Source organism: Niallia oryzisoli (assembly GCF_043641075.1).
GTDB classification, from domain to species: domain Bacteria; phylum Bacillota; class Bacilli; order Bacillales; family Cytobacillaceae; genus Bacillus_BD; species Bacillus_BD oryzisoli_A.
Genome location: NZ_JBHZRC010000001.1, coordinates 1,238,554 through 1,296,224 on the forward strand (window position 1 = coordinate 1,238,554; position 57,671 = coordinate 1,296,224).

At 38.1% G+C, this 57,671-nt stretch carries 59 protein-coding genes and 1 other RNA gene (2 of these 60 only partly in view); 5 read left to right on the top strand and 55 right to left on the bottom strand.

Features of this window, described 5'->3' with window-relative positions; genetic code table 11:
* The 10 genes from ACHUFV_RS06285 to ACHUFV_RS06330 all read right to left on the bottom strand — a co-directional run.
* Positions 1-100 carry the 5' portion of a carboxypeptidase M32 gene (locus ACHUFV_RS06285; protein WP_394232736.1) on the bottom strand. The gene continues 1,427 nt to the left of window position 1, outside the view, so 100 of the gene's 1,527 nt are visible here — the first part of the coding sequence; it begins with the start codon at positions 98-100; the stop codon falls past the left edge of the window.
* 112 nt (positions 101-212) lie between these two features.
* Entirely contained in the window at positions 213-2,153 is a 1,941-nt protein-coding gene (locus ACHUFV_RS06290; RefSeq protein WP_394232737.1) for an ATP-dependent DNA helicase, read from the bottom strand.
* A gap of 143 nt (positions 2,154-2,296) precedes the next feature.
* Positions 2,297-2,557, bottom strand: a complete 261-nt coding sequence (locus tag ACHUFV_RS06295; protein ID WP_394232738.1) for a hypothetical protein — start codon at positions 2,555-2,557, stop codon at positions 2,297-2,299.
* A gap of 114 nt (positions 2,558-2,671) precedes the next feature.
* Complete coding sequence (locus tag ACHUFV_RS06300; protein ID WP_394233404.1) at positions 2,672-3,811, bottom strand: THUMP domain-containing class I SAM-dependent RNA methyltransferase; 1,140 nt, start codon at positions 3,809-3,811, stop codon at positions 2,672-2,674.
* Between the two features lie 175 nt (positions 3,812-3,986).
* Positions 3,987-4,374, bottom strand: an RNA gene (gene rnpB / locus ACHUFV_RS06305) — RNase P RNA component class B.
* Positions 4,375-4,435: 61 nt separating this feature from the next.
* The gene (gene gpsB, locus ACHUFV_RS06310; RefSeq protein WP_150440106.1) at positions 4,436-4,735 is read right to left on the bottom strand and encodes a cell division regulator GpsB; all 300 of its coding nucleotides are present in this window, start codon (positions 4,733-4,735) and stop codon (positions 4,436-4,438) included.
* A gap of 328 nt (positions 4,736-5,063) precedes the next feature.
* The gene (locus ACHUFV_RS06315; RefSeq protein ID WP_394232739.1) at positions 5,064-5,630 is read right to left on the bottom strand and encodes an SLOG family protein; all 567 of its coding nucleotides are present in this window, start codon (positions 5,628-5,630) and stop codon (positions 5,064-5,066) included.
* A gap of 95 nt (positions 5,631-5,725) precedes the next feature.
* A complete protein-coding gene (locus ACHUFV_RS06320; RefSeq protein ID WP_394232740.1) occupies positions 5,726-6,037 on the bottom strand; it encodes a CotD family spore coat protein in 312 nt (103 codons plus the stop codon).
* Positions 6,038-6,461: 424 nt separating this feature from the next.
* Positions 6,462-7,709, bottom strand: a complete 1,248-nt coding sequence (locus ACHUFV_RS06325; protein ID WP_394232741.1) for a ribonuclease H-like domain-containing protein — start codon at positions 7,707-7,709, stop codon at positions 6,462-6,464.
* An 11-nt stretch (positions 7,710-7,720) separates the two neighbouring features.
* Positions 7,721-10,000 carry a DEAD/DEAH box helicase gene (locus ACHUFV_RS06330; RefSeq protein WP_394232742.1) on the bottom strand — a complete coding sequence of 760 codons (2,280 nt, stop codon included), beginning with the start codon at positions 9,998-10,000 and terminating at the stop codon, positions 7,721-7,723.
* Between the two features lie 159 nt (positions 10,001-10,159).
* On the opposite strand from ACHUFV_RS06330, the gene ACHUFV_RS06335 reads away from it, so the two are divergent.
* Complete coding sequence (locus ACHUFV_RS06335) at positions 10,160-10,855, top strand: Crp/Fnr family transcriptional regulator (RefSeq protein ID WP_394232743.1); 696 nt, start codon at positions 10,160-10,162, stop codon at positions 10,853-10,855.
* A 49-nt stretch (positions 10,856-10,904) separates the two neighbouring features.
* Here ACHUFV_RS06335 and hcp read toward each other — a convergent pair whose 3' ends face one another.
* Both hcp and ACHUFV_RS06345 read right to left on the bottom strand, forming a co-directional pair.
* The gene (gene hcp / locus ACHUFV_RS06340) at positions 10,905-12,197 is read right to left on the bottom strand and encodes a hydroxylamine reductase (protein ID WP_394232744.1); all 1,293 of its coding nucleotides are present in this window, start codon (positions 12,195-12,197) and stop codon (positions 10,905-10,907) included.
* A gap of 256 nt (positions 12,198-12,453) precedes the next feature.
* The gene (locus ACHUFV_RS06345; protein WP_394232745.1) at positions 12,454-12,954 is read right to left on the bottom strand and encodes a YppG family protein; all 501 of its coding nucleotides are present in this window, start codon (positions 12,952-12,954) and stop codon (positions 12,454-12,456) included.
* A gap of 215 nt (positions 12,955-13,169) precedes the next feature.
* On the opposite strand from ACHUFV_RS06345, the gene ACHUFV_RS06350 reads away from it, so the two are divergent.
* Positions 13,170-13,373 carry a YppF family protein gene (locus tag ACHUFV_RS06350; RefSeq protein WP_394232746.1) on the top strand — a complete coding sequence of 68 codons (204 nt, stop codon included), beginning with the start codon at positions 13,170-13,172 and terminating at the stop codon, positions 13,371-13,373.
* A gap of 198 nt (positions 13,374-13,571) precedes the next feature.
* Here ACHUFV_RS06350 and ACHUFV_RS06355 read toward each other — a convergent pair whose 3' ends face one another.
* A complete protein-coding gene (locus ACHUFV_RS06355; RefSeq protein WP_394232747.1) occupies positions 13,572-13,823 on the bottom strand; it encodes a hypothetical protein in 252 nt (83 codons plus the stop codon).
* Between the two features lie 352 nt (positions 13,824-14,175).
* A complete protein-coding gene (locus tag ACHUFV_RS06360) occupies positions 14,176-15,162 on the bottom strand; it encodes a DUF2515 family protein (RefSeq protein ID WP_394232748.1) in 987 nt (328 codons plus the stop codon).
* Positions 15,163-15,321: 159 nt separating this feature from the next.
* Between ACHUFV_RS06360 and recU the strand changes: the two genes are divergently transcribed.
* A complete protein-coding gene (gene recU / locus ACHUFV_RS06365) occupies positions 15,322-15,933 on the top strand; it encodes a Holliday junction resolvase RecU (protein WP_394232749.1) in 612 nt (203 codons plus the stop codon).
* 52 nt (positions 15,934-15,985) lie between these two features.
* The gene (locus tag ACHUFV_RS06370; protein WP_394232750.1) at positions 15,986-18,634 is read left to right on the top strand and encodes a transglycosylase domain-containing protein; all 2,649 of its coding nucleotides are present in this window, start codon (positions 15,986-15,988) and stop codon (positions 18,632-18,634) included.
* 31 nt (positions 18,635-18,665) lie between these two features.
* On the opposite strand, the gene ACHUFV_RS06375 is transcribed toward ACHUFV_RS06370, so the two are convergent.
* The 16 genes from ACHUFV_RS06375 to ACHUFV_RS06450 form a co-directional block, all read right to left on the bottom strand.
* Positions 18,666-19,184: a YpoC family protein gene (locus tag ACHUFV_RS06375; protein ID WP_394232751.1), complete on the bottom strand. Its 519-nt coding sequence runs from the start codon at positions 19,182-19,184 to the stop codon at positions 18,666-18,668.
* A complete protein-coding gene (nth, locus tag ACHUFV_RS06380; RefSeq protein WP_394232752.1) occupies positions 19,184-19,840 on the bottom strand; it encodes an endonuclease III in 657 nt (218 codons plus the stop codon). Before nth ends, ACHUFV_RS06375 begins: the two co-directional genes overlap by 1 nt.
* A 69-nt stretch (positions 19,841-19,909) precedes the next feature.
* Positions 19,910-20,611, bottom strand: a complete 702-nt coding sequence (locus ACHUFV_RS06385) for a DnaD domain-containing protein (protein WP_394232753.1) — start codon at positions 20,609-20,611, stop codon at positions 19,910-19,912.
* Between the two features lie 149 nt (positions 20,612-20,760).
* Positions 20,761-22,056 carry an asparagine--tRNA ligase gene (gene asnS, locus ACHUFV_RS06390; RefSeq protein ID WP_394232754.1) on the bottom strand — a complete coding sequence of 432 codons (1,296 nt, stop codon included), beginning with the start codon at positions 22,054-22,056 and terminating at the stop codon, positions 20,761-20,763.
* Positions 22,057-22,231: 175 nt separating this feature from the next.
* The gene (locus tag ACHUFV_RS06395) at positions 22,232-23,422 is read right to left on the bottom strand and encodes a pyridoxal phosphate-dependent aminotransferase (protein ID WP_394232755.1); all 1,191 of its coding nucleotides are present in this window, start codon (positions 23,420-23,422) and stop codon (positions 22,232-22,234) included.
* A gap of 59 nt (positions 23,423-23,481) precedes the next feature.
* A complete protein-coding gene (locus ACHUFV_RS06400; protein ID WP_394232756.1) occupies positions 23,482-23,955 on the bottom strand; it encodes a cell wall elongation regulator TseB-like domain-containing protein in 474 nt (157 codons plus the stop codon).
* Between the two features lie 308 nt (positions 23,956-24,263).
* Positions 24,264-27,056 (bottom strand): ATP-dependent DNA helicase DinG, encoded by a 2,793-nt coding sequence (gene dinG / locus ACHUFV_RS06405; protein WP_394232757.1) that lies wholly within the window; start codon positions 27,054-27,056, stop codon positions 24,264-24,266.
* Positions 27,057-27,182: 126 nt separating this feature from the next.
* On the bottom strand, positions 27,183-27,566 hold the full coding sequence (gene panD / locus ACHUFV_RS06410; RefSeq protein ID WP_394232758.1) for an aspartate 1-decarboxylase: 384 nt from the start codon (positions 27,564-27,566) through the stop codon (positions 27,183-27,185).
* Between the two features lie 11 nt (positions 27,567-27,577).
* Positions 27,578-28,426: a pantoate--beta-alanine ligase gene (panC, locus tag ACHUFV_RS06415; protein WP_394232759.1), complete on the bottom strand. Its 849-nt coding sequence runs from the start codon at positions 28,424-28,426 to the stop codon at positions 27,578-27,580.
* On the bottom strand, positions 28,426-29,259 hold the full coding sequence (panB, locus tag ACHUFV_RS06420; protein WP_394232760.1) for a 3-methyl-2-oxobutanoate hydroxymethyltransferase: 834 nt from the start codon (positions 29,257-29,259) through the stop codon (positions 28,426-28,428). The genes panC and panB overlap by 1 nt, the downstream gene beginning before the upstream one ends.
* Positions 29,260-29,533: 274 nt before the next feature.
* On the bottom strand, positions 29,534-30,511 hold the full coding sequence (locus tag ACHUFV_RS06425; RefSeq protein ID WP_394232761.1) for a biotin--[acetyl-CoA-carboxylase] ligase: 978 nt from the start codon (positions 30,509-30,511) through the stop codon (positions 29,534-29,536).
* Entirely contained in the window at positions 30,496-31,692 is a 1,197-nt protein-coding gene (locus ACHUFV_RS06430) for a CCA tRNA nucleotidyltransferase (protein ID WP_394232762.1), read from the bottom strand. The genes ACHUFV_RS06425 and ACHUFV_RS06430 overlap by 16 nt, the downstream gene beginning before the upstream one ends.
* Positions 31,692-32,837 carry an N-acetyl-alpha-D-glucosaminyl L-malate synthase BshA gene (gene bshA / locus ACHUFV_RS06435; protein ID WP_394232763.1) on the bottom strand — a complete coding sequence of 382 codons (1,146 nt, stop codon included), beginning with the start codon at positions 32,835-32,837 and terminating at the stop codon, positions 31,692-31,694. The genes ACHUFV_RS06430 and bshA overlap by 1 nt, the downstream gene beginning before the upstream one ends.
* A gap of 105 nt (positions 32,838-32,942) precedes the next feature.
* Positions 32,943-33,365 carry a methylglyoxal synthase gene (gene mgsA, locus ACHUFV_RS06440; RefSeq protein ID WP_394232764.1) on the bottom strand — a complete coding sequence of 141 codons (423 nt, stop codon included), beginning with the start codon at positions 33,363-33,365 and terminating at the stop codon, positions 32,943-32,945.
* A 16-nt stretch (positions 33,366-33,381) separates the two neighbouring features.
* A complete protein-coding gene (gene dapB / locus ACHUFV_RS06445; protein ID WP_394232765.1) occupies positions 33,382-34,182 on the bottom strand; it encodes a 4-hydroxy-tetrahydrodipicolinate reductase in 801 nt (266 codons plus the stop codon).
* Positions 34,183-34,198: 16 nt separating this feature from the next.
* On the bottom strand, positions 34,199-34,513 hold the full coding sequence (locus tag ACHUFV_RS06450) for a nucleotide pyrophosphohydrolase (RefSeq protein WP_394233407.1): 315 nt from the start codon (positions 34,511-34,513) through the stop codon (positions 34,199-34,201).
* Positions 34,514-34,708: 195 nt separating this feature from the next.
* Between ACHUFV_RS06450 and ACHUFV_RS06455 the strand changes: the two genes are divergently transcribed.
* Complete coding sequence (locus ACHUFV_RS06455) at positions 34,709-35,581, top strand: YitT family protein (protein WP_394232766.1); 873 nt, start codon at positions 34,709-34,711, stop codon at positions 35,579-35,581.
* 62 nt (positions 35,582-35,643) lie between these two features.
* Here the strand turns inward: ACHUFV_RS06455 and ACHUFV_RS06460 are convergent, their stop codons facing one another.
* The 25 genes from ACHUFV_RS06460 to ACHUFV_RS06580 form a co-directional block, all read right to left on the bottom strand.
* Positions 35,644-36,342 (bottom strand): zinc metallopeptidase, encoded by a 699-nt coding sequence (locus ACHUFV_RS06460; protein ID WP_394232767.1) that lies wholly within the window; start codon positions 36,340-36,342, stop codon positions 35,644-35,646.
* A 98-nt stretch (positions 36,343-36,440) separates the two neighbouring features.
* Positions 36,441-37,226: a sporulation protein YpjB gene (gene ypjB, locus ACHUFV_RS06465; protein ID WP_394232768.1), complete on the bottom strand. Its 786-nt coding sequence runs from the start codon at positions 37,224-37,226 to the stop codon at positions 36,441-36,443.
* Positions 37,227-37,288: 62 nt separating this feature from the next.
* On the bottom strand, positions 37,289-37,879 hold the full coding sequence (gene lhaT, locus ACHUFV_RS06470; protein ID WP_394232769.1) for a lipoprotein heptaprenylglyceryl N-acetyltransferase LhaT: 591 nt from the start codon (positions 37,877-37,879) through the stop codon (positions 37,289-37,291).
* Between the two features lie 120 nt (positions 37,880-37,999).
* A complete protein-coding gene (locus tag ACHUFV_RS06475) occupies positions 38,000-38,779 on the bottom strand; it encodes a menaquinol-cytochrome c reductase cytochrome b/c subunit (RefSeq protein ID WP_394232770.1) in 780 nt (259 codons plus the stop codon).
* 45 nt (positions 38,780-38,824) lie between these two features.
* A complete protein-coding gene (gene qcrB, locus ACHUFV_RS06480; RefSeq protein WP_394232771.1) occupies positions 38,825-39,499 on the bottom strand; it encodes a menaquinol-cytochrome c reductase cytochrome b subunit in 675 nt (224 codons plus the stop codon).
* Positions 39,500-39,502: 3 nt separating this feature from the next.
* Positions 39,503-40,009, bottom strand: a complete 507-nt coding sequence (locus ACHUFV_RS06485; RefSeq protein WP_394232772.1) for a ubiquinol-cytochrome c reductase iron-sulfur subunit — start codon at positions 40,007-40,009, stop codon at positions 39,503-39,505.
* 126 nt (positions 40,010-40,135) lie between these two features.
* The gene (locus ACHUFV_RS06490) at positions 40,136-40,600 is read right to left on the bottom strand and encodes a YpiF family protein (RefSeq protein ID WP_394232773.1); all 465 of its coding nucleotides are present in this window, start codon (positions 40,598-40,600) and stop codon (positions 40,136-40,138) included.
* A 144-nt stretch (positions 40,601-40,744) separates the two neighbouring features.
* Positions 40,745-41,287 carry a ReoY family proteolytic degradation factor gene (locus ACHUFV_RS06495; protein WP_394232774.1) on the bottom strand — a complete coding sequence of 181 codons (543 nt, stop codon included), beginning with the start codon at positions 41,285-41,287 and terminating at the stop codon, positions 40,745-40,747.
* A 40-nt stretch (positions 41,288-41,327) separates the two neighbouring features.
* Positions 41,328-42,593: a tetratricopeptide repeat protein gene (locus ACHUFV_RS06500; protein ID WP_394232775.1), complete on the bottom strand. Its 1,266-nt coding sequence runs from the start codon at positions 42,591-42,593 to the stop codon at positions 41,328-41,330.
* A gap of 386 nt (positions 42,594-42,979) precedes the next feature.
* Positions 42,980-44,272, bottom strand: coding sequence for a 3-phosphoshikimate 1-carboxyvinyltransferase (gene aroA, locus ACHUFV_RS06505; RefSeq protein ID WP_394232776.1), 1,293 nt, complete (start codon positions 44,270-44,272; stop codon positions 42,980-42,982).
* 29 nt (positions 44,273-44,301) lie between these two features.
* Positions 44,302-45,408, bottom strand: coding sequence for a prephenate dehydrogenase (locus ACHUFV_RS06510; RefSeq protein WP_394232777.1), 1,107 nt, complete (start codon positions 45,406-45,408; stop codon positions 44,302-44,304).
* A gap of 61 nt (positions 45,409-45,469) precedes the next feature.
* Positions 45,470-46,573, bottom strand: a complete 1,104-nt coding sequence (gene hisC, locus ACHUFV_RS06515; protein ID WP_394232778.1) for a histidinol-phosphate transaminase — start codon at positions 46,571-46,573, stop codon at positions 45,470-45,472.
* A 27-nt stretch (positions 46,574-46,600) separates the two neighbouring features.
* Positions 46,601-46,972, bottom strand: coding sequence for a chorismate mutase (aroH, locus tag ACHUFV_RS06520; protein ID WP_394232779.1), 372 nt, complete (start codon positions 46,970-46,972; stop codon positions 46,601-46,603).
* Positions 46,973-46,989: 17 nt separating this feature from the next.
* The gene (gene aroB, locus ACHUFV_RS06525) at positions 46,990-48,060 is read right to left on the bottom strand and encodes a 3-dehydroquinate synthase (protein ID WP_394232780.1); all 1,071 of its coding nucleotides are present in this window, start codon (positions 48,058-48,060) and stop codon (positions 46,990-46,992) included.
* A complete protein-coding gene (gene aroC, locus ACHUFV_RS06530; protein ID WP_394232781.1) occupies positions 48,060-49,229 on the bottom strand; it encodes a chorismate synthase in 1,170 nt (389 codons plus the stop codon). The genes aroB and aroC overlap by 1 nt, the downstream gene beginning before the upstream one ends.
* Before the next feature lie 149 nt (positions 49,230-49,378).
* Positions 49,379-50,155, bottom strand: coding sequence for a CheR family methyltransferase (locus ACHUFV_RS06535; protein ID WP_394232782.1), 777 nt, complete (start codon positions 50,153-50,155; stop codon positions 49,379-49,381).
* Positions 50,156-50,317: 162 nt separating this feature from the next.
* Positions 50,318-50,764 (bottom strand): nucleoside-diphosphate kinase, encoded by a 447-nt coding sequence (gene ndk / locus ACHUFV_RS06540; protein WP_394232783.1) that lies wholly within the window; start codon positions 50,762-50,764, stop codon positions 50,318-50,320.
* A 108-nt stretch (positions 50,765-50,872) separates the two neighbouring features.
* Complete coding sequence (gene hepT / locus ACHUFV_RS06545) at positions 50,873-51,835, bottom strand: heptaprenyl diphosphate synthase component II (protein WP_394232784.1); 963 nt, start codon at positions 51,833-51,835, stop codon at positions 50,873-50,875.
* A 118-nt stretch (positions 51,836-51,953) separates the two neighbouring features.
* Complete coding sequence (locus tag ACHUFV_RS06550; RefSeq protein ID WP_394232785.1) at positions 51,954-52,658, bottom strand: demethylmenaquinone methyltransferase; 705 nt, start codon at positions 52,656-52,658, stop codon at positions 51,954-51,956.
* A 1-nt stretch (position 52,659) separates the two neighbouring features.
* Positions 52,660-53,469, bottom strand: coding sequence for a heptaprenyl diphosphate synthase component 1 (locus ACHUFV_RS06555; RefSeq protein WP_394232786.1), 810 nt, complete (start codon positions 53,467-53,469; stop codon positions 52,660-52,662).
* A 191-nt stretch (positions 53,470-53,660) separates the two neighbouring features.
* Entirely contained in the window at positions 53,661-53,912 is a 252-nt protein-coding gene (gene mtrB, locus ACHUFV_RS06560; RefSeq protein WP_394233409.1) for a trp RNA-binding attenuation protein MtrB, read from the bottom strand.
* 88 nt (positions 53,913-54,000) lie between these two features.
* A complete protein-coding gene (gene folE / locus ACHUFV_RS06565; RefSeq protein ID WP_394232787.1) occupies positions 54,001-54,567 on the bottom strand; it encodes a GTP cyclohydrolase I FolE in 567 nt (188 codons plus the stop codon).
* A 278-nt stretch (positions 54,568-54,845) separates the two neighbouring features.
* On the bottom strand, positions 54,846-55,118 hold the full coding sequence (locus ACHUFV_RS06570) for an HU family DNA-binding protein (protein ID WP_071395596.1): 273 nt from the start codon (positions 55,116-55,118) through the stop codon (positions 54,846-54,848).
* 424 nt (positions 55,119-55,542) lie between these two features.
* Complete coding sequence (gene spoIVA, locus ACHUFV_RS06575) at positions 55,543-57,021, bottom strand: stage IV sporulation protein A (protein ID WP_394232788.1); 1,479 nt, start codon at positions 57,019-57,021, stop codon at positions 55,543-55,545.
* A 316-nt stretch (positions 57,022-57,337) separates the two neighbouring features.
* Positions 57,338-57,671: the 3' end of a hypothetical protein gene (locus ACHUFV_RS06580; protein WP_394232789.1), read on the bottom strand. The gene runs 383 nt beyond the window's last position; 334 of the gene's 717 nt are visible here — the last part of the coding sequence; its start codon lies off the right edge, out of view; the stop codon is at positions 57,338-57,340.

Genomic DNA, 57,671 nt, shown 5'->3' on the forward strand with positions numbered 1-57,671 from the left:
GTAAATCCCAATAAATTAAACCAAGAGCTTCATTATAAGCACTGATTTTTTTTACATATTCGGTGAACTCCTTTTCTACCTGTATGAACGATTGATCCATAGGTTACCCTCCCTTATTAATCCACAACACTTTATTTTATTCTGATTACTTGTCAGTTAACCATATAGAAGAAAAAAAGACAACAGGTAAGCCTGTTGTCAAAAGTAACTGATTAACTATTCAATTCTCCACGTTTCGTTGATACTTTCGTTGGTAAAACCGAAAGCACAGCTTCAAGCACATGTCTATCCTCATCTTTGTTAATTAAAATATGAACGGTCCCTTTGTCTTCATGCGTCCGTATCAAACGACCAATTCCTTGACGTAAACGAAGCAGCATATAAGGTAAATCCACTTCAGAAAACGGATCCGTAACCGCATTTCGTTTTGCAGTGAACACCGGGTCATTTGGAGGAAACGGTAAAGAAAAGATAATTACATTTTCTAGAGATTGTCCTGGAATATCAAGTCCTTCCCAAAGATGGAGCGTGCAAAGTACGGACTCTTCTTCGTTTTGAAATTGTGAAACGAGTGTGCTAATTTCAGCATCTCCCTCAAAATAAATCGGAAAGGATTGTTCTTTTCCTTGACAGTACTTTTTAAATGAAGATAATTCAGATTGTGTCGAGAATAAAATTAGCGCTCGTCCATTCGTTTGCACTATTTGTTCAAACGTATAGGCACATCTTGACAGATCATCTGCAAATGCCGGCATTTCGATAATCATATTTTCTTCATAATCAAATGGTGAAGCAACCTTGCAGGAAAAATAATGTTCAATTCCTAATGAATGCGCAATATAATCAAATGAATTATTTTCAGAAAGAGTAGCTGAAGAAAAGATAAATGGTTTCTTGATAGAGAATACTTCTTCTTTCATGATTTCCTGTACAAGCCGCGGCATAATGACTAAGGTTCTTTCCCCGTCGTTATCCTCCAGCCAGGTAATGCCATTCATCTCTTTTAAAAATAAGGATAATGAATAGGAAATTTGTTCAAGGTATTCCTCAACAATCTTTAATTCATAATCGTTTATCGTATACATTTCACTTTCTAGAACAAGCTCCTCCTCAAGAGTGTTTATAAGTGAATGCAATTGTTTACCGTTTGCTCTAACAGAGGCATTTTTTTCAATTGTAAGCTTATCAGAACCTTCATTCACGTATGCAGACTGTTTCAGCTCATAGAAGAATTGCTCATTTTGGACAAGCAGGTCTTCGATTGTATATAGTGTGTTTTCCCTTACATCATTTGCCATCAGCTTCGTTAACAGTGTTTCAAGAACCCGCTCACTAAACCTGTACGTTAAAGCCTTTTGGCTGGCAAACTCCAATAGATGTCCTTCATCAAAAACAACACAAGAATACTCAGGCAAGAGCGGTAATTGTCCTTCACGTTTCCGCGATTCCTTTGTCCAAACATGTTCCATATAAAAATCATGCGAGCAAATAATTAAATCCTTCGAGTGCCGATACCAATCGCGATGCAGTGTTTGCCCGCAGCGATGCCTGTTATCACAAGTAAAGCAGTCCTCAAGTGAATCCCAGCCGATTCTAGACCATTGTTCATCTGTTAATTCCGGATAATCTTTTCGATCACCATATTTCTCAAATGACTGCATTGATTGACTGCCATGAATAAAGTCAGGAAGCCTGTCATGAATCGTAAGAAATGCTTCATCATCACTGCCTGTGATCAGTTTATCTAGTTTATTCAAGCAAAGGTATTGATCTCTTGATTTGGCTAGTCTAACGTCTATATGTAAAGATAATGCTTTTTCAAGTTTAGCAATATCTCCCTCTTTTTTTACAAGCTGCTCAATTAATGTTTCATCAGCACATGCAATAATAGCAGGCTGGTTTGTATACCTTGCATAGCAGATAGCATATAAAAGATACACAATCGTTTTCCCTGTTCCAACTCCCGCTTCAGCAAACATGACACTTTTTTCTTTAAAAGCCTTTTCCAATTGAAATGCCATATAAATTTGTTCATCTCTTAATTCAAAACCAGCTTCCGGTAGATTGTCATAAAACACATCCCCAATCCATTCGCCTAATTTTTCAAAAAAAGATTCAGTTTTTGATAGTTCAAAAGGTATCCGATTCTGCATAATTATTCCTCCATATCTAAAAGCGAATGCTCCCTAACGAAAAGCGAAAGCGTCTTTCGCTGAAAGACGCTTTTACACAACTGTCTTATTATAACAAACCATTACTATGAAATACATGTTTTTTCTAAAAGGGCAGTCAGCAATTACTTTTTATCACTTAGCTTATCATACCCATTACCATTGCGAAGATTTTTACTTCCACTATATAGACCTGAAGCTGACAATCCTACCATAAGACCAACAATGATGCCTTCTTTTAATGTATCCAAGTAGAAGATACCGAAAAACAAGCCTATTGCTAGTGCTACCAATGGTGCAAATCGTACCGGAAGACCAGCTCTTTTTACAATTTCAACCATTCCAATGATTAGTGGGATAACAACTAAATTTAAAAATTCATACATATGATTCCCCCCATTCTAGCTTTTCTAGTAATACTCATAGTACATATTACTCAGATTGGACAAGAATGGAACGGCATCTCTACTATCATTTTTTCTATTATTTTGTAACCAGCTTTACTTTTCGCGTGGCGGTCTTTTACCCCAGTATTGATAATAATCTGTCCGAATAAAACCATTAAAAAGCTTTCGTTTTTTCGTTGCTTTTTTTCCATAAAAGGTTTCAAATTCCTCTTCAGAAGTCAGCATATAGATGGACCAAGTATCTAGATTACTGAAGGCCTGTCCCATTTCACGATACATTTTTTGAACCGCTGCTTTTTCCCCTAAACGCTCACCATAAGGTGGATTTCCTACCAATACACCATAATCTTTTTGAGCCGTAAAATCCTGGACTCGCATTTGTTTAAACGTAATAATATCTCCAAGACCTGACTCAAACGCATTTTCCTTAGCTATTGTGACGAGTCTGTGATCAATATCTGAACCAGTAATATCTAACGGCTGATCATATTTTGCAAGGTCCTCTACCTCTATCCGCGCGTCATCCCAGACCTTTTGGTCAATCCAGCTCCAGCCTTCAGAAACAAATTCACGATTAAAACCTGGAGCAATATTTTGCCCTATTAATGCCGCTTCAATTGGAATTGTGCCAGAACCACAGAATGGATCCACAAACGGACGGTCAGGGGTCCAATTTGTCAAGAGCACTAAAGCCGCAGCCAATGTTTCCTTTAATGGCGCTTCCCCTTGACCTACACGATAGCCTCTTTTATGAAGCCCGCTTCCGCTTGTATCAATTGTTAATAAGGCCATATCCTTATGTAGCGCAACTTCAATTTTGAACAGCGGACCATTTTCTTCAAACCAGCCGTTTTTTTTATAATGATGCTTCATACGTTCTACAATTGCTTTTTTAACAATTGCCTGGCAATCGGAAACACTAAAAAGCTTTGATTTAACCGATTTCCCTGAAACAGGGAATTCAGCATTTTCCGGCAGGAATTTCTCCCATGGCAGTGCCTTCGTTTTTTCAAATAATTCATCAAAACTGGTTGCCTTAAATTCCCCGACCTTTAGCTTTACTCTGTCTGCCGTACGTAACCATAGATTGCTTTTCGCGATTGCTCTTTCATCACCATTAAACGTAATCCGGCTGTTTTCCACTTGACAGTCATATCCTAACTCCCGAACTTCCTTTGCGACAATCGCTTCAAGGCCCATCGCAGAAGTCGCTATCAATTCATAATTCGCCATTTTTTCACCCTTATCATTCCTATTATGATATCTAACTCTATATGTATCCATGTTTGTCCCTTTGTCCAGTGTAACCCAAAACGACATTCAAAAAACGAGCCTGACCAACATCTATTAAAAGAAAAGCTCTCCTTCTCGGGAGAGCTGTTAAATCCTTTATCAGACATTAATAACGTTCTGTAAGCCATGTTTTGTTCCTTTGTACTGCAAGCGACCCAAAGTCTTGTACTCAGGCGGTAACCATCTATCTACAGATAAAGCATCATCTGTCCTTCTCTTCGTTCATTTCCTTCGAGAAGGTGCCCCTACCATAATTTGGGTTTCTCACTCGCGGGGTTTACCTCGTTCCACCCTTTTCATTTCTGAAAAGGCTACGTCACTGTGGCACTTTCAAGGTATTCATACCATATCTTATTAGACTTAGGTATTTTCCCTGCCGTCAACCGGAATACCGGCTGCCCTGGCTTATGGTTTCGCCAGGCACGAACACTACAGACATCTCAGTCTGTGCGAGCATGGACTTTCCTCTGCATGATTGACTCATACAGCGATTACCCGAACGCTATTAATGATCACAAAGATCATTATAATAAAACTTCATGTTAATAACAATAGTAATAATAGTTATTCGTACAATTTACTTCCAAAAACATGCTTTTCCAGATTGGATAATCGTTTCAAAATATCAAAATTAGTTGTGCCGGCAGTTTGCGTAGTCGGACGTTTAGCAGCGTCTTCCACTTGTTTGCGCAACCGCATATTTTCCTGCTGCAATTCTTCAATCTCCTGATGAAAGGTTTCGTAATCCTTAATAATGAGATCAAGAAATTTATCTACGTCCTCAGGCTTATATCCTCTCATCGCTGTTTTAAATTCTTTCTCCAAAATATCTTTCGCCGTCAATTTCACTTTATCAGCAAGCATCATTTTCACCTCAACCATTGCCCATGTAATCTATATTTTTTCAAAAATATGCGTATTTGTCAATTTTTCTTTACTAATATCATTGTTAACTATGATTGTTAACTTCCGTTCAAGAAACTTCGCGCACCTTAGGGCGACCGCCGAGCCTCCTCGTCACTGCGTGTCTGCGGGGTCTCGACTGTCTCGCTTCTCCCGCAGGACATTGAATTACTTCCTTGAATTCGCCCACGCACGAGAAAATTCGATAGAATTTTCGAGGAGTCTTCGTGCCTTCCACTACAATCAACAAGCTAGCATAAAAACAACAATAATTCATTAACACAGTATATTAATTTAAACCATCATTATTCCATTGTTCTTCTTCTGCAAGCAATTGTAGATCATAGAATTGTATGGTTTGGATCTCATATTTATGCTTTTCCTGATAGCTCTTTGCAGTATCATAAATAAATTTGGGGCTGCCCTCTTTTTCCGGGTCATAGAACAGCAGCAGTGAATCACTTTTTTCAATATGAAATTGATTTTTCATACGGAATTGCCATGGCTTTTCATATGGCCGATGAGAAACAGCATCGACAAAATCAGCTTCCATTAAAATAGATTCATACCATTCTTTATTGGCCTCACTCCAGGATGTCTCTTGCTCTAGAAAAGGTGTAATCACAGCAAGCTTTAAATCGGGATACTCAGTTTCCCGCAGCTCATACACCACTTCAGCTGCCCATAGCTCTGTCCCGAGCTGGCCAGAAATTAATACCCATTCGAGCCCATCCTCAAGCATTCCCTTCAAAGCATTTTGAATAGCCTTTTTTATGTACGGAACGGCTGGATGATTATTTTTGAAAATTCCTAGTTCAAAGGGTTTATAACCTGAAACTGTTACAACTTTAACCATTTTCTCACCACCGATTCCGTTAGTCTAATTCCTATAATTCAATATCAGCAGGACATAAAGAAAAACAAGGGCTTAATAGGCCCTTGTTTGGATGACTATCTAAAAAAACCAGGTCCAGGTCTAGGTCCAAACCCCGGAGGACGAACACCAGGATATCCCATTGGTCCAAAGCCTGGTGTTGGTGCAGGCGGAGGACCTGGTACTGGACCGATGTCAGTTTTTGTCACCTCATTCACAAAAGATTGAGTATGAGGAAAATGATGTTGATACTGATAGTTTGTGTGGTTAACATTCGTTGTATGTGAAGGATGAACAACTGGAACGATGATATTTTCACTACTATGATTTACACAGCATTTTGTCGGACAAACAATTGCCGGTAAAACTCTTGTTGGTCTACAATACATTATATTTTCTCCTTTCATCATAGTTTAACTTACATTAATAACCTATGATAAACGGAGGATTCTTGTACTAATGAATATACCTAAATTTGTCTACCTTGCATTCACTTATGCCGGGTTCCAATTATTCGCATTTTAAAATAGTGCATAAAAATTATCTTTAAAGCTTGTAAAAATAATGGCAGTTAAACCAATTACAACAAAAAAGAGATACAAAATAGCTTTATACATTGTTTCCCGCCTCACTCATTTATATCTTAATCAAATTCGCCCACCGAATTTGCGTCCGAAGGCTAAACTTCATTCAGCCTGAATGAAGTTAAATCCAACAATTTATTATTTTACTCTCTAGCGGGAAGACAAACAACTGTTAATTAGCCTATAAAGCAGCAAATTAATGATAATGACATTATTTTGTCACAATTAATCATATATTCCTTTGTTTCCTCTTCAGTCTGTTGAATCTTTTCAATAATTCATCATGCAACCGTTCATTTTCTCTACTATGAATGTCAAGTGCTCTTTCTGTATAAAAAATAGCTTTTTCGAATGATTTGCAGTGATGCTCAAAGAGTTTTGCCAACTCAATACAAGCATCTATTTGGATAAGCAGGTCACCCTTACTAACAACCTCTTCCCATAGTGTGGCTGCAGCCTTCCAATTCCGTTTCTTTTTCAATTGAAAAGCTAAGGCATGCTTTGCCTTTACTGCTTCTGCATCATTTCCTTCTGATAGCTTAGAAAAGACTATTTCTGCAGCTTCTGTTTCGCCGAGATATGAATACCAGCGGCCCACTTCAAACGTTTCCTTCCCTGTCTGCGTTTGATCAATACCTAAAAGCTGGAAGGTAAGATGCGTATATAGTGAAATTAACGATAAAATATCCTTTTCATTATGCTGAAGAATACCAATCATGCCCTCTGGGTGCTTCCGCTCGACAAAATCAAAATAGATCATCGGTGCTAAAAAACCAGGTATGTCATCCTTTCTTTCAAATGCTAATATTTCTTTTTCTACAGTCGAAAGCTTAACACTTTCCAAGCGATGTTTCCAGATTCTTCTTGCCGCATGATATAGATCAAAATGACCAAAAGGCGGGAGCTTTGGAACATGCTCCCTTATCAGCGTGTGTCTAGTTTTAACCTGCGGCCAATCAAAGGCCTTGCCATTATAGGTAACCATCTTCGCATAATCAATATTTTCTAAAAAGCTCATATATAATGGCACTTCCGAACCTGGCTGTGGCAGAATGTGTTGTTTCAACACGATTTCCTTCCCATTAAAGCTCGCATACCCAAGCAGGAAAATAGTATTACCCGTTCCCCCACCGAGTCCTGTTGTTTCAGTATCGAAGAAAAATAATTCATCAGGCTGATGGCCTTTCGCAGACAGCGGATGCTTCAGGCTGCTATTGTTCCATGCATCTATTGCGAGCAAATAGTCAGCAAAACGGTACTTTCCGTGCAGTGTCTCAAGCGGAAATGTTACTTCCCTAATTAAACAGTAATCCTTATCTGTATAATATGGTGACACACCGTTCTCTTTCCAAATATTTAGGAACGGTATATCACCCCTTTCAACAACAGATCGTGATGGTTGGGGTTCTGGTGCCAATTTATCTGATTCGGTTTTCAAGTGTGGTTTTAAGCGATTTAATTTATTTTTAATAGACATGATTCATTCACCTAGGAAAGAGTTGAATTTTGAAATAAAGCTAGCAGCTTTATTGTATCATGTTTGGCCGATTCCGTTTGTGCATCCATTCCAATGCACGACGGGCAGCCTTGGTCACAAGGACAGCTATTGACCATTTTTTTTGCTTCAAATAAAATCGTTTCGATTCCTTGATAGATTTTATCACTTAATCCAATTCCTCCGGGATACCGGTCATAGAAAAAAATCGTAGGCTTCTCATTATGAGCAGCTTTAACCTGTGGTACAACGTGAATATCCTGGGAATCACACATAACAAACAGCGGCGCAATATGTTTTAGTGAATGGGCCATACCAATTAATCCTTGATCAAGTCTTTCCTCACTAAGACCGCTCATTTCTTTATTTAAGGAAATCCATGCCGAACTCGTATGCAGCTCCTCCTCTGGGAGGGAAATTGGCCCAGAACCGATATTTTCATGTGTCTCAAATTTAATTTTTTTAAAAATGGTCGCCATCGCCAAAACACTCACATCGCCATATCCGATTTCCAGCTGTTCGTTCTTTCGCTGTTTATCAACCTCAAGTACCTTTAGCTCAACAGCTAAATTTGCATCTGTATAGTAATCAACTGCCACTTCGCGGACAAATGCCTTTTTTTCCTCCCAATCAAGTATTTCAACTTGGTATTGAACACCTTGATGCAGGTATATCGCTTCTTCATGCAGAAGAGTCATTGCTGAAAAACGGTCCATTTCACCAATCACCCTCGCATTGGCACTTTCAGAGATATCAATAATTACAACATTCTCTTGTGAAGCAGAGCGCAGTGAAATATTATGGGCTGGGAAGGAATCATTCATCCAATACCATTTATCACCATTTTTATATAAAACTCGTTCCTCGCTTAAATATTCAAGTATCTCACTTGTTTGAAAGCTGCCAAAGTCCTCCCCTTCTTTAAACGGTAGTTCATATGCAGCACATTTCATGTGATCAATTACTATAATCAAGTTATCCGGATTAATCCTGGCACTTTCCGGACTACGGTTAAAGAAATATTCTGGATGTCCAATGATATACTGATCAAGCGGACTTGAACTGGCTACCATTATAACAAGCGATTCTCCGTGCCGTCTCCCTGCTCTTCCAGCCTGCTGCCAAGCACTTGCGATAGTCCCCGGATAGCCTGTCATAATACAGACCTGCAGCTGGCCGATATCTACTCCGAGCTCTAAAGCATTTGTACTCACAACACCATATATATCTCCTGAACGCAAACCATTTTCAATTTCACGCCGTTCCGTCGGCAAATAGCCACCCCGGTAGCCTCTTATCGCTTTTGGTCCCAGCTGATACTTAACGAGCTCTTTTAAGTAGGTCAGTAGAATTTCGACTCTGACTCTGCTACGGGCAAAAACAATCGTTTGAATTTTATTTTTCAACAATTCAGCTGCTAATTTGCGTACCTCTAGTGTGGCGCTTCTACGTATATTGAGCGGTTTATTGACAAGTGGCGGGTTATAAAATAGAAAATGCTTAACCCCGCTAGGTGCCCCATTGTTATCAATAAGGACCATTTGTTTTTCTGTTAAGGTTTCGGCAAGCTCAAGCGGGTTGGCGATTGTGGCAGAAGTACAAATGAAAGTCGGATTACTTCCGTAATACTGGCAAATTCTTCTTAAGCGTCTTATCACATTGGCTACATGGCTCCCAAATACACCCCTATATATATGGAGCTCATCAATAATGACATATTGTAAATTCTCAAAGAGTGAGACCCATTTCGTATGATGAGGCAAAATAGCAGAATGAAGCATATCAGGATTCGTGATCACTATATGTCCTGCCTTCCTTACCTTTTGCCGGATGTTTGCTGGAGTATCACCATCATACGTATAACTATTAATCGAGAGTCCTGCTTCCTGAATTAATTCATTCATTTCACTTTTTTGGTCCTGGGCAAGTGCTTTGGTAGGAAACATATATAATGCCCTTGCATTCGGGTTACGGATAATCGTTTCAAGAACGGGAAGGTTATAGCATAATGTCTTCCCTGAAGCTGTTGGTGTTACTGCTACAATACTTTTGTTTCCCATTACTGATTCATACGCTTCTCTTTGATGAGTGTATAATGTATGAATGCCCCGGCCCTGTAACGCAGCTTTAAGTGAAGGATGGATCGAAGCAGGAAAGTCAACTGTCTTTGCTTCTTTTGCCTCAATGGTCTGCCAATGAACAATATTTTCTTTATATTCATCCGTTAGTTTCAGTTGATTCATTATTTCTTGCAAGCTTTTTCGAAGATTCATTCATTCTCACCTCATAACCCTATTTTATCGAATGAACGTTCGCAATAAAAGAGCTATGATGCATATTATTTATTTTTTCAATCTTAATCATGATTATAAGACGTTTTGTTATCAATTTTTTGTTACAATGGTACTAAGAAATGTGACCGAGGTGTTAGCATGAACAAAGAGCAAATCGAAAATGTTTTATCTGAGTTTTCCCTGTTCCGCGAACTAGACAAACAAGAGATTGATAAAATAGTCGAAATTTCAATTTCAAGAGAGTGGAATAAAGGAAGTCATGTATTTTTACAGGATGAACCTCTTGAAAATGTTTATTTTATATATGAAGGCAAAATTAAAATATATAAAACGGATATTAACGGGAAGGAACAAATTGTTTCGATATTAAAAAAGGGGGAAATGTTTCCCCATGTCGGATTCTTCCGTAAAGGAGGCTATCCTGCATTTTCTGAGGTCCTAGAAAATGCCATACTGGTAGTTGTTCCGATTATCCAATTTGAGCGGGTATTAATTGATAATCCAGAGCTAAGTATCAAGGTTTTTAAGGTATTAGGTGAAAAAATTGTTGATTTACAGGAACGTTTAGAATCACAAATCCTAAATAATACGTACCAGCAAATTATTAAACTTTTGATAAGGCTTGGAAAAGAACATGGACAAAAACTAGAGGACGGTAGAATACTTCTTAAAGGTGAATTTACAAATCGCGATTTGGCTAATATGATTGGAACAACACGGGAAACTGTGAGCCGTACACTAACAAAGCTTAAAAAGGAAAACTTAATTGAAACCGATATAGATAATGATTTATTATTTGATCCAGATATACTAGCTGAGGAATTATTTTCTTGAATAAAATAGTAAGAAAGAAGAGAGCCAATAGACTCTCTTCTTTCTTATATTAATTTAATTGCAGCATTTCTTTCATGTCTTCTTCAGCAGTTCCGATTAGCTTCAAATTAAACGTCTCTTGTAATACATTCATAACACCCTCAGAAATAAATTCAGGTGGTTTTGGTCCAATTCGAATGTCCTGAATTCCAAGGCTGAATAAACCTAGTAAAATAGCAACCGCCTTTTGTTCAAACCAAGATAGAACAATACTAACAGGTAATTCATTGATCTCACACTCGAATGCATCTGCAAGTGCTTTAGCAATTTTGATCGTCGAACCTGAGTTATTACATTGACCTAAATCAATATAACGAGGAATGTCTGTTCCAGGGACCGTGCCATAATCAACATCATTAAAACGGAACTTTCCGCATGAGGTTGTTAAGATTACTGTTTCTGGAGGGAGTGATGTAGCTAATTCACGATAGTATTCCCCGCCTTTTCCAGGAGCATCACAGCCTGCAATGACGAAGAAACGCTTGATTTTGCCTTCCTTAACAGCAGCAATTACCTCTGGTGCTAATCCAAGAACGGTTTCATGATGGAAGCCGGTAAGTAATGTTTCATCTGAATCTATATTTGCTTCTGGAAGCTCTAAAGCACGGTTAATCAATGGACTGAAATCATCATTCACAATCTTCTGGACATTTTCAAGACCAGCCACTTCATAAGAGAACATACGGTCAGCGTAAGTTCCTTTAATCGGCATAACACAGTTTGTCGTTGCCAAAATAGCTCCTGGGAACTTTTCAAATAATCGACGCTGGTCATACCAAGCTTTCCCAATATTTCCTTTCAAATGTGAATATTTCTTCAGTTGCGGATAGCCATGAGCAGGAAGCATTTCGGAATGAGTATAAATATTAATTCCTTTTCCTTCTGTTTGCTTTAACAATTGCTCAAGTGCAAATAAATTATGTCCTGTCACAACAATACTTTTTCCTTCAATCTTGTTTTGGGAAACACGTACAGGTTCGGGTACTCCAAGTAGCTTTGTATGTGCTTCATCAAGTACTTCCATGATACGGACAGCAGATTTGCCGACCTTCATGGCCATCTCAATATGCTCTTGAACATTAAAGTTTGAATTTGTCAATGTCATATACAACGCTTCGTGAGTGGTTGCATCAACAAATGGATCTGTATAGCCTAATTGATTAGCATGTGTCCGATAAGCAGCAATTCCTTTTAAACCGAAAATAATGGTATCCTGCAAGCTGGCAATGGTTTCATCTTTTCCACAAACACCGATTACTTTACATCCCCCTGTAGGTGTTTGCTCACATTGGTAACAAAACATTTTACAAATCCCCTCTCTCACTATCATTCTTTTACAGTTTACTTTCCAGATATTCACACGTACGTGATTTACATCACACCTTAATCGATTGTCATAAATTATTCACTATTAACCCCGTATTTTTTGAATAATTTGTGACAAGTTGTGATTAAAATCCTATCCCCCAAAAAATCACACCGATAACGCTGGTCTATGAACGTGACTTGAACAACAAAAAAACGGTCTTAGATAGACCGCTTTCCACCACTAGTATAAATTAGACTTTAAACATACCGCCGAAGCCCTTTACAACTGACGAAACCTGACTGACGGCATTTATCATCTGCCCGGCAGTGTCCACCATTTTATTAATATCTAATGATCCATCCTGTGATTTAAACGAATTTAATACTGATTTCATACCTGATGGTGGTTTAGCAAGAAAGGAGCCCTTTGGGTATGGATTCATATAAGAGTAACCGTTCGGCTGTACCTGCTGCTGCATTTGACCATAAGTTTCTTGTTTTCCTTGCAGCGGGTTATGGAAAACATTTTGTGAAAAAGAAGAATGGGACGGTACTTGTTGATGATATCCAGCAGCCCCTTGGGCAGGTGGATAAAAATATTGACTTCCTTGAATCGTATAGGGATTCATATATGGAAAATCAATTGCAGGCTGATTCCCATTCATTCCCTGTATGATTGGGTACGGGTGTTGCCTCATTGGCGTAGATTGATAGCCAACGTAATGACCTTGTCTTAACCTCGGACCATACATGGGCATTATCCCTCCTTAAGACTAGTATTATACATTAAATATATGATATGGATGCCCAGATGGTGACAGTGTCAAAATTGTTGTTTTTTTGGGATCGGAGGTTTCAAATCGTGTCTACTGGTGGGGGTTTCTGTCGGAAGTCTAAATATTTTAAAAATATTAGACTATTCCCAATTCATGATAAAATGTAATAAAAGGTAAAGGAGGAGTAAATTATGACTATTCACGAACTTAAATTGAAGTTTCTTCAAATTCGTGATTACTTAACTGATGATGTCAATGAGTTATTGGACTTTACAAAGAAAGAGTATATACAAAATAAAATTTCGATTATTGAGTACCGAAATCTTGTTCGTGAATTAGAAAAATTAGGAGCCAAATTTCCTGATATATTCATCGATAAATCTCTTTTTCATTAAAACCTCAAAAACATAAATAACCCTTCAATCATACAACTCATAGAATCAGCATGACAAACGTTCCTTTAATTGATCCTAACAACGTCTTGGACGGATGAATATAGTAAAAAAGGAAGTTCCCTTCATGCGGATACTTCCTTTTTTTCGGTTTCTATCCATAAATTCCACCATTCTTTTGCTTTCATTCCTTATCTATACTTAATAACTAAGCGTTAATCGTAATGATGTTTTTTTAAGCTGATCTTTACGTTCTATTGTGGAGGACATACTCATTTCAAGGGATTCCAACTGTTTGTCACAAGTATCAAATCGCGCTTCCTGTTTTCTTTGCCATTCATACTGTTGTTGTGACATATTGGTCTTTATTGAAATCTCCAATTGTTCCAGTTGATTATTAATATTCTCAAACATGTCAATTAGTTCTTCTCTTCCAATAACAGTTGTTTTCATTATACTTCTGCCTCCCTTTGAACTTTAGTAATAATAGTAATTCTCCCTATCTTCTTCTCTTCCTTCCTACCTGACAAAACTAGTTATCATTCGGCAAAGGTAGAAGAATTTTTCCTTTATTAACTCTCCTTCGACAAATCAAGAAGCATGAATCCATTCTCAATGTACAAACTAGTAGTGGAGGTGTTGACAATGGGGCAAAAGGAAAAACAAAATAAAGTCCAACCTAAAAAACTTAATGAAACAAAACCAGGCTATGGCGACAAAAAGCTTGAAGGTCCTGATCGTCCTTCAACATAAGTAAGCACTATTAAAGTAAAAAGCAAGGAGTACTCCTTGCTTTTTTCCGTACTTATTCCATTACATGTTTTACTATTGCAAGCCTTTGAATCTGCCTTTGCTTTTGGAAAAACCATTCATTTAATAAAATAGGGTGACGGTGTATCGGTTGATCATACCATGATTTTCTTATTTTCTTTCCGGATGACCAGTCTTCGTACTCCCACAGCTGATGCGCCTCGGGTTCAATAATAGGGAATACCGTACGTAAAAAAGGAGTATCTCTTTTTTTTTGCTTCATAAAATAACACTCATAATCATATCTTGAGCCTGTATGAATAGTTTTAGAAGCAAACTGATAAAAAGAAGGAAAAAGTTGTTCATTAAACAGAATTGAGGCAATTCGTTTACCAAGATCAATCCTTTTATGGACATTCTTAAATCCATTGACGCTTGCCCCATATACATTTCCTGAACAGGTTGGCAGCAGGATTGAACTAAAATGAAGAAAATCCTGGAAAAAATAAATAAATGTTCGAAATACATTTTTTTGAAAATACGGATGACAAATAACCGGCTTATGAATGACATGCTGTTCATTAACAATGAGAGAAATAAGTAATCGCTTATGATTTCGATGGTTCCAGAAATAATTCCATTCCCTTTCCATAAATGCAGAAACATGAAAGTACTTTAATAAATGAAACATTGCCTTTTTACCTTTCGTCGAATAATGATATAGCAATAGCTGTGGAAAGGCATCTTGGAAAATCAGCCAATTCGCTATTTCATATGTGTAGAAAAGCTTATCCCTTACTCCTTTCTCTAAAAGCAGAGGAAACCAGAGCCCCTCGAGATCACACATATTCCATCCGGCATTGCGCGAGACCATAGAAGCTAGAAAGGCCCAATGAATTTCCTGATGCTGCCTATAATAACGAAAATAAGCATCCGTCCGGGATATGTTATCAAGATTATAGATCTTTGTTTCATTTCTAATCGTTTGTATCAGTATTCGCTCATTTGCTGTTAATGTTTGTGGTGCTGGAATTAGTCTCATTCTCCTATTCACAACCTCATATTTCTGATAATAAACAGCTGTAATCTAAGGCTTCATCGCAATTAGTTGTACTAGTATCGTTTGTTAAATGATTCTTTTTATTCAACATGAACGGGCAGATATTTGTTATTATTAGTAATAGCATGTGAGGTGAATAGAATGACTTTCCATTATCCAAATGGTAAGCGATATGTAGCTGCTGCATCTGAAACAGCTGGCCGAAATTCTACGGACAAAAAATGGTCCTACGGAAAAAGGGGAATGACATTAGAGGAGGACATAAATGAAACAAATCAATATTATTTAGATCGGGGGCTTGCTGTCATTCATAAAAAGCCTACACCCGTTCAGATTGTGGATGTGAACTATCCAAAAAGAAGTGCCGCAGTTATAAAAGAGGCATATTTTAAACAGGCATCAACAACTGACTACAATGGCATATATAAAGGAAGATACATTGATTTCGAAGCAAAGGAAACAAAGCTTGAAACCTCTTTCCCGCTTAAAAACTTTCATGAACATCAGATTGTACATATGAAACAAGTATTAGCACACGGAGCGATTTGCTTTGTCTTACTCCGTTTTTCATTGACAGACGAAGTTTATTATCTAAAGGCAGAGCATCTCCTGTTTTTTTGGCAGAGGATGTTGGATGGAGGAAGAAAATCGATTACAAAAACAGAAATAGAAGACCTCGGGTCCTTGATTCCCCTTGGTTTTCAGCCGAGAATTGATTATATTAAAATCATCAATAATTTATACAAATTTTAAATAAGAATGAATCGTATTCACGTTGGTTTTATTAGAAAGGAAGGAATGAGTTATGACTGAAAAATATCAATCGAGGGAGGAGCGTCGAAAACAGCAGGATGCTGCCAAAAGCAAGCAAAAAGGAAAGAAAAAGTCTAAGGGCTCATTAGTTAAACGGGTTTTTCTTATATTAGCAGCCCTCGGTATTATTGGAATAATTGGCGGGGCAGCTACGTTTGCTTTCATGGTAAAAGACGCACCAAAGCTTGATACAAATACATTAAAAGCGGCAATACCTTCGGAAATTTACGATACAGATGGAAAATTAGTCACCGAAATTGGGACACAGAGACTTGAGTATGTTGAGTATGAGGATATTCCTGAACTTGTCAGAGATGCCGTGATCGCTACAGAAGACTCACGTTTTTTCAAACATCACGGGGTCGATCCAATTCGTTTAGGGGCAGCCGTCATTGCTAACTTTACACAAGGCTTTGGAGCTGAGGGTGCAAGTACCATCACTCAACAGGTAGTAAAGAACTACTTTTTAACAGCTGACAAAACGATATCCCGTAAAGCACAGGAAGCATGGTTATCCATTCAGCTAGAACGAAAGTATACAAAAGAGGAAATTTTCGAGTTATACGTTAATAAAGTGTTTATGTCGGAAAGAACGACTGGAATTGGGACTGCCTCACAGGTCTATTTTGGAAAGGATTTAAGTGAATTAACCCTTCCGGAGGCAGCATTGATTGCAGGAATGCCGCAAAGCCCTAATAATTATAACCCATTTGACCATCCGGATAGAGCAGAAAAACGTAGAAATGTTGTGCTTTCTTTAATGAACCAGCATGGTTATATTTCTGAAAGTGAAATGAAGGAGGCACAGGCTGCTTCTGTCACTGATTCACTTGTCAAAGAAGAGGAACGTACGCAACAAGGCGATATTCCTTATGATTCCTTTATTGGTCAGGTAATAAAAGAAATCGAGGACAAATATCCTGAATTGAATGTATACACAGATGGTTTAAAGGTTTATTCAACACTTGATACAAAGGCACAGGACTATGTCGATCAAATTATGTATGAAAACGAAATTGTACCATTCCCTGATGATAAATTTCAGGCTGGCATCACCCTATTAGATACGAAAACTGGCGAGATACGAGCACTTGGAGGCAATCGAAATAAGGATATTGATTTCGGCTTAAATTATGCAACCTCTGTTCCACGACAACCAGGTTCAACGATTAAACCGGTACTTGATTATGCTCCAGCTATTGAATATTTAAAATGGGGAACGTATGAAACCATTGTTGACGAACCCTATAAATATTCTACCGGTCAAACGATTAATAACTGGGATCATAAGAATTTAGGTCCGTTATCCATGCGGGAAGCACTCGCCCGATCAAGAAATGTTCCAGCCCTAAAGGCCTTACAGGAGGTTGGTTTAGAGCGGGCACATGAATTTGCAAATGAACTTGGTCTAAATCTAGAGGAAATGGTTGAATCAAATGCAATTGGCGGTCTTAAAAATGGTGTTACTTCCCTGCAAATGGCCGGAGCCTATAGTGCATTTGGGAATAACGGCTATTATACTGAGCCGCATTCCGTAAAGGAAATTGAATTCCGCGACGGTACGAAAATTAATATGGCACCAAAAACAGAAGTCGCAATGAGCGATTATACTGCTTTTATGATAAGTGATATGTTGAAAAGCGTCCTAACGGCATCTTATGGTACAGGTCAGCGGGCAAATGTACCGGGACTTCCTGTAGCCGGAAAGACAGGAACCACTAACTACTCAAATGATGAAATGAAAAAATTTGGTATCACATCAAATGGCGCTGTACCTGATGCATGGTTTGTCGGATATTCAACCAATTATACAGCGGCCATCTGGACTGGCTATGAAGAACGAAAAAATGCCATACTTCCAGGAAAAGATCAACAAATTGCAATGAGAATTTTCAGTAACTTAATGGAATATGTCTCAGAAGGCAAAAAAACAGCTGATTTTACGGTTCCAAAGACAGTTACAAAAGTAAGAGTGGAAAAAGGTTCAAGACCAGCAAAGCTTGCCAGTGACTATACGCCTGACAGTCAAGTGATTTATGAATATGCTGTTAAAGGAAATGCACCGAGTGCAGTGTCAACTAAATATAAAAAACTAGCAGGTCCTTCTGGTGTCTCCGCCGTTTATGAAGAACAAACCAATGAAATTGTCTTGTCATGGTCAGGCGGTGAAGATGCTACTCAATATAAGGTTTCTGTATCGCTTAATGGCGGTGCTGAACAAGCATTGAGTACTACATCCGAAACTGGGCTACGAATGTCTAATCCAGAGCCCGGTGGTACCTATACATTCAAGGTCATTGCTGTGAGAGATGACCAGCAAAGTAACCCTGCTACAACAAGCGTGACTATCCCTGGTACGGACCAGCAGAATCAAGAAGATTTGGAAGACGATAACGAAAACAATAATGGTACAAACCCTGGAAACACTAATGGAAATTCAGAAAATAATAATGGAAATGAGAACGGCAATAATGGGAATGGGAATGCAAATGGAAACAATGGGAATAACGGGAATGGGAACAATCAAACCAATCCAGGTCAAACCCCTCCATCCCCTGATGATGCTGCTGAGGATGTTGACGTCCCGATTGACAATCAGCAGCCTGGAACCCAAAGCAATAGCCCGGCACCAGTCCAATAAGTAATCAATATAGAAAAAGCGTCTAAAGCTGTTAGTCAGCTTTTAGACGCTTTTTTTGATTCATGATTATCTGCTGTTTTACAAATATTTTTTCCATTTCCACAATTAGCTCTGTTAATTGAATATATGAATGGTACTTATTTGGATAGGATAGGATAAAATCAAGTCTTTCTTCCCAATTCACCGGTTTATTTTCAAGAACTACCTCTTTGTTGATTTTCCATAAAACTGGTGAACCATTACACCAATAGAGGAGCTCAAGAAACAGTCCTATCCCCTTTTTCATCGGCTCTACCGTACCTGCTTGATCCCGGATAGAAAACGTTTCATGTAAATCAGCTTTAATGATTTCCCATTGCTTAAGCACTTCTAGTACCGTGCTAGCGGACATTTGCCATGGTTTCAGCATATCACATCCTTGGATGTATGCTGCATCATATAACAACGGGAAATGTGCTTGAAATTCATGATCCTGTATTTCCTGCAAGCTGTTATTTATTTGGATTGAGAACCTGGACCATTCAACAGGAAAGGAAAGCAGCTGCCCCATTAGGAAACCTCCTTTCCCTTCATGCGTTTCTTCCCTTCACGGCATAATTCCAATAAAGGACATGATGGACATTGAGGATTTTGTGCTTTGCAGTGATATCTCCCAAAGAAAATCATTCGGTGATGCGTAACGGACCATTCTTCCTGCGGAACCTTTTTCATTAATGTTTTTTCTACTTCCAGTACGGAATCTTTATAACGGCAAAAGCCTAGCCTTTTACTGACTCGTTCAACATGTGTATCAACCGCAATCGCAGGGATATCAAATGCAACTGATACCACGACATTCGCTGTTTTTCTGCCTACACCAGGTAAATTGATTAGTTCATCACGATTTCTCGGCACCTCTCCATGATAATGGTCAAGTAACATCCTACAAAGCTTTTGAATATTTTTCGCTTTATTCCTGTATAAACCAATAGAACGAATATCCTGCTCCAGCTCCTCAAGGGGAACATTTATGTAGTCCTCAGGAGTTTTATACTTCTCAAACAGCCCTTTTGTTACTTTATTAACCAATACATCCGTACACTGAGCTGACAGAGCAACGGCAATGACTAGCTCAAATGGATTGGCATGATTCAATTCACAATGTGCGTCGGGAAACATTTCCCCCATCTTATCTAAACAAAACCTAATTTGACTCTTATTTAACATTTTTTCAACCTATTAGACCTTTCACTTAATTAATAGTAATAGGAAATCCCCAAGTATGCCGATAAAGAATTAGTTTTCAAGCCAGTTATAGAATGGGAGTGAACCAGTATTTTTTGCAGGTTCTTTTGGTTTATTTTTCTGCTGATGCTGCCTAAATTTTTGGCCATAGCTTTTAGCCTGCTCAATTGTTTTAATTCCATTTTTCTTCCATTCGAAAAGTATACGATCAATATAACGAAAATTTAATTTACCTGAAATGACTGCCTCCCTAAGCGCAGATTTAATGATAACTGCATCATGATGGTCATCATCAAGCCACATAGCAAGTGTCTCACATTCGAACGGTGACAAGGGTCTACCGAATTCCTGTTCAAAACTAGTATATAAATCTGTTTCCTCTTGTTGAGTCGCATGAACCTCTTCTCGTTTTTGCTGTAGTAAAAAGTAATCGATACATTTTTCCCAAAGCGGCTCAATCGAATACTTTTCATAACGAATTCCATCACTTGTAAATCCATCATTTATTTCAATAAATCCCTTTTGAATTAACTTTCGTAATAGTTCCGAGCATTCGGAAACGGAAATTGTCATAGTGGAAGAGAGCTCAGCAGGAGTAGGGAATTCATTTCCTTTTTCAATAAAAGAGATCATTTGCAGTAGAAGCACAAGCTCGTGCTCATTTAATTTCATTTCTTTATATTGTGTTAACAGGACGGTCGGAATCGTAATCTGGCCTTCCTTAAGCCAATTTAATAAATCAATTTTACTCATGTAATGAACACCTCCTTATTAGTATATCATGAAGTATTTACGTAAGTAAGGTGAATGACAGGGAGCTTTACCAAATTAAGAGAGACCTGCCTAAATGAAAAAATCCGCACTATTTCGTTGCGGATTTTTCCGTTTAACATAGCTATATTTTATGGGTAAAGACGGTTTAATAGACGAGGGAATGGAATTGTTTCACGGACGTGTTCAACACCACTTATCCATGCAACTGTTCTTTCCAGACCAAGTCCAAAGCCCGAATGTGGGACAGATCCATATTGACGAAGCTCTAAATACCATTTATAAGCATCTAAATTTAATTGATGCTCCTCCAATCGTTTTTTCAGCAATTCTGCATCATGAACACGCTGAGAACCGCCAATAATTTCCCCATAACCTTCCGGGGCAATCAAGTCGGCACACAGTACGACCTCTTCTCTATTTGCATCAGGCTGCATATAGAATGGTTTTAATGATGTTGGATAATGTGTGATAAAGACCGGCTTCTCATAGCTTTCTGCAATGGCCGTTTCATGCGGAGCACCAAAATCATCCCCCCACACAATATCATTAAACCCTTTTTCATGTAACAGCGTAAGTGCATCATCATAGGTGATTCGAGGAAATGGCGCAGTTATTTTCTCTAGCTTACTTACATCCCGGCCAAGTGTTGTTAATTCAAGGTGGCAATTTTTCAATACCGACTGAACAATATAGGAGACATAGTCTTCCTGTACCTTTAGATTGTCATCGAATTCGCAAAAGGCCATTTCAGGCTCAATCATCCAAAACTCAATTAAATGGCGGCGTGTTTTTGATTTTTCAGCTCTAAAGGTTGGGCCAAATGAAAATACTTTACCTAATGCCATTGCCGCTGCTTCCATGTACAATTGTCCGCTTTGTGATAAATAAGCATCTTCATCAAAGTATTTTGTTGCAAACAATTCTGTTGTACCTTCCGGTGCACTTCCCGTTAAGATGGGAGGATCAACCTTCACAAAACCATTGTTATTGAAAAATTCATAGGTGGCACGGATAATCTCGTTACGAATTTTCATTACAGCATGCTGCCGTTTGGAACGGAGCCATAAATGGCGGTGATCCATTAAAAACTCTGTTCCATGCTCCTTTGGCGTGATTGGATAATCAACGGAATGATGAATTACTTCAATTCCATTAACATGCAGTTCATATCCAAACGGGGAACGTTCATCCTTTTGTACAACACCAGTTACATATAATGAGGACTCTTGTGTAATGGATTTGGCTGTTTGGAAAACCTCTTCAGGTACCTCTGCCTTTGTAATGACACCTTGGATAAAGCCTGTTCCATCACGCAGCTGTAAAAAGGCTATCTTTCCACTTGAGCGTTTGTTTGCTACCCAAACACCTATCGTTACTTCCTGATCAACATATTTATCAACTTCAGCGATTGTTGTTTTAATCACGTTACATGTTCCCTCCAGAAACTATAAAAATCAACTATGTATCGTATTTAATTATACCTTTCCCCTCAATGACAAGCAAATCGGTGCATAAAGTGTAAAATAAGCGGATTTAAACAAAAAAAGGCGAAAAACTCAAGGTTTTATCGCCTTTTTTATCTTCTAGATAAACGGTTGCTTATTTTGAATTCTTTTCGACAAATTCCTTGATACGAGCAACTGCTTGCTCTAATACTTCAAGTGATGTTGCATAGGATAAGCGGATATTTTCTGGAGCTCCAAAACCAGAGCCTGGAATTACCGCAACCTTTGCGTCATTAAGCAATGCAGTTGATAATTCATCAACACTACTATAGCCTGTAAGTTCAGCAGCCTTTTGTGCATTAGGGAAAAGATAAAAAGCACCCTGTGGTTTAATACAAGTAATCCCAGGAATTTGTACTAATTGATCATAAATGATATTTAAACGCTCTTCAAACGCTTTACGCATCATTTCAACATCATCCTGTGATCCGCTATAGGCCGCAATGGCACCATATTGAGCTGTTGTTGTCGGATTTGATGTACTATGACTCGCAAGGTTTGTCATTGCTTTAATAATTACTTTATTTCCTGCAGCGTAACCAATTCTCCAGCCGGTCATAGAATGAGATTTGGAAACCCCGTTGATGATGATTGTTTGTTCTTTTAATTCAGGTGAAATTTGTGCTATTGAGATATGTTCATTTCCGCCATAAATTAGTTTTTCATAAATTTCGTCAGAAACAATCAGCACATTTTTAGCTAAACAAAGTTCACCGAGTGCTGATAGCTCTTCTTTTGTATAAATCATACCTGTTGGGTTGCTTGGCGAGTTGATAATTACAGCTTTCGTTCTATCCGTAATTACTTCAGCAAGCTGCTCAGGGGTTATTTTAAATTGATTGCTTTCATATCCCTCCACATATACAGGTACACCACCAGCCAGCTTTACTTGCTCTGGGTAGCTGACCCAATATGGAGTTGGGATAATGACCTCATCACCGTCATCCAGAAGAACTTGGAATAACGTATAAAGTGCATGTTTAGCACCACTAGCCACCATTATTTCTGTTACATCATAATCTATACCTTGGTCTCTCTTGAACTTCTTTGCAATTTCTTCTTTTAAAGCAGGCAATCCAGCAGACGGAGTATATTTTGTGTGACCCTCATTCATTGATCTTACAGCTGCATCAATAATATGCTGAGGAGTATTAAAATCAGGTTCACCGGCACCAAGACCTATGACATCATGACCTGCTGCTTTTAGTTCTTTTGCTTTAGCCGTAATCGCTAATGTAGTTGATGGAGTTAATGATTTTACTCTTCCAGCCAGTTTCGCTTCCATTTGTTTCCTTCTCCTTCTATCATGAATATATGTGATCTGCTATGGTAACAGATTTTCCCTTAGAAATTTTCAATTTTCTTCAGCCATTCCCCTGTTTCAAAAACGATGGAATGATAATTCAACAGGTTTTCTTTTGTACGAGAATGGATTTCCCAGAGCGGAATACCATTTTCCATGCCTAACTTAACAGAGATAATTTCAGGGGAATTCATTTCAGCTAGGACCTTTTTTATTGCCTGATCACGGGAAAGTCCATCAGATGATTTTTTAACGATGATCTTCCCTTTCTTTTCTGGTATCCAGGCAATTAGTTTTGTCCCTTTATTATTTTCTCCCTGTACAACATAATAGGTTTCTTCTCCATTATATAAGCTAAATTCAGTAACTTCTGCTATATCTGTAGCTTCTATTGCTTTATGCACAGCTGCTTCCTCTGCCTGTTTAACAGGTTTAACAGCAGATAAATAAATTGCAGCAGCCGTTATGATTACTGCTATGAATAAAATACTTAAAATGACCAACCACTTTTTCATGTTATCACTCTTTATCTAACGAAAGTGCACTGAAAAATTCAGGCGCATTCCTTTCTTTTTATGTACGAAAGATGTAACGACAGCCTTAGATTGAAATATCTCCTCACTCTCGACAAAATTTACTACTTATATCGTCACTTTATGAAGGTTAAAATAACGAAACAGGATAGCCTTATGAATTATTATAACAGCTTACATGTAAATTAGTTCAATTTTTAATTAAATTTATTCTAGTTCAAACCGTCCTTTTAGGCTGCTTAACAGCAGCCCTTTTTTATGGAATGACTTTATCAATCAGACTGTTGATGTTACAGCCATTTATGAATGAAATGAACCGTATCATCGATGTTCATTTTCTTTGCTTTTACCTCTGGTAATGAATCAAGAAAAACCTTTCCATACTGTGTTGACACAATCCGACGATCAAACAAAATCATGATGCCTTTGTCATTTTTTGTTCTTATGAGCCGACCAAAGCCTTGCTTAAACCGCAGCACAGCTTCCGGCAAGGAATAATCATAAAACGGATTCCCTCCATTTTTTTTGACATTGTCACATTTAGCCTCTGCCAATGGTTCATCTGGCGGAGAGAAAGGCAATCTGACCATAATGAGACATGAAAGATCCTCACCTGGAATATCTATTCCTTCCCAAAAACTGCTTGTTCCAAGTAGAATCGCTTTGTCAAAACGTTGAAAATTTTTCACAAGCCTTGTTCTGCTGCCACCAGTAATTCCTTGTGCTAGTATGGAATATTCCTGCAAAAAACCACTTTCCTTTATTAGCTCATATGTTTTGCGGAGCATATCATATGAGGTAAATAAAATCAGCAAGCGTCCATTTGTTGCTTCTGCAATCGAAATAATATGGGCCGATATCGCAGAAACATACTCCTGTATTGGAACAGTATTTACCTCCGGCAGGTCGTTCGAAATGATAAGCTGTACCTGCTTCCCATAATCAAAGGGTGAGGGAATCTGCTCATAATGACAGGGCTCAGTATGTAAGCCAAGAGCATGTGCTGTATAGTTGAATGAACCCTTTACGGATAACGTGGCTGAGGTTATAATCACACTCTTTTTTGCTTGAAATAAATTTTCTCTAAGCTGCCTTGAAACAGAAACAGGCTGCGAATACAGGGTGGTTCTGTTTTGCCAGGAACGAGTATCGACATCAATCCAAGAAACATCTTCAGATGTATTTTGATGGATGATTTTCCTTAAACACTGCCTTAGTTTTTCACTATCCTCCAGCCATGATGCTGTTTCATGCATAATTGATTTTTGCAGCAAGTCCTTGTCATTCCCTCTTTTCAACACTTCAAAACGAGCTGTTATCTCCTTCGCAAAATCCGTTAACAGAAATAAAAAATGCTCTGCCTTTGCTTGAAAGGCCTTTGCTTCCTTCGTCATATCAAAATGGAATGGACAATTGACTTTACCTTGGAGCCTATTTTTTACACTATTTTTTGCTATCATGGCAAGAATGGAAAACATTTCATCCATAGCAAATAATAATTCTGACATGATTTCATTCAGTTTCTGTGTATGAAGCAAGCCAACGTAGCTTCCATCATTTGTTTGCAATATTTTTTCTATTTTATGGGCCAGCATTTTCTGCTCAGATAAGCCCATTTGCTGAAGAAAAAATCGAGTAGAGGCATAATCCAATTTGCTGCCAAAATATTTCCCTGAAACCTTTTCAAAATGATGTCCTTCATCAATAATAATATAATCTGACTGTGGAAGCAGCGGTTTATCTGCTGCAAGACTAGATAGCAGCATGCTGTGATTGGTAATAATGATGTCAGCTTTTTGCGCTTTTTCACGCATATTCAAGTAAAAGTCTCTAGTTTCCATCGATTTATTTCGATTAAAGACACTTTCATCCTGTTTGATTCTATGCCAGAATAACCTTCCACCGCTTGATAGATTTAGCTCATCACGATCACCCGTTACGGTTTCCGTCAGCCAAACCAGAATTTGCATTTTCGTTAACGTAGTATCGTAATTATCTTCGTCTTCCAACATGAGTTTTGCAAACTTCTCAATGCTAATATAATGACTTTTCCCCTTCATTAATACAGTTTGAAAAGAAAAATCGACAGCCTTTGCTAATAGCGGTATATCCTTTTGCAGCAGCTGCTCCTGAAGCTGAGTCGTATACGTACTAATAATGACTGGCTCACGGCTTTCTACGGCAGTGAAAAGTGCAGGTAATAAATAGGCAAATGACTTGCCCACACCAGTACCAGCTTCAACCATTGCATGCCGTTCATGCTGAAAAGAATGATAGACAATATCCATCATTTGATACTGTCCCTGTCTTGACTCGAAGGCTGGAAAAGCTTTTTTCAATAGGGCTTCTTTATCATAATCATGTAAGGGATACGTAACTGAATCTCTTTCCTGGACAACTCTTTCATGAGGGGATTTTTTAATACAAATGCCACGATACTCTTCAAGGTTGTTCGGAACGTTTTCAATCAGTTTTTCCCTATCCATTATTATTTCTTCCAATATATCAATTAAATCACTTTTTAAACCACCTGATAGATGATGAAGCTGCTTAATCGTTTGTAGCGGAAGATCTCGCAGGCGATCAAATAAGATAAGTAAAAGTTCACTCGTTACATATGCGTCACTATCGGCTTGATGTGGTCTATCGTGATGTAGACCTTCTTGTAATGCAAGGTCCGATAATTTATAGCTGTCACTTGATGGAAGGATAATTCTTGCCATTTCAACCGTATCAAGAACAGGACCATAAAATCCTTCATAGCCAGCCATAATTAATTCTTCCTGTAAAAAGGATAAATCAAAAAGCACATTGTGAGCGACAAAAAATGCATCATTCAGCATTTCGATTACTTTTGGGGCAATCTCAGCAAATTCAGGTGCATCCTTTACCATCTCATCTGATAGTCCAGTTAATTCTTCAATAAATATAGGTATAGGGTGTCCAGGATTAAGCAATGATGAAAACTGCTCTACTATTGTATTGTTTTCAATCACAACTGCTGCAAACTGAATAATTCTATCTCCTTTTTTTACTGAATTCCCCGTTGTTTCCAGATCAATCACTACATATTTATTACTCATTTAATTACACCTCAAACATTCCGTTTCCAGATCAAACTAGAATGTGGTCTACACTTTTTATATTGTTAAACCGTATCATATTTTATCAAATATGAAAAGCTGACTCATTAGAGTCAGCTCACAAAATTACATAATAGTCATTTCCGGTTCAGCATGGATTAGTTCTTTAATCCGATTACCCTCACCCATGATAGCCACTTTTGGAGTATGTGCAGCTACCTTGTCCTCATGTACTAGGGCATAAGAAATTATGATTACGGTATCTCCAGGCTGTACTAGACGCGCTGCAGCACCATTTAAGCAAATTGTTCCCGTACCTCTTTGACCTGGAATAATGTATGTTTCAAAGCGTGCACCGTTATTGTTATTAACAATCTGCACCTTTTCATTTCCAACCATTCCAACCGCATCGATAATATCTGAATCGATTGTGATACTTCCAACGTAATTTAAATTTGCTTCTGTAACCGTTGCACGATGGATTTTACCATTCATCATGGTGCGAAACATACGGCTTCCTCCTATTCTTCTACTAAAATAACATTATCTATTAAACGTGCTTTTGTAAATTTAACGGCCAAAGCAATGATATACCTGCCCTTAATTATTTCCATATTTTCTAGACCCGGATAGGTTAAAATACTAATATAATCAATTTCCCCGGACGTTTCCGTTTTGATTCTGTCTGTAATTGCATTGACTATACTTTCCGGATTATCTTCACCGGCTTTAATTAGGTCAACAGCCATTAATAGACTGCTATATAGTGCAGGTGCTTCTGCACGTTCTTTTTCCGTTAAATAAACATTCCGTGAGCTTTTCGCCAGGCCATCATGTTCCCTGACCGTATCCACTGGAACAATTTGCAATGGAAAATTATAATCATTCACAAGCCCGTCAATAATAGCTAGCTGCTGTGCATCCTTTTTTCCAAAATAGGCCTTATCAGGCTGTACAAGATGAAACAGCTTTGTCACGACAGCTACAACCCCATCGAAATGTCCTGGACGAGATTCACCGCATAAGACATCCGTCCTTTTATTGACTGTCATTGTAACGGAAAGTTCATTTGGGTACATTTCAGTTACAGAAGGATAAAAAATAATATCTACGCCTTCTTCGCCTGCTACCTTTTGATCCTGTTCAAAATCTCTTGGGTATGTCTCTAGGTCTTCATTTGGTCCAAATTGTAATGGATTCACAAAAATACTTAGGACAACGATTTGATTCTCCTGCCGTGCTTTCTTTAATAGGGCACGGTGTCCTTCGTGGAGATAGCCCATTGTTGGTACAAAACCAATTGTATTTTGCTGAGATTTTTCAGCCTGTATGGCTTCCTTTAGTTCAGAAATGGTTGTAATAACTCTCATTATTTACCACCATAAAGAGTTTGCAACTCTTCCTCAGCCATTGTGTAGCTATGCTTCTCACTAGGAAATTCCCTTGATTTTACTTCTTTGACATACTGTTTAAGCCCTTCTATAGCTACACCGTCTATAGAGCAATACTGTTTCACAAATTTTGCCACACGTTCAACACCATAGCCAGCCACATCATGATAAACAAGAACTTGTCCATCGGTTCCGTCTCCTGCACCGATTCCAATTGTCGGAATGGAAAGCAGACTGCTTATTTTCGTTGCTAATTGTTTTGGCACACATTCCAATACAATCATAAAGGCGCCAGCTTCTTCACATTTCTTAGCGTCCTCTATCAGTTTTCTTGCTGCTTCTGCATCTTTCCCCTGTACTTTATAACCGCCTAAAACGCCAACAGATTGCGGAGTTAAACCAAGATGAGAGCATACTGGAATACCAGCTTGTGTCAAGGCTTTAATATGTTCAAGCACACCATCAGCGCCTTCAAGCTTTACTGCATTTGCGCATGCTTCCTGCATCATTCTTGTGCTTGTCAATAGGGTGTCTCTCGTTGATAAATGATAGCTTGCAAATGGTAGATCAACGATTGTGAATGTATTCTTCGCACCTCTTTTTACTGCCTTCGTATGGTGGATCATATCCTCTACAGTAACAGGTATTGTTGAATCATATCCCAGTACAACCATTCCCAGAGAATCACCAACAAGAATGACATCCGCCTCTGCTTGCTCTGCATGCTTTGCTGATGGAAAATCATAAGCAGTAATCATTGCAATAGCTTCACCGTTTTTCTTCATTTTCAAAAAGTCAGTTGTTTGCTTCATTCCATTTCCTCCTGTTAGGAAGAGGCATAACACGTTTGCAGATATATAAAAAATCCTTCTACGCAAGCAGAAGGATTTTAAATGTAAATTACGTGTTTTATCCCTCTGTCCTGGTCCATTTTTTCGGATCTAGGCAGATATTATTATTGATTCATTTTTCTTGCATTGGTGCAGTTCACAACAATGATACCGCCCATAAGAAATTATAACAGATGTAATTTATTTTTGACTATAACAATATACAATTTTCGCAATAATTTGTCTATCTTTGTCACTACATCTCTATATCAGCAGAATATACCAAATGGACTTTACCCGTCTCATCCTCCATCATCAAAGCGCCGTCATCTGTTATTCCTAGCGCTTTACCGTATAAGTCACCTTGCAGCATCCTGGCCGTAATCATCTTCCCAATACTGACTGCATAGCTTTCCCATAATTGTTTTATAGGATAGAAGCCTTCTGTTAAATAAAGATCATAAAGATATTCAAGCTTGGCTAATACCAATTTGATTAATTCAGCCCGGTTTATAACTTTACCTGTTTCAATTCTTAATGAGGTCGCAATCGTGCGGAGTTCTTCAGGATATCCCTCTAACTCCTGATTGACGTTCATTCCAATTCCAATAATTACGGAATTAATTCGATCACTTTCTGCCTGCAGCTCTGTTAAGATTCCAGTAATCTTTTTGCCATTGATGAGAATATCATTTGGCCATTTTATTTGCGGCTTTAAAGAAGCTATTTCCTCAATCGCCTGTACAACTGCCACAGCCGTTACCAAGGTTAATTGCGGCGCCTTTTGCGGTAAAAGGTTAGGACGGAGGATGACACTCATCCATACACCTGTGTATTTTGGAGAGAACCAGGTACGGGCCATTCTGCCCCGCCCACTAGTTTGTTCTTCTGCGATGACAACCGTGCCTTCAGGAACACCGTCAAGACTTAGCTGCAGGGCAATTTTCTGCGTGGAATCTACGCTTTCCTCATAGTGTATATTTTGGCCGAGCCTTTTTGTCATCAGGCCAAGCCGAACCTCATTAGCTGTTATTTTTTCCGGCACCTTCACAATTCGGTATCCTTTACGTCTAACTGCTTCGAGCTCAAAGCCTTCCTTGCGGAGTTCTTCAATATGCTTCCAGACTGCCGTTCTGGAACAGCCGATTAACTCAGCTAAATACTGACCGGACAAAAAATCCTCGTTGCTGTTGGTAAAAGCATCAAGCAGTCGTTTTCTTAACTCTGATTCCACTTAAACAGCCACTCCCTTATTGATTCTCTTCTATTATCAACTTCACCAGTTAAAACAGCTTTCTCTACTTTTTCTAGTGTTTCTTTGACCCATGGTCCGCCTTTTTGACCGTTCCACTCAATTAAGTCATACCCGCTCACATCTAGTTCTTGACGATCCTTAATGACAAGATTTTCATGTCGCTCTCTAACATTATGTAAAGATTGTATTAATGGCTGATGGTTAAAAATATTAAAAAGCCTTTCAGCAGGCAAAGCATACTGGAGGCCAGCCATATATAAGCTTTCCGTATTCCACTGTGATTGCAGCCTGTACTGTAACCAGCTTGTTATTGATTTAACCTGCTTTATTTTTTTTACCGGCAGCTTCCATTGCCTTAAAAACCTATCAGCAGCATCGACTTGAATTTCCATTAAACATAACAGAAAAGACCACATTTCACTTAATGATAATTCCTCAATATCATACTGAAGCATTTGGACCAAGGCCTTTTCTTGATTTCTCATGCCTGGCAAAAATTGAAACAACCCGGAATCAAGTAAAAGCTGAAAAGCAGCCTTACGATTTTCACCTTGAAGTAATTTCTCAAACTCTACGGTTTTTCGTTCTATTGCAATATTTTCTAACAGATTGGCATTTTCCTTTAATGCAAAAAAGGTTTTCTGTTCAATTGAAAAGGATAATTGGCTTACAAAACGGACAGCTCTCATCATCCTTAAGGCATCTTCATGAAAACGCTCTGCTGCTGAACCGACCGTTTCAATGATCCTATCTTTAATCGCTGCCTGACCACAAAATGGATCAATGATTTGACCTTCCTTGTTCATGGCGATGCTATTCATCGTAAAATCCCGGCGCTTTAAATCCTCTTCCAGGCTACGAATAAAGGTTACATCACTAGGTCTGCGAAAATCATTGTATTCTCCATCTGTACGAAAAGTTGTAAGCTCATACGATTCCTTTTCCCATAATACAACAACCGTTCCATGTTCAATACCGACGTCGATTGTCTTTTGAAAAATCCGCTTCACCTCTTGTGGTGTAGCTGAGGTTGCTATATCGACATCAGCAATTTCTTTACCCAGAATGTAATCACGAACACACCCGCCTACAAAATAGGCTTCAAAACCGGCTTCTTCAATTCTCTCAAAAAGAGGGATGGCTCTTTTAAAAATCGGCATCATCCCACTTCACCACTTTTCAATAATTGATAATAAATTTGTTCATATTGTTCAACAATCGTTTCAGCTCGAAAATGTTCATTTACAATACGAATGGAATTCTGCGAAAACTGTCTATGCATTTCTTCGTTTTTTAGGAGTTGAACAGCCTTCTCAGCTACATGTTCGATATTACCTAACTCACATAAAAAACCATTTACCCCGTCTTGAATCACTTCGGGAATGCCGCCAATATTTGTCCCAATACAAGGCACCCCGCAGGCCATTGCTTCAAGAGCAACCAGCCCAAAGCTTTCTTTTTCTGATAGCAAAAGCATAAGATCACTAATGGAATAAAGTTCCTCGAGATTGTCCTGCTTTCCAAGAAATAAAACATGCTCCTGTATCTGTAATTTCTCGACAAGCTGGCTGACAATTGAAAATTCCGGCCCGTCTCCAACAAGTAACAGCTTGGCAGGTATCCGAGCAACTATTTTAGCAAAGGCCCTTACTACATCTGGAACTCGCTTGACGTTTCGAAAGTTTGAGACATGAATAACAACCTTCTCATGAACATTTATTTCATATTCTTCCTTTAAATGACATGTCGGGATCTTATGATATACCCTTTCATCGATAAAATTATAGACTGGCTGGATTGCATTTTTGGGCTTTACAAGATCATAGGTTTCTGAAATTAAAGAGTGAGACACGGCTGTTACCGCATCAGACTCTTCAATCCCAAATCGTATGGCATCTGTTAAAGATGCATCATAACCAAGTACAGTAATATCTGTCCCATGTAAAGTTGTCACAATTTTTATGTCTCTCCCTGACATTTGTTTCGCTAAAATCGCACATACAGCATGAGGAATAGCATAATGGACATGAAGTAAATCTAGTTTTTCTCGTTTAATCACTTCTGCCATTTTACTTGCAAGTGCAATATCATAGGGCGGGTATTGGAAAACAGAATATTGATTTACCTCTACTTGATGATAATAAATATTATGATACATCTTCTTCAGTCTAAAAGGCAGGCTGGATGAAATAAAATGAATACTATGACCCTTTTCTGCCAGCATTTTACCCAGTTCTGTTGCTATAACACCTGAACCACCAACAGTTGGGTAACAGGTAATGCCAATTTTTAATTTCGTTTTCATATACCTTTTCTCCTCATAAATCCTTCATACACTGTGCTTTTTGTAAAGCTACAATACATTATGTAAAACAATAAAAATAATAAATAAATTTTCCCTTTAAAGCAATCATTCTGATTCGGTGATTGGTGCCTGACCTCTGACAATATTGCGCCAAGATAGATCATTTCTCTCCAAACCTCTGACTAATACCTCTCCTGTACCCATATTTGTTGCAAGCGGTACAGCATACACATCGCACAGCCGAATTAATGCCGTTACGTCCGGCTCATGAGGCTGCGCTGTTAACGGGTCACGAAAGAAAAAGACCATATCCATTTTGTTGTTTGCAATCATAGCGCCAATTTCCTGGTCTCCGCCAAATGGTCCAGACTGAAAGCGATGGACTGAAAGTCCAGTTGCATCCATTATTTTTTGGCCCGTTGTACCGGTTGCAAATAATGTGTGCTCTTGTAAAATATATTGATAGGCTGTTGTAAAACGAATCATATCATCCTTTTTCTTATCATGGGCGATTAATGCGATATTCATTATGTTTTTCCTCGCTTTACTCAATAATATTTTCTAATCCATACACAAGTGTAGAAAGATTCATTACCGTATCAACTGCTAACTTCACTCCTGACATAAACGAAACCCTGTCATAGGAATCATGCCGGATTGTCAAGGTTTGTCCATCTGCTCCAAACATCACCTGTTGATGCGCGATTAAACCAGGTAAACGGACAGAGTGAATATGCATACCTGAAAAATCAGCCCCTCTTGCACCTTGTAGTGTTTCTTTTTCATCAGGATGCCCTTGTGATTTTTCCTCTCTAACCTGAGCAATCATCTCAGCTGTTTTAACTGCTGTTCCTGAAGGTGCGTCCAGCTTCTTATCATGATGTAATTCGATAATCTCCACATCCTGAAAGTATCTCCCTGCAAGCTGTGAGAATTTCATCATTAACACAGCACCTAATGCAAAGTTTGGTGCAATAATACAGCCTGTTTCTTTATCTCTGCAAAGCTCCTCTAGTTCTGCTAGATTTTCTTTTGTAAAACCGGTTGTACCAACTACTGGACGAACACCAAACTCCAATGCAGTCTTCGTATGATGCATACCTATTTCTGGCGTAGTTAAATCAATGAGAACATCTGCCTTAACTTCAGATAAACATTCGGTTATGTCTGCAAATACCGGCACCGGCAATGCAGAAACACCTTCTACCTCATTTAAAAGCTTGCCCCCGTGCTTATGATCAACGGCTGCGATTAATTCAAAATGCTCTGTTCTTTCAACAAGTTTAACTGCTTCAGATCCCATTCTGCCACGCGGTCCTGCAATGATAATTTTTATTTTTTCCATTCCATTCTCCTCTTTCTTATTTATCGATTTTTGTCCAGCGATCTTTGTCCCGAGTATTAAATTTATTCATCACCCGATTATGAGCTTCTTCAAGATCTATATGTAAGGAATTTGCAAAACAAATCAGGACAAATAACAAATCACCAAGTTCTTCTTCAACTGTATTTTCTTTTTCAGAAACTTTTTTCGGTTTTTCACCATAATAATGATTAATCTCTCTTGCTAATTCGCCTAACTCCTCTGTCATCCTAGCTGTCATGGCCAACGGACTGAAATAGCCTTCTTTAAATTGACTAATATAGACATCTACTTCCTTTTGAAGGTCTTTCATGGTTTTATGATTAGACAAAAATATCACCTCTGTACTGGTTGGGTTACATTTCACTCTTCTTTCATGTTAGCTAAACTGAGTCATTTTGACAAATGTTTTTCTTTTTTTCAAAACTTTCATGTATTTGTTCCCTTATTACTTTTCCTATATAATTATAATCGCTTTGAGGTCTAATTTGGAAGCGGAGGAAAAAATATGGCTTTTAGCATAAAATTAAAAAGTATTCTCTTTATTCTCTTAGGGGCTTGTATATATTCTTTTGGCATTGTTCATTTCAATATGCAAAACAATTTAGCAGAAGGCGGTTTTACCGGTATAACACTTCTTCTCTATTTTCTATTTAAATGGGATCCTTCCTATGTGAATTTACTATTAAATATCCCTTTATTTTTTGTCGGCTGGAAAATTCTCGGCCGAAATTCTTTATTCTATACCATTATTGGAACAGTAGCCGTTTCTGTATTTCTCTGGATTTTTCAAAGATATCAGATTAATATGCCGCTGAAGGATGATATGACCTTAGCTGCCTTGTTCGCAGGGGTTTCGATTGGTGTAGGTCTAGGGATTATCTTTCGTTTTGGCGGCACTACAGGCGGTGTTGATATTATTGCACGTCTCGTACATAAATATATCGGCTGGAGCATGGGCAAAACAATGTTTATCTTTGATGCTGTTGTCATCACCTTATCCTTACTCTTTTATTTAGATTATCACGAAGCAATGTATACCCTTGTATTAGTCTTTATCTCCGCAAGAGTGATTGATTTTATGCAAGAGGGAGCTTACTCAGCAAGAGGAGCTATGATTATCTCTGAGCATAATGATGCCATAGCAGATAAAATTCTACAGGAAATGGGCAGAGGGGTTACGGTTTTAAAGGGATATGGTTCCTATACAAAACAGGATCGGGAAGTATTATACTGTGTTGTTGCGAAAAATGAAATCGTCCGCTTAAAAAGTGTCATTATGGAGGTTGACCCACATGCATTCGTTTCTGTAAGCATTGTTCACGATGTAATCGGGGAAGGCTTCACATTAGATGAAAATAAAAAGCCCATCATGCACTAAAAAATATAAGAGGCAGCTTGTCCAGACAAAAAAAGGATTTAGACCGAAGTCTAAATCCTTTTTTAATCGTCATTTTGCATACCCGTATAAATTAGTATTAAACGAACTAATTCCAACACGGCAATTGCTGCGGCAGCTACGTATGTCAGTGCAGCTGCACTTAATACTTTTCTTGTTTCTCGTTCTTCGTCATTGCGGATAACACCGAGAGCGACACATTGATCCATTGCACGGCTCGAAGCATTAAATTCAACCGGAAGAGTGACAAGCTGGAATAAAACTGCAGCAGCCATGAAAACAATACCAAGTAAAACAAAGTTACTCATGCCAAGCAGCATCCCGATAATAATTAATATCCAAGAAAAATTAGAACCAATGTTGGCAACTGGTACTAAACTATGTCGTAAGCGTAAAAAACTATATGCTTCCTTATCCTGAATCGCATGGCCGACTTCGTGCGCCGCGACTGCAGCAGCAGCTATCGAATGTCCATGAAAGTTTTCTGATGACAGTCGAACCGTCTTTGATCTAGGATCATAGTGATCTGATAGAGTGCCTCGGACCTCTTCAATATTTACATTGTAAAGTCCATTTTCATCGAGAATTCTCCTTGCTACTTCAGCACCTCTCATATGGGAGGACGAAGCTACATTTGAGTATTTGGAATACGTTTTTTTCACTCGAAACTGCGCCCAGATTGGAATGATAATAATGATCGCAAAATAGATTAAAAACAATTTTTGATTTCCTCCATTCAACATGATACCTGTTATCTATTATTGTAAGAGTTCTTATGATTCCATGTCAAACAATTAGCTGTTACAAAAAAAGAATGGGGTGTTTCCTTGCCAAACTTTACTTATCTGGAGCGATTTTTTCTTCTTTCTTTTTCCCCTATATATTTTCTCCATCCAACGTAGGATAATGTAACGATTATGATACTCCCCGTTGAAATGATTACCCACCACAACGATGGATCTGTCTCGTCCGCAGCCCAATCATCAAAAATACTTTGTAGGTCTGTCTCAAGTATGAGCAGTTCCTTCATCGAATTCTGCTGCGAAAAGACATCCTGTCTATAATGATCAATAAATTTGATTCTTGTATCAAGCTTTTGAAACCTCTCTGATGATATGTCTAGCTTCATACTTGGATTAATAATTTCATATAATGATAAAAAGGAATTGAGACTTTTGTTGAAAGCTTCTTGATCACCATTAAAAGCAGCTTCCTTTACATCATCAAAAACTGCTAACATCGGATCTTCCATTTTCGTCCAAAGAGGGTGCTTCGTCGAGGAAATGGCATCAATTACCAAACGGAATTTGGTTACTCGATTAATTCTTTCATCTGGATTCATCGAAACATTTGTTGTCGCTTCAATCGCCTCATTATGAGCAATGGTGACAATTCGCAATTCATCCATTGTAAAGGTGTTTTCCTTTACTGTTACAGATGAAAATTTATCAGAAAAAGCTTCTAATATCTTTTTAGCATCCTCATATCTTTGAGATTTTGTTAATTGAAGTGCCTCATTCGATAAAGCATTAAGCTGATCGATTGGCGCCGTATCGTCATTAGCTGAAACATTTGTAGATAATAAAAGAAAACATAATAAAATTATAATCCATAGCTTGGATCCCATGCGTGTCCCCCCTCATTACTAACAATGTATGAGAAATGGGACAAGGTTAGACCTATCTCAATTTAGATCTTTAATTCATAACGACTTTTTCTCACTCCTGTCAGATATGCAGCAAACAGAGAAAAGATACTTAGCCAAAAAGTAAAATATCCTATTTCGGGTATGTATTGATCAAGCAAACTATAACGAGGAAGCATAAAGAAGACATAATCGATAACATCATTATGCAAAGTCCAAATTCCGGTTACAACTAAATGCCAAATTTTTATGCGATAAAAAGGTGCATATAAAAGTCCTTGAATGGCCATACCAGCATGTGAAAGGATAAGCATCCAAGCCGTAATAGAAAGCTCTCCCCCAACAAAAAAAACAAGAAAATTCATTACAACAGCCCAAACACCATACTTTAACAGGGTGACAACAGCCAGCGCTTCAAATAATGGCCAGTTTGTCTTCATTAGGAAGGCAATAAGTACAAAAACAAAAAATAGACTAGCTGTTGGACTGTCTGGAACAAATATCAGAAATTTGGCTGGTGTATCTGCTAATTGCCATCCATACCAAATATATCCGTACACTGTCCCAAGAATATTAATCACCAGTAAAATCCATAAAAACTGACGACTCCCTAAGATTGGATACATCCATTTCATAATCTTTCCCTCTCTTTCCAAACATTTCACCTCTCTATCTTAACATAGGCAATTGGGGTTCAATAATAATTAAAATAATGAAAAAGCCGACGAATATTTCGCCGGCTTTTTCATTATTTATTATTTACTTTTCACACTTGAAATAAACTCTGCTAACTTTGTTAATTCTTCATCAGTACCCTTGAACATACCTGGAGGCATTTTTCCACTTGGAGAACCGTTCTTAGCAATATCTGCAACTTCATCAGGAGATAAGCCTGTATCAATTAAAGCAGGAGCCGCTGCCCCACCTTCAAGTTGATTTCCGTGACAGCTTACACAACCATTTGCTTCAAAGATTTGATAGCCTTCAGATGAAGTATCAATATCAGCCTCAGCAACAATTTTTCCTTGCTCTGCTGCTGCCTCCCAGTCATGAGTAGCAACAGATTCCCAAGTTAAATACGTTATACCTGCAAGAGCTAATAGCATAAAGCCCGTTGCTAACGGACGTTTTGCTGGACGTCTTTCAGGGCCGCGGTCAATAAACGGCGCTAATAGTAAGGCACCAAATGCTAAGCCTGGTATTACAAGTGCACCGATTAAGTTATAAGGACCAGATGCATAGCTGTATTTTAATAATTGATATAAGAATAAGAAGTACCAGTCTGGCATAGGTATATAACCAGTATCACTAGGATCTGCAATCTTTTCTAATGGAGACGGATGCGCAACTGTTAAACATAAGAAGCCAATAAGAAAAACCGCACCTACCATCCATTCTTTTAATAAAAAGTTTGGCCAGAAAGCTTCTGTTTTACCAGGATATTCCGAATAATCTTTTGGAATATTCGGTTTTCTGTGTTCCTTCGCAGGCACACGCGAATCGCCTACGAACTTCATTCCTTTTCCACGATGCATGAATAGTCTCCCTCCTTTTAAGTAATAATAAAAACAAAATTATAATTACAATGGACCTGAAATACCTTGTTTACGAATCATCATAAAGTGAGCTGCCATTAAGGCGAACAACGCTGCAGGCAGGAAGAATACGTGAATCGCAAAGAAACGGGAAATCGTTTGTGCACCAACAATATCAGAACTTCCTGCTAATAAAATCTTCAGATATTCCCCTATAAATGGTACTGATTCAACGATTTGAATGGTAACCTTTGTCGCAAATAGCGCTTTCATATCCCAAGGCAGTAAATATCCAGTAAGACCAAGACCAAGCATAACAAAGAAAATTAACACACCAACAATCCAGTTTAATTCACGAGGCTTTTTGTATGCACCTTGGAAGAAAACACGCAACGTATGTAAAAACATCATGACAATAACTAAGCTTGCTCCCCAGTGATGCATTCCTCTGACAATTTGTCCAAAAGCAACTTCATTTTGTAAGTAATAAACAGATTCCCATGCGTTTTTAATATCTGGAACATAATACATGGTTAAAAACATACCAGATAAAATTTGAATGACAGTAATAAAAAATGTTAATCCCCCAAAACAATAGACAAATGCCGAGAAATGATGTGCCGGGTTTACGTGCTCCGGAACTTCATGGTCAGCAATATCCCGCCACAAAGGCGTAATGTCTAAACGTTCATCTACCCAATCATAAATTTTGTTTAACACTGATTACGCCCCCTTTCGCGGTTCAGCTTTACCTAAATACAGGAAGCCGTCTTTTTCTTTAAGTGGAAAGACATCCAATGGTGCAGTTGGCGGTGTACCTGGAACGTTTGTACCATCTTTCGTATATCGCCCACCATGGCAAGGACAATAAAACTGATCCGGATTAGCCTTGTCCGTATTCCAGTCAACCGTACAGCCTAAATGTTTACATACTGGAGAAAGGGCAATAATCTCGCCTTTATCGTCTTTATAAATCCATGCTGAATTTGTTACCTCTGACTCATACCAAGCATCCTTCTGCGTGAAAGAGAAGTCAACCCGTGTAGGAACATTAGTAATCTCACTAACCTTCTGTGGCGTTGCAATAAAATCACTTGTACCTGTATGCTTTAATACAGGATCAACAGCAAAACGGACCATTGGCATTAGCATTCCTGCAGCCATGAATCCACCCACACCTGTTAATGTATAATTTAGGAATTGACGTCTAGACACATGATTTTTGCTCATATTTCTCCCCCCCCTTTAAAACAATTTTAAATTAACACAATTTTCATACTAGGACATACCAATAATATATCAATATTTCAGTAAGGTCAATATAATCAGAAAATATAAAATTGATTTTTATCACTATTATTCTTGTTTTTCCCATTTTTGTACAAATAATGTAATGAGCTGTTGCAGTTGGTCTTTCAAAATAGTATTGCGGTATTGCTGGTCCATTTGCCCGAGCGGAATCGTTGGCAGCCAAATCAGAGAGCCGGTCATTTTTGCTTCCTCAAGCTTCCAATCACTATCAGAGGTTAAATAGACAATATGTTTAAAGCCCTTATCCAAAAATTCCTTTTCCCATTTTAAAAGGTCTGTTAGTACCTCTTCTTTGTTAATTGATTTTAAATAGTTAAATCCTGGAAGCATAATTAATCTTCCACGAAACTGCCTTTCTAACTGAATTGACAGCAGATTGATAAACTCTGTCATCTCAGCCGTTTTCTTAATTCGTTCATCAAGTGCAATTGGAAATAATGGTAACACGATTGTATCTACATACTCCTTTGCCTTCAAATACATATCAATATCTTCGCTTGTCCATTTCATCTTTCCCACTCCATTTCTTCCCATTTCCTTTTATTCTAACATGTTGAAAATAAAAGTCTAGAAGACCACCAGGTCAACCAATTTTATGCTTGATAATATTTTTGGACAAAAATAAAAGACCTGTTTGATACAGGTCTTGGATTGCTATGCATTAAATTTTTTTAACTGTTCAGTTAACTGCTTAAAAGCAGCTTCATCATTATTATCTAAAGCCTCATCAATCTGTTGGAATAGCTTTTCTTTCTGAAATCTTCTAATACTAGAGGTAAGAAAGTCTTCTGCCATCGACCGTTCTTTTTCACTTAGTTGCAGATTCTTCGGCATATAGGGATTTTCTTCAAGGACAGCTGCAAATTGCGGAGCCTGAAAGGAAGCGTGAAAATTGAGTTGAATAAAAATATCTTCCTCTCGATTTAAACGTATGTCATGAAATGATTTTTCCGCATCTGTTGTCATTACATTTTCCTTATAGAAACGAAATGGGACATCATCTACACAATGAGTTGACATGACAATTCCCCGCGGGCAAAATTGAGCTTGTTCAACGAAGTGTACCTTTTCCATGAGCTGGTCATGACTCATTAAATAGTTCAGGATCCAGACACATTCACGTCTCTTTAATTGATAATGATTGAGAAACCAACGAATAAATTCCTTTTTCTCATTGACAGATACAGGGGCGTTCATGTGTGATTCCCTCCTCTGCTTTCAGCAAATTTTATTCTAATTATCCAACGTCATCTGTTAGTCTTTGCAATACATCTTGATATTCTTCATTGCTTGGATCAATACTCACTAACTTATTAAAAATTTCGACAGCCCGCTCTCTTTTTCCTTCTTCAATTAGAAAATATCCATAATCCACTAAGAAGTCTTGTGTGTCTTTATAAAAATTATATGCGTTTTCATAGCAGTTTAATGCCTGTGAATAATTTTCCAGGTTTTGATGGGCTACAGCAGCATCCCAAAAGAATTTTGTCTCTACTTCATCTCCCTCTTCCATTATACGAACGATTTCAAGTACATCCTCCCAACGTTCTTGATGTAGTAAAAGTTTATTTAATGTTAAGGCCGCTTCAGTCAACTCTGGATCAAGTGCCAGTGCGTCTCTGAACATTTTTTCAGCTTCTTCCTCTTTTCCTGTCTTTAATGCCAATTTGCCGGCATAAAAATATAAATCCTTATTAAACTCATCAAATTGAATTCCTTCTTTTAATATTTGATAGCCTTTTTCCGAATCCTCTTCTCTTTCATAAGCTCGGGCTAAATTAATATAGAGAGAATAATATTCAGGGTCAAGTTCTTTTAACTCAAGAAATTTTTCTATCGCTTTGCCGTTAAAACCTGCTTGTAAGGCTGTAAACCCATAGTTGAAGAGTGTATTAATCTCTAATTTATTATCTAAAGCTTTTTCATAATAGGGAAGTGCGTCCTCGAATGCCCCTCCAGCACTAATTGCGTCAGCCATTCGTTGGTTAACATCTACACCGCCTATTTCTGTCTTTGTTTTTAGGACGCGTTCATAACAATTTATCGCCTGGACAAATTTACCTTCCTCTGCATATAGCTCTCCAAGAGCAAAATCAATAATAACTTCATCTGGCAGCAGTTTCTTCGCTTTAAGCAGCTTTTGCTCACTAACCTCATAAAGACCTTGCATTTGATATAGGTCGGCCAATAACACTAGCGATTCTGGGTAACTAGAATCAAGCTCATTTATTTTCTCCAGCTCTAGAATCGCTTCTTCTTCCTTTCCAAGTTCGATTAGTGTTTCTGCCAGTAACACAAGAATCTCACCTTCTTCTGGATAGATTTCAAGCAGACGGCAGAATAAACTTTTTGCTTCTTCAAGAAACCCGTATTGAAAAAGTTCTTCACCTAAGAGAAATCTCTCTTCGTTTGTTCCAGCTTGTAATATTTTTTTATAGCCTCTTAAAGCTTCTTCATGATAACCATTCTCTAATTGTGTAATGATTTTATTTACTGATTCCATAATTTAGACCCTTTCCAATAAAAAGCGTTACGATCGCTTGATTGTAAAATACTATTATGTTTTCATTAATGTTTAAATTTTGTATTATTCTCTGTTTACATTGTCTCATAAACGAAAGAGTTAATACACATTTTCAAGTGTGGCTTTATTGATGATATCCTATTTTGTTTAATAATAAGGCTTGTCCGGGTAAGTTGTCCATTTTTTAACATCCTTACATTTCTAATTATATACGCCATATGCTCACCTCTATAACTGTCATAAGTCAAAATATGAGGCTGATCAAGGAAATATTCATAAAAAACAAACGCATGATGAAAAAGTTTCTAATTACTATAGAAACAAAAATAAAAAACTGCAGGATCTGCAGTTTTTTATACTTTCATTTACATTAATTTTTCTAAATCAGCAAAAAATTGCGGGTACGAAACAGAGATAGCTTCTTTGTGTTCTAAGCTTACTTCTTCTTTACAAATTAACGCAGCTACTGCTAACATCATGCCGATGCGATGATCCCCATGGCTTGATACAACGCCGCCTGTAAACTTATCCTTATCATCTCCATGAATAACCATTCCGTCATCGGTTGCTGTGATGGATGCACCCAGCTTCGACAGTTCATTTACTACTGTATCAATCCGATTTGTTTCTTTCACTTTTAATTCATGAGCATCACGTATAATGGTCTCGCCTTCTGCTTGTGTTGCAAGTAATGCAATAATTGGAAGCTCATCAATCAAACGTGGAATCAATTCTCCACCGATTGTCGTTCCTTTTAGATGAGAGGTCTTTATTGTAATATCCCCTATTGGCTCAAACTGCTCTTCAGCTGTCTCCTCAATTGTAATATCTGCGCCCATTGCCTTCATTACATCAATGATCCCCGTTCTCGTTGGGTTTAATCCGACATTCTTTAACGTAATACAGCTGTTAGGGACAATCGCACCAGCTACAAGAAAAAAGGCTGCCGAGGAAATATCTCCAGGAACTTGTATTTCCGTTCCTTTTAATGGTTGTCCGCCTCGAACCGATACAGACAAACCTTTTTCATCCACTGTACCGCCAAACTGTCTTATCATTCGTTCAGTATGGTCTCTTGATTTTTCAGGTTCAACAACGGTTGTTATACCCTCTGCCTGAAGACCGGCAAGTAAAATAGATGACTTAACTTGCGCACTGGCTACGGGTGCATGATATTCAATACCTGAAATTCCGCCCCCACGAATAGATAATGGCGTATACTCGCCATGTTGTCTTCCATCTATTTTTGCCCCCATTTGACCGAGAGGCTTTGTCACTCTTGTCATCGGTCTTTTGCCGATTGATTCATCACCAATCAATGTGGCATGAAAATTGCGCCCGGCTAAAATCCCCATCATAAGTCTGATCGTTGTGCCAGAATTGCCAACATTTAACACCTCACTAGGCTCCTTTAGCCCAGCCCAGCCTTTACCATGGATAACCATTTGATCATTTTTTTCTTCAATTTCTACTCCAAGTTGCCTGAAGCATGAAACTGTACTTAAACAATCTTCACCCATTAAAAAACCTGTAACAGTTGTCACACCTTCTGCCACAGCACCAAACATAACGGAACGATGGGAAATAGATTTATCACCGGGAACAATAATGTCCCCCTGTAATGAAGTAATATTTGTTTGTAATGTATGTTTACCCATCTTTTCCCCCTCTTTGTCTCAATCAATATTTAAGGACCTATTGAAGTTTCAAAGCTTGTATAATGCTCAATACATGCCTTCGCTCGAAGACGATCCTGCTCTGTTTGAAAGCTTATGACAAGAACTCCAATAATGTCTTCCCGAGTTTCTCTAATTTGAATATTCGTAATACTGATTTCTTCTTTAGCCAGGTAGCCGGTAATTTCCGATACAACCCCCGGATAATCTGGCACATCCACGAATAAATCATAAAAAGCAGGGATTGCCCCCATTTGTTTTTGAGGCAATTCATCTCTGAATTTCTTAGCCTTTTCAAAATATTGGAAGATTTTTTCGCCATCCTGCTCTTCAAGCATCGCGGCAACCTCTTTCATTTCCTGCTGCCAATCTGACAGCAGCTGAAGCAAAATCTCTTTATTATGGAGGAGAATATCTCTCCACATTGTCGGACTGCTAGAAGCAATCCTTGTGATATCGCGAAAGCCTCCCGCCGCCAATCTAGTCACCAAATTTTGGTCGTGACTTGTCTTTTCAGCCTGATGGACTAATGAAGCTGCAATAATATGCGGGAAATGACTAATAACACCTGTTAAATAATCATGTTCCTCCGGCGATGTCACAATAAATTTTGCTTTCGTTCCTTTCAGCCAATCTTTCAACAGATTGACCTTTTCCTCTGCAATATGTTTCTCAGGGGTTAAGAGATAAAAAGCATTTTCAAACAGCAGCCCTCTAGCAGCGGATACACCACTTTTATGGGATCCAGCCATTGGGTGGCCTCCGATAAAGGTAATACCTTTTTCAGTTAATTTTTCAGCACGCTTAACAATCTCAGCTTTTGTACTTCCTGCATCACTGACAAGTACCGTTTCCTTCAACGGCATGTCTGCAAGAAGATCCAAAATTCTCTCAGTCACTTGTACAGGTGTCGTTATTAAAATTAAATCAGCATCCTTTGCCCCTTCTTCAATGCTGTCTGCGATACAGTCGACAACACCCAGCATTTTTGCCAATTTCCCCTGTTCTTCATTGATGTCAAATCCTGTAAGATAACAGTCATGATGCTGCCCCTTGATACACAATGCGAGAGAACCGCCAATAAGGCCCAAGCCAATCACAAATACACGGCCTTTCAAATCGGATCATCCCCTTATCTATCGCATTGTTTATTTATCTATTTGACCGATTATATTCAGATTAATTCGTTTTAACACGAACCTCTTGTAAATATTGCTTCATAGCCTCAATCACACCGTTGTTCTCTTCTTCAGATCCTACCGTTACTCTAACAGATGTAGCATATCCTAATGCATTACCGGAACGGACGATATAGCCCTTCTCAAGCAAGTATTGGAATACTTCATCCCCGTTCGTACCAAAATCAATTAATATGAAGTTAGCCTGTGATGGAAAATATTGCAGCTTATGCTCTTCGCAGAATAGCTCAAACTGTGCCATTCCTTCGCGGTTTTTTCGTCTGCAATCATTAACATAATCCTGGTCTGAAAGCGCCGCTACTGCAGCAATTTGACCTAATGTATTAACATTGAAAGGCTCTCTCGCTGGTTCTAAAACACGAATGATATCTTGATGTGCTACGCCATATCCGACACGTAAACTAGCAATACCATATATTTTAGAAAATGTTCTTAATACGATTAAATTATTGTATTCCTTCACAAATTCTACTGCATTATAAAAATCATCTGCTACAACATAATCATGGTATGCATCATCAATGACAACCAACGTTTCTTTAGGTAACTTGTCAAGGAATGATGTGATTTTTTCTTTTGAAATATGAACACCAGTCGGATTGTTCGGACTGCATACCCAAACTACAGCCGTGTTATCATCAATGGCCTGCAGCATGGCATCAAGATCATGTTCACCGTCTATTAACGGAATTTCCCTAATTTCTGCTCCATCTATGATGGCATTGTGCTTATATTGTGAAAAGGATGGGCTTGCCATAACCGTATTTTTACCTGGAGTCAGAAAAGCACGAGATACAATTTGAATTAAATTATCTGCACCATTTCCGAAAATGAGCTGCTCTTCGTCTACTTTCAAAAACTCAGCTACTGCAGTACGTAAGTTCGTTGCATACCCATCAGGATAAATCGCAAACGATGAAAGAGCTGTTTGTAAAGCAGCAACAACTTTTTCAGAGGTCCCGAATGGATTCTCATTTGATGCCAGTTTCACAACCTTTTCAAGACCATACTCTTTTTTGACTGATTCAATGGGTCTGCCTGGTTTGTAAGGAGCTAATGATAACAACTGTTCTTTCCATTTCATAACAATATACACCTCGTTCAAAGATTATTACTTATTATTATTGGCTAAATCTGGTCTTAAAACGACCGCATTTTCTAAATAGATATGGTTAATTTCCTGCTGACTTTTGACCGTATTTACATGTATCATAACACGGATACATTTCTCTAAAGCATTCGATACTGTGATCTCCTTCATGCACATAACCGGTACATAGCTCCATCCATCTAATGAACGTAGCACTTTAGCAGGAAATGCTTCTGTAATATCATCTGTAACAGAGATAAATACAGATGCAACATCCTCGGGCGCAATCTCATTTTCAACAATCATACTATGTAGTAAACGATCTGTTGCCTGCATAATTTCTTTTTCCGTATTTACTTGGACTGTAATTGCGCCTCTTACACCGCGGATCACTGATTCTCCCCCTTGGATTAAAAATGATTCAATTCAAAAAGTATTTCATTTTCTGATAATTCATAAATGGCAGGTGAACCTATATCATTCAGCAGCACCATTCTAATTTGTTGTCCTACTGATTTCTTATCGCCCTTCATCCGTTCAATTAATCTCTCATATGATAAACCTTCAGGTACATTTGTTTGATATCCAAGCTTTTGTACCCATTCATATAAGCTGTTTATGTCGAATTCAAGACCCGCATATTTTTTACTTAACTGGAGTGCAAACAGCATTCCAATTAGTACGCCTTCACCATGAGTCATTTTTCCATAACCCATTTCAGCTTCAATTGCATGACCAAGCGTATGGCCAAAATTCAAATAGGCGCGTACCCCGGTCTCCTTTTCATCCTCTGCTACAATTGCACTTTTTATCTCAATGCCCCTAGCTAAAAAACGGACCATTTTATCCTCACTAATGTCTTCTAACGAGGAAATCTCATCCTTAAGCCAATGATAAAAGGCTAAATCCTGAATAAGACCATGTTTAATGACTTCAGCAAATCCTGAACGCTTCTCATGCAAAGGCAGGCTCGTCAAGAAGCTGATATCATAAATAACTGCTTCCGGTTGATAAAATGCCCCAATCATATTCTTCCCTTCAGGGTGATTGATGGCTACTTTTCCACCAACGGCACTGTCATGAGCCAAAATCGTGGTTGGGATTTGAATAAACCGAATCCCTCTCATAAAAGTAGCTGCAACGAAGCCGGATAAATCACCAACAGCACCTCCGCCTAAGGCAAGAATAACCGAATGTCGATCTAATTTCTTCTGCAATGCAAATGTTAAACAGTCATAATAGATTTCAAAGGTCTTCGCCTTCTCACCGCTCGGTACCCTCATTACTTCAACCTGAAAATCATCAAGCGATTTGAGAATGGTTGAAAGGTAGAGATCCCCTACTGTCTCGTCCGTAATGATGAGAATTTTTGTAACAACTGCCTGCTTTTCTTTAATAAAAATAGGCAGCTGCTCGATTACACCATTACCAATGTAGACAGGATACGATTTCAAAGGCGTCTTTACAACATGTTCAATCATTAGAATTCCCTCGCATGTTGACGATGTTCTTCAATATTTTGTTTTAATGCATCAAAACGATCGCTATAGAATTGATCAATTATTGCTTGAGCAAGTTCCCAAGCCACTACATTTTCTGCCACTACTGAGGCTGCTGGAACTGCACAGCTGTCAGAACGCTCTACACTTGCAGAAAATGGTTCTTTAGTATCAATATCAACACTTTGTAATGGTTTATAAAGTGTTGGGATCGGCTTCATAACACCTCTAATGACCAGCGGCATTCCTGTTGACATCCCGCCCTCAAGACCGCCGAGACGGTTTGTTTTCCGAGTATAGCCTGCTTCTTCATCCCATACAATTTCATCATGTACTTCACTGCCTGGTTTGTGTGCTGCTTCAAATCCAATACCAAATTCAACACCTTTAAATGCATTGATGCTGCATATGGCTGCTGCAAGCTTTGCATCCAGCTTACGATCATAGTGAACATAGCTTCCAACACCCGCAGGCATTCCTTCTACTATAACCTCAACAATACCGCCAATTGAATCGCCGTTTGTTTTTGCTGTATCAATGGCTTGCATCATTTCCTTTTCGGCTTCAGGATCAAGACAGCGAACAGGTGAATTTTCAGTAATTTCTCTCAAATCTTGAATGGACTCATATGTTGATACGGTTGATTTTACACCGCCAATTTCCACAACATGTGAGGCAACTTCAATGCCAAGCAATGAAAGCAATTTTTTCGCCACTGCACCCGCAGCCACTCTTACGGTTGTTTCTCTTGCAGAGGAACGTTCCAATACATTTCTCATATCACGATGACCGTATTTTATAGCACCATTTAAATCAGCATGTCCCGGACGAGGACGCGTGACCTTTCTTTTTACTTCCTCTGCGTTTTCATCCATCGGCTCAGCACCCATAATTTTGGTCCAGTGCTTCCAATCATTGTTTTCCACAACAAGTGCTACCGGTGATCCAAGTGTTAAACCATGTCTAACTCCGCTAGTAATCCTTGCTGTATCTGTTTCAATTTGCATTCTTCGTCCACGGCCATGACCTTTTTGTCTTCTAGCAAGTTGAACATTTATATCTTCTTGCAATAGAGGCATTCCCGCAGGTAAACCTTCAATAATTGTCGTTAATTGGGGTCCATGTGATTCCCCGGCTGTTAAATATCTCATTTCCTCTTTCTCCCTTCAACTCGTTAAAGGATTATGTATCAATATAACATACCAACAAAAATTAGAATAGTAAGTTTTTAAAAATTGATAGGATAAATTGCCCTTTAACTTATTTCATAAATTAACTTGATGCTATTCTATTATTTTTTTTAAAGGCTCTTTTTATAAAAAAAAGTATCCTCTACTTCAAATCCATATTTACCTGCATTAAAGATTTGTTCCGTACTGCCCACAAAAAGGATGCCCTCTGGGTTTAAGCTTTTGGCAAACTTCTGATAAAGAAGCTCTTTTGCTTCCTCAGTGAAATATATCAATACATTTCGACAGACAATTAGATCATAGGGTCCGCCAAAGGAATCTGATAGTAAATTATGTTTTTTAAACGTTACTGCCTGTTTAACCTCATCAGACACTTTATAGAAGCTGCCCTCTTTAGTGAAAAATTTTCTTTTCATTTCTTCCGGAGCTTCCTGAAGTGAACGCTCAGGATAGACTCCCAGCTTTGCTCTTGCCAGTATATTTTCATCAATATCCGTTGCTAAAATCCTAATATCGGAAAGTGGTAAAAATTTCGCCATCATCATGGCCATAGTATAAGGCTCTTCTCCAGATGAACACGCTGCACTCCATAATTTGGGTCTTTTCGTCCTTTGTATGATTTTGGGCAAAATATCCTTTTCAAGTATTCCCCATCTCTTGTAATTCCGGTAAAATTCTGAAACATTGATCGTGATACGATCAAGAAATTCATTCAATAGCTCGTGATTACGATTAATAGCTGAAAAATATTCCTCAAAAGAGTTGTACCCCTTTTTTTCATACAAAGAAGTTAATCTTCGTTTCATTTGCGCTTCTTTATAGAGAGCAAGATCTATTCCTGTTTTTGTTTTTACTTGATAAATAAATTGTTCGTAATCACCAGACATATGCATACTCCTCTTCTAGGATAACCTTAGTATAGCGGAAAATGCTGAAATTGGAGACTATTTTGTTTAAATTGTCTAAAAAAAGTTATTCAAATATTAAAATGAGGGGATATAAGAGATTGGACGCGTTTACAAAAAAAACACCTGCGTATGCAAGTGTTTTTAGTTAATCCATTCATTCATTAATTTTTTATATTCTACTACTTCATTTTCGTTAAAGAAAATTCCAATTTCACGAACTGCGCTTTCTGGTGAATCAGAGCCGTGAATCACATTTTTACCAACCGTTACACCAAAATCTCCACGAATTGTTCCTGGTGCAGCATCCTTTGGATTTGTTGAACCCATCATTTGACGTGCTGTTGCAATTACGTTTTCGCCTTCCCACACCATTGCAAATACAGGACCAGAAGTGATGAAGTCAACTAACTCTCCAAAGAATGGGCGCTCTTTATGTTCACCATAATGCTCCTCAGCTAATTCTGTAGAGATACTCATTAACTTACCGCCAACAAGCTGAAACCCCTTTTTTTCAAAACGAGAAACGATCTCTCCAATTAAATTACGTTGTACTCCATCAGGCTTTACCATTAAAAATGTTCTTTCCATGAACTCATCCCCTATTACATTATGTATAGTAGATATCCTTTCGAGAAAAGTTCTCAAATAAGACAACCCATGGAAATAATATCATTTTTTTGAAATATTCGCAACTTCTTAAAATCTTCGTTTCCCAATGTATTTTGCAATACTTTTTAACGCTGTTTTCGCTTGGTTTTGTGGAAGTTCTTCTACTATTACCAACGCCTTATCCAAATATTGATTGCTCACCTGTCTTGCTCTATCAATAGCCCCTGAGCGAATAATCAAGTTGATAATAGTATCCATTTCTTTTCGCGGCATATTTTCATGTACTTTCATAATTTCTTTGCGAATGGAAATATCCTCCATAGCAAATAATACTGGAAGAGTAATATTACCCTGAAGCAAGTCACCGCCTGCAGGCTTTCCCAATTCTTTTTCAGTACCGGTGAAATCAAGAATATCATCAATAATTTGATAAGACATTCCAACATAATAGCCAAATCGTGCCAACTTCATTTGGAGGCTCTTTTCAACATCAGCGCAAATAGCACCAAGCACACAGCTGGTCGAAATTAGAAGTGCTGTTTTTCTTTTAATTCTCCGTAAGTAATCCTTCAAATTTTGGTCAAAACGGTATTTATCCTTCATTTGTTCAATTTCACCAATGACTAATTCAACCATAGTATCAGCTAAAATTTTATGCGCATCTGCCTTATCGATTTCTGTCATTAGTTCAAGTGAACGTGCAAAAATATAATCACCAGTATACATAGCGATTCGATTATCCCATTTGGCCTTTACAGTTAGCTTTCCTCTCCGAATCTCCGCATCATCAATGACATCATCATGGATTAAAGAAGCGGCATGAATTAATTCAAGAGCAACTGCTACTTTTTTAATTGTATGAATATCATATGTGCCAAACTTTGCAGCTAGTAAAACAAAGAGGGGACGTATACGTTTTCCCCCGGCCTGTAATAAATGCAATGAAGCTTCTTGAATTAAAGCTGAATCTGCGTATACAGCTTCCTCTAATGCGCCTTCAACGATATCAATATCATGATTTAAAAATGAATACATCATTTTAAATTTCATATCCGTATCCACCTTGCTGTAACCCTGTCTGCTAATAAGTAGCACAAGGAGTCTGCCGTGTTGGCTTATGATTAAATAATCAACAAACACCTAAGCTAGATTTGACAAACAGAAACATCTATTTATTTTGTTTTTTTCCAATATGGACAGCAGCTGCCCCGCCTGTATATGGCTTATAGGAAACCTCTACTAATCCAGCAGTTCTAAACATATTTGCCAGCTCTTTCATGCCTGGAAAGCTTCGGGCAGATTCCTGAAGCCAAGAATATTCCTGGTAGCTTTTTGCAAATAACTTTCCAAATAAAGGCATAATAAAACGGAAGTAAAAATAATATAATTGCTTAAAGCCAAATAATGTCGGCTGCGATGTTTCAAGACATACAACCATCCCTCCGGGTCTCACCACCCGGTGCATTTCCTTTAATACCTGCATAACATCAGGGACATTTCTTAACCCAAAGCCAATTGTAACATAGTCGAAGGAATTATCAGGAAAAGGCAGTTCCATCGCATTCCCATGAACAAGCTCAACCTGCTGCAGGTGACGAACCTTTTCTCTACCTACCTTAAGCATATTCTGACTAAAGTCAAGACCAATGACTTCACCTTCAGGACCGACCGCTTCAGCAAGAGCGATTGTCCAATCTGCCGTTCCACAACACACATCCAGCGCTTTTGAACCTTTTTGAACATTCATCATTTTCATGATATCAGAACGCCATTTAACATGCTGTTTAAAACTTATTACCGAATTCATTTTATCATAATGATCGTATATCTTTTCGAAAACATGATGGACCTTTTCTTCTTTTGTTTGCTGCATGTCAGTATCCTTCTTCCACAAATGATTTTTCTCTTGGAGAATGATCCTTGATTATTTTCATCATTCGTTCTTCAAATAACGTATGAAAAGGTAGAACTTGCTTCATTCCTTTGCTCATCAATTGTATTGAATAGTCAATATAGCTGTCATATAGTTGCATAACATCCTGTTGTTCTGTCGTCTTTTCCCGTAGATTTTTTGAGAAGAAACGTTCTAATGCATCAAAAACAACAGATGAGCCAGTATCATTATAGCGCTTTTTTTCTTTCATCAGCCGTTTTACTAACAGCCAATTCGATGCACTTTCATAGCATTCCTTTACTCCGAAGTAGGTTATTAATTTGTCAATTAACGAAAACTCAATCATCTTCACGCTATTCATAATTGTGTGAAGGTCGTCCTGATCTTTGTGATAAATGAGCACCTTATGTTCATTTATATTTTTAACACCTTCGGATAATTCTTTGATGACATGTACATCCTCTATGCTTGCCAAAAATTTATAGTACAAACCGCTGTAGTAATCACCGGCAAGAACCGTAAGCTGCCTGACCTTGATATTTTTTTCGTCCACAAGGGTGTTTGTTACTTGATCATGTGTATCTAAAGCTACATGCATCAGCATAATGGCTGAAACATATATATCTTTTTCATGCGGGGAAAGTTCGAGTTGATCGACAATAGAAATAAGAATAAGCAGTTTATCCTCATCAATCACTGGCGGAATAATATATTCACGTAAATAAGGATGGAAAACGTACTTTTCTATCCTTTCCTTTGTATGAGTTAATTTTTCTACAATTTCACGCAATCCTATCACCCTTATTTCCCCAACTTATCTTTCTCGGTTGTCTGGTTACTTTTCAATAATTTGTTTCTTTACAAGATTAAAAAAGCAATAAGCAGGCCTAATTATATCATAAATGTAAAGATTTTGGCACACTTAAAATGGTCATTTATGTAAATCAATTGTACTTTTCATTCAGTCGAACGCTAAAATGATCATTTATCGATATGACTATTCTTTCCTTCACTTTCTATGTCACCGTATGCAGTCTTAATCAGTGCCTCTCCACGAACTTTAATAGCGGAAGTATGCTCTGTAAACTGCGCAATCATAACTTCCCCTCTATCCAATTTCTCAGAATGATGAAATCTAGTATCGGATCCCCTTGTCAATCCAATAACATTTACACCATCTTGTTTTGCTTTAATGATTACATATTCGCTCACAGACGCCTTATTTTCATCCATCGGTTTATCACGCCTCTCCATAAATAATATCCATACGTTTAAACTATTCTAATCCATGTTATTTATTCAAACACCCATTGGTATCGGGTTAATCTTTTATTAGCGATAGAACCTCTGCCCTTGCCGCAGCATCATTTAAAAAAGTGCCCCGGACAGCAGATGTTACCGTTTTGGATCCCGGCTTTTTAACCCCTCGCATGGTCATACACATATGTTCTGCTTCAATCACAACCATCACACCATAAGGCTCTAATGTTTCGTGTATGCTGTCTGCAATGGTAGACGTAATTCTTTCCTGCAGCTGCGGTCTTTTGGCAACAGCTTCTACTGCACGGGCAAGCTTACTTAATCCGGTAACTTTCCCATTGCGTGGTATATAGGCAACATGAGCTTTTCCAAAGAAAGGAACCAAATGATGTTCGCACATGGAATAAAAAGGTATATCCTTAACTAATACCAATTCTTCATGATCCTCACCAAAGATTGTTTCAAAATGTTCCTTTGGATCCTGATCTAGTCCACTAAATACTTCTTCATACATTTTTGCGACCCTTTTCGGGGTATCGAGTAATCCTTCTCGATTTGGGTCTTCACCGATTGCTTCTAGTATTAAACGTACCGCTTCCTCGATTTGGGTACGATTCACATTTGACATTTGTATTTCCTCCTAAATTCTATCTTAAAAACTAATCTGTGCACCAAGAAAATACCCTTTTCATTTTATGAAAGCGTATATTCCTTATCGTAAGTCTTTTACTCTTTATATTAGCATACTTATTGATTTAATATTAGGGGAAAAATAAGGGGAATAACAAGACAGAGAAGTTGTTTTGCAATTAGGAAAGATAGGCAGCCGATCTACTATTGATAAATCGTTCCATTCATATAAAGAACCGCGAATTTCTCGCGGTTCTTTATAAGCACTTTATGTAATTATTTAACTGCATCTTTAAGCGCTTTACCTGGTTTAAATGCAGGAACTTTGCTTGCAGCAATTTCGATTTCATCACCAGTTTGAGGATTACGTCCTTTACGAGCAGCACGCTCACGAACCTCAAAGTTTCCAAAACCAATTAGTTGTACTTTATCTCCATCTTTTAATGCATTTAAGATAGAATCAAAAACGGCATCAACTGCTTTAGTTGCATCCTTTTTTGAAAGCTCGCTTGCTTCAGCAACTGCGTTAATAAGTTCTGTTTTGTTCATGCCAGTCACCTCCTCCCAAGATTACCTAAACTTTCTAAATTGTTTCTTACATACATTTGTAAACAAAATATGCCATTTCTATACGTTGCGGCTTATTTTTTATAACAAGCCTAATCTTAAATCAACGAATAGAATATTTCAACTGTTTTTTGGCAAAAAGTCCTTTATTTACAAGGGTTAGAGCATGAATAACAGTAATTCTGATAAAAGGTTATCATAATCATATACGGTTAGCAAGAAAAATTCTTATCATGCACATACTCTTTGATATTTATGACAAATATTCGAAAAAAGATTATGAATTGTTGCTATTCCTCTAACAAGTATGGCCATGAACAAGCAGATACAAACCCTTATTATTCCATGGGTCACGCGGTTTCAATTGAGTATTTGACAAAAAAAGAACTCTCTAAGAAGAGAGTCCTTACAGGATTATCGCAATTAAACCGCCTGAGCCTTCATTTATAATTCGTTCGAGGGTTTCTTTTAATTTATAACGGGCATTTTCAGGCATTAATGATAATTTCGCCTGAATACCCTCCCTAACAATCGAGCTTAAGCTTCTGCCAAATATATCTGAACTCCAAATGGATAATGGATCATCTTCAAAATCCTGCATTAAGTATCGAACAAGTTCTTCACTTTGCTTTTCCGTTCCGATAATTGGAGCAAATTCGCTTTCTACATCCACTTTAATCATATGGATAGATGGTGCAACCGCCTTTAACCTCACACCAAACCGGGAGCCCTGGCGGATGATTTCCGGTTCATCCAGACTCATGTCTGCAAGTGAAGGTGCCGCAATCCCATAGCCTGTTTGTTTAACCATTTTCAGCGCTTCAGCCACTACATCATATTCAGCTTTTGCATGGGCAAAATCCTGCATTAATTCAAGCAGATGATCCTTTCCACGAATTTCTACACCGACAATCTCTTTTAAAATATCATCATATAAATCATCTGGTGCATATAAATCAATCTCCGCAACGCCCTGCCCCATTTCAATTCCCGCAAGACTTGCCCGATCGATAAATTCAAAATCGCTAAAGTGATGAACTACTCTATCTACATCGCGAAGCCGTTTAATATCTTTAACCGTTTCTTTCACAGCCTCCTGGTAGCTTTCACGTAACCAATGATTTTCTCGCAATACCATAACCCAGCTCGGAAGATTCACATTTACCTCAAGGACCGGGAACTCATACAAGGCTTCTCTCATCACACTAAGAACATCTGATTCTCTCATTCCTTCTACACTCATCGCTAACACTGGAATATCGTATTTCTCAGACAGCTCTTCACGTAGACTTTCCGTATTTGGATGATGCGGCTGAACACTATTGATAATCATGATAAATGGTTTTCCAACCTCTTTAAGCTCATTTATGACCCGCTCTTCCGCTTCAATATAATTGCTCCTTGGTATCTCGCCTATTGTTCCATCTGTTGTAATCACAACACCAATGGTGGAATGCTCTTGAATAACCTTTCTTGTGCCTATTTCCGCTGCTTCATGGAATGGGATTGGTTCCTCATACCATGGAGTTGTAATCATTCGGGGACCATTTTCATCCTCATAGCCCTTGGCTCCTGGCACTGTATAACCCACACAATCAACCAAGCGGATATTTACATCTAACCCCTCTCCAACATGAACGGTTGCAGCTTGATTTGGTACAAATTTCGGCTCTGTAGTCATAATCGTTTTCCCAGCTGCACTTTGAGGTAACTCATCTTGGGTACGAGCGCGTTCGGCTTCATTATTCATGTTTGGCAATACAACCAATTCCATAAATTTTTTAATAAAAGTGGATTTCCCTGTACGAACTGCACCAACCACTCCAAAATAAATATCACCGCCCGTTCTCTCGGCAATATCCTTAAAAATATCTACCTTTTCCAAGTGATCCCCTCCCGAATCCCTGCGTTAGTGGATAGTTATTATCCTATTAATTATTTTATGACAATATATATTTATGATGTTGTCCTACATCAATATGACAGTTTTATATTTTTTAACCTCCTTGCGATAAAATTTACTAGTTTTCCTGCACTCTTATTGACTCATTCCTCTTAAAGAAGAAGAAGTTTTTGCATACACATAGCAGTAAAGGATACGTTCATTGCTGAAATGAGTAGAATGGTTTCTTTGTCTTTTAAAACTGAGGGAATAAAAATACCCTTCTCCTACAATATATTTTGTAAAAGAAGGGTTATGACTAATTCGTTAACAAAAAGATAGGCTCTTTCCTTTCACTGTCTATTGTATAGGGTAATGAATAGGCTGGAACAAATACGGAGTCCTTAAGTAAAATATCGCGAATATCTTCACCAGACTGGTACTCAGTTTCTCCTTTTCTCAACGCATCAGCTAAATCCATACGGTAATCAACATATATTTCAGCCTGCCCATTAATCACAAATGGAAGTTTTTTATTCGTATATGGACTAGCCACAAACGGTTCCTCCTCATACCCGAGCTTTTCATAATCAAGGGTGTATACACCCTCTGCTACTTTCTCTTTATATGGAGGATAGCCTTGAACTTTAATT

Bases quoted from the DNA above. Each gene is read 5' to 3' on its own strand.
- ACHUFV_RS06290 (WP_394232737.1), bottom strand. From the start codon at position 2,153: ATGCAGAATCGGATACCTTTTGAACTATCAAAAACTGAATCTTTTTTT.
- ACHUFV_RS06295 (WP_394232738.1), bottom strand. From the start codon at position 2,557: ATGTATGAATTTTTAAATTTAGTTGTTATCCCACTAATCATTGGAATG.
- ACHUFV_RS06300 (WP_394233404.1), bottom strand. From the start codon at position 3,811: ATGGCGAATTATGAATTGATAGCGACTTCTGCGATGGGCCTTGAAGCG.
- gpsB (WP_150440106.1), bottom strand. From the start codon at position 4,735: ATGCTTGCTGATAAAGTGAAATTGACGGCGAAAGATATTTTGGAGAAA.
- ACHUFV_RS06315 (WP_394232739.1), bottom strand. From the start codon at position 5,630: ATGGTTAAAGTTGTAACAGTTTCAGGTTATAAACCCTTTGAACTAGGA.
- ACHUFV_RS06320 (WP_394232740.1), bottom strand. From the start codon at position 6,037: ATGTATTGTAGACCAACAAGAGTTTTACCGGCAATTGTTTGTCCGACA.
- ACHUFV_RS06325 (WP_394232741.1), bottom strand. From the start codon at position 7,709: ATGTCTATTAAAAATAAATTAAATCGCTTAAAACCACACTTGAAAACC.
- ACHUFV_RS06330 (WP_394232742.1), bottom strand. From the start codon at position 10,000: ATGAATCTTCGAAAAAGCTTGCAAGAAATAATGAATCAACTGAAACTA.
- ACHUFV_RS06335 (WP_394232743.1), top strand. From the start codon at position 10,160: ATGAACAAAGAGCAAATCGAAAATGTTTTATCTGAGTTTTCCCTGTTC.
- hcp (WP_394232744.1), bottom strand. From the start codon at position 12,197: ATGTTTTGTTACCAATGTGAGCAAACACCTACAGGGGGATGTAAAGTA.
- ACHUFV_RS06345 (WP_394232745.1), bottom strand. From the start codon at position 12,954: ATGTATGGTCCGAGGTTAAGACAAGGTCATTACGTTGGCTATCAATCT.
- ACHUFV_RS06350 (WP_394232746.1), top strand. From the start codon at position 13,170: ATGACTATTCACGAACTTAAATTGAAGTTTCTTCAAATTCGTGATTAC.
- ACHUFV_RS06355 (WP_394232747.1), bottom strand. From the start codon at position 13,823: ATGAAAACAACTGTTATTGGAAGAGAAGAACTAATTGACATGTTTGAG.
- ACHUFV_RS06360 (WP_394232748.1), bottom strand. From the start codon at position 15,162: ATGAGACTAATTCCAGCACCACAAACATTAACAGCAAATGAGCGAATA.
- recU (WP_394232749.1), top strand. From the start codon at position 15,322: ATGACTTTCCATTATCCAAATGGTAAGCGATATGTAGCTGCTGCATCT.
- ACHUFV_RS06370 (WP_394232750.1), top strand. From the start codon at position 15,986: ATGACTGAAAAATATCAATCGAGGGAGGAGCGTCGAAAACAGCAGGAT.
- ACHUFV_RS06375 (WP_394232751.1), bottom strand. From the start codon at position 19,184: ATGGGGCAGCTGCTTTCCTTTCCTGTTGAATGGTCCAGGTTCTCAATC.
- nth (WP_394232752.1), bottom strand. From the start codon at position 19,840: ATGTTAAATAAGAGTCAAATTAGGTTTTGTTTAGATAAGATGGGGGAA.
- ACHUFV_RS06385 (WP_394232753.1), bottom strand. From the start codon at position 20,611: ATGAGTAAAATTGATTTATTAAATTGGCTTAAGGAAGGCCAGATTACG.
- ACHUFV_RS06395 (WP_394232755.1), bottom strand. From the start codon at position 23,422: ATGGAAGCGAAACTGGCTGGAAGAGTAAAATCATTAACTCCATCAACT.
- ACHUFV_RS06400 (WP_394232756.1), bottom strand. From the start codon at position 23,955: ATGAAAAAGTGGTTGGTCATTTTAAGTATTTTATTCATAGCAGTAATC.
- dinG (WP_394232757.1), bottom strand. From the start codon at position 27,056: ATGAGTAATAAATATGTAGTGATTGATCTGGAAACAACGGGGAATTCA.
- panD (WP_394232758.1), bottom strand. From the start codon at position 27,566: ATGTTTCGCACCATGATGAATGGTAAAATCCATCGTGCAACGGTTACA.
- panC (WP_394232759.1), bottom strand. From the start codon at position 28,426: ATGAGAGTTATTACAACCATTTCTGAACTAAAGGAAGCCATACAGGCT.
- panB (WP_394232760.1), bottom strand. From the start codon at position 29,259: ATGAAGCAAACAACTGACTTTTTGAAAATGAAGAAAAACGGTGAAGCT.
- ACHUFV_RS06430 (WP_394232762.1), bottom strand. From the start codon at position 31,692: ATGCCGATTTTTAAAAGAGCCATCCCTCTTTTTGAGAGAATTGAAGAA.
- bshA (WP_394232763.1), bottom strand. From the start codon at position 32,837: ATGAAAACGAAATTAAAAATTGGCATTACCTGTTACCCAACTGTTGGT.
- mgsA (WP_394232764.1), bottom strand. From the start codon at position 33,365: ATGAATATCGCATTAATCGCCCATGATAAGAAAAAGGATGATATGATT.
- dapB (WP_394232765.1), bottom strand. From the start codon at position 34,182: ATGGAAAAAATAAAAATTATCATTGCAGGACCGCGTGGCAGAATGGGA.
- ACHUFV_RS06450 (WP_394233407.1), bottom strand. From the start codon at position 34,513: ATGAAAGACCTTCAAAAGGAAGTAGATGTCTATATTAGTCAATTTAAA.
- ACHUFV_RS06455 (WP_394232766.1), top strand. From the start codon at position 34,709: ATGGCTTTTAGCATAAAATTAAAAAGTATTCTCTTTATTCTCTTAGGG.
- ACHUFV_RS06460 (WP_394232767.1), bottom strand. From the start codon at position 36,342: ATGTTGAATGGAGGAAATCAAAAATTGTTTTTAATCTATTTTGCGATC.
- ypjB (WP_394232768.1), bottom strand. From the start codon at position 37,226: ATGGGATCCAAGCTATGGATTATAATTTTATTATGTTTTCTTTTATTA.
- lhaT (WP_394232769.1), bottom strand. From the start codon at position 37,879: ATGAAATGGATGTATCCAATCTTAGGGAGTCGTCAGTTTTTATGGATT.
- ACHUFV_RS06475 (WP_394232770.1), bottom strand. From the start codon at position 38,779: ATGCATCGTGGAAAAGGAATGAAGTTCGTAGGCGATTCGCGTGTGCCT.
- ACHUFV_RS06485 (WP_394232772.1), bottom strand. From the start codon at position 40,009: ATGAGCAAAAATCATGTGTCTAGACGTCAATTCCTAAATTATACATTA.
- ACHUFV_RS06490 (WP_394232773.1), bottom strand. From the start codon at position 40,600: ATGAAATGGACAAGCGAAGATATTGATATGTATTTGAAGGCAAAGGAG.
- ACHUFV_RS06495 (WP_394232774.1), bottom strand. From the start codon at position 41,287: ATGAACGCCCCTGTATCTGTCAATGAGAAAAAGGAATTTATTCGTTGG.
- ACHUFV_RS06500 (WP_394232775.1), bottom strand. From the start codon at position 42,593: ATGGAATCAGTAAATAAAATCATTACACAATTAGAGAATGGTTATCAT.
- aroA (WP_394232776.1), bottom strand. From the start codon at position 44,272: ATGGGTAAACATACATTACAAACAAATATTACTTCATTACAGGGGGAC.
- hisC (WP_394232778.1), bottom strand. From the start codon at position 46,573: ATGAAATGGAAAGAACAGTTGTTATCATTAGCTCCTTACAAACCAGGC.
- aroB (WP_394232780.1), bottom strand. From the start codon at position 48,060: ATGATTGAACATGTTGTAAAGACGCCTTTGAAATCGTATCCTGTCTAC.
- aroC (WP_394232781.1), bottom strand. From the start codon at position 49,229: ATGAGATATTTAACAGCCGGGGAATCACATGGACCCCAATTAACGACA.
- ACHUFV_RS06535 (WP_394232782.1), bottom strand. From the start codon at position 50,155: ATGTCTGGTGATTACGAACAATTTATTTATCAAGTAAAAACAAAAACA.
- ndk (WP_394232783.1), bottom strand. From the start codon at position 50,764: ATGGAAAGAACATTTTTAATGGTAAAGCCTGATGGAGTACAACGTAAT.
- hepT (WP_394232784.1), bottom strand. From the start codon at position 51,835: ATGAAATTTAAAATGATGTATTCATTTTTAAATCATGATATTGATATC.
- ACHUFV_RS06550 (WP_394232785.1), bottom strand. From the start codon at position 52,658: ATGCAGCAAACAAAAGAAGAAAAGGTCCATCATGTTTTCGAAAAGATA.
- mtrB (WP_394233409.1), bottom strand. From the start codon at position 53,912: ATGGATGAAAATAAGGCGTCTGTGAGCGAATATGTAATCATTAAAGCA.
- folE (WP_394232787.1), bottom strand. From the start codon at position 54,567: ATGTCAAATGTGAATCGTACCCAAATCGAGGAAGCGGTACGTTTAATA.
- ACHUFV_RS06570 (WP_071395596.1), bottom strand. From the start codon at position 55,118: ATGAACAAAACAGAACTTATTAACGCAGTTGCTGAAGCAAGCGAGCTT.